The following is a 57671-nucleotide window of genomic DNA, read 5'->3' as shown; positions in this document are numbered from 1 at the left end:
ACAAGTATGGCTTTCAAAATTATCAACCTTTACACAGGAATCGTTTAGTGGTGTTAGTGTTATAAAGTCGTATGGTATTGAAGAGCAAGTAAATGCTGATTTTGATACCTTATCTACCGAAAGTAGAGAGAAAAACATAAACCTTACCAAGGTACAAGCGTTGTTTTTTCCTTTAATGATTTTTTTAATTGGATTAAGTAACATCATTGTAATTTATATTGGAGGTAAACAATATATCGATGGAGAAATTGAAAGTTTAGGTGTCATCGCTAAATTTATTATATATGTAAACCTTCTTACTTGGCCTGTTGCGACTGTAGGTTGGGTAACTTCAGTAGTACAACGTGCTGAAGCTTCTCAAAAACGTATAAATGAGTTTTTAAAGCAAGAACCAACCATAAAAAACAAAACACAAGAGCATACTACAGTTGAAGGTAATATTGAATTCAGTAATGTGTATTTTACGTATCCTGACACCAATATTGAAGCATTAAAAGGCATTAGTTTTTCGCTCAAAAAAGGTGAAACTCTTGCTATACTTGGTAAAACAGGATCAGGAAAATCAACTGTTTTAGACCTTATTGGTCGTTTGTATGACATCAATCAAGGTAGTATTACTATTGATGGTAAACCTATTGATATGCTTAATCTTAATGATTTAAGAAATAGTATAGGTTACGTGCCACAAGATGCTTTTTTATTTTCTGATACCATTAAAAACAATATTATGTTTGGTAAAGAAAATGCTACTGACGAAGACGTTATTAATGCTGCAAAAAATGCTGATGTACACAAAAACATTAAAAAGTTTAGCAAAGGATATGATACAGTTTTAGGCGAAAGAGGTATAACGCTTTCTGGTGGTCAAAAACAACGTGTTTCTATTGCTAGAGCTATTATAAAATCTCCAAAAATTTTATTGTTTGATGATTGCTTATCTGCTGTAGATACTGAAACTGAAGAGAAAATACTTAAAAATCTTAGTAAAGTTTCAGAAGGTAAAACCACAATCATAGTAAGCCATAGAATTTCTTCTGCTAAAAACGCTGACAAAGTTATTGTCTTAGACGATGGTAAAATTATTCAATCTGGCTCACACGAAACACTCTTAAACTCTGACGGTTACTACAAAGAGCTCTATTTAAAGCAGCTTACAGAAAAAGAAATATCATAATTTGTTGGTTACTATTCTTTTTTTTTAGATTTTTGAAACGTTAACATAACTAATTTATTAATTTAAAATCTATGAGTGACCACGGAATGATGGAAAAAGAAGAAATTTTTTCTAAAGTATTAAGAGCAGGAAGACGTACTTATTTTTTTGATGTGAGAGCTACTAAAGCAGGAGATTACTACTTAACAATAACTGAGAGTAAAAAATTCACTAATGACGACGGTTCTTTTCACTACAAAAAACACAAAATCTATTTATACAAAGAAGATTTTGCTGAGTTCAATGAAATATTAAATGAAATGACCTCATACATCATCGACGAAAAAGGGGATGAAGTTATAAGCGAGCGTCATCAAAAAGATTTCAAAAAAGACGATTACAGCAATGCTGATATTGAAGAAGGTGGAGAAACTATAAATGTTTCTAAATCTACAGAAAGCTTTACAGATGTAAACTTTGAAGATATATAAACACAACATCTTTTGTTAAAATACATTAAACCGTTACTAATACAGTAGCGGTTTTTTTTATATTTATACACTAACACAATCCTTATGAAATTTTTATACTCACTACTCTTTTTTGTTTTAGCATTTAACCTACAAGCACAAACCAATTTAGACTATTATTTACCACAAAACACAACTTATAATCCTGATATACCTACACCACAATCGGTAATTGGGCATGAAGTTGGCGAATGGCATGTAACACATGATAAACTTGTGCAGTATATGTATGCGTTAGCAGAAGCTTCAAATAGAGTGCATATAGAAAATAGAGGTTCTACTTATGAAGACAGACCTTTACTCCTACTTACTATAACTTCTCCTGAAAATCATAGTAATCTTTCAGAAATACAGAACGCTCACATTGCAGCTACTGAAAGTAACACTGTAAGTACTGCAAACAGACCAATAGTAGTGTATCAAGGGTTTTCAATACATGGTAACGAACCAAGCGGTTCTAACGCAGCACTTTTGGTTGCTTACTATCTTGCTGCTGCTGAAAGTGATGCTGTAAAACAGTTATTAGATGAAAGTGTTATTTTGCTTGATCCTGCTTTTAATCCAGATGGTTTACAACGTTTTGCCTATTGGGCAAATACCAATAGAGGTAAAAACTTAAATCCAGACCCAAACGACAGAGAGTATCGCGAAGTATGGCCTGGTGGAAGAACCAACCACTATTGGTTTGACATGAACAGAGATTGGTTACCAGTTCAGTTACCAGAATCGAGAGCGCGAATTGCTACATTTCATAAGTGGTTACCAAATATTTTAACTGACCATCATGAAATGGGAACTAACTCTACCTTCTTCTTTCAACCAGGAATCCCTTCGAGAACACATCCTTTAACACCTAAATTAAATCAAGAGCTTACCAAAAAAATTGGAAATTATCATGCTAAAGCTTTAGATAAAATAGGCTCATTATACTATACCGAAGAAAATTTTGATGATTTTTACTATGGAAAAGGATCAACTTTTCCTGATATAAATGGAGGAATTGGTATTTTGTTTGAACAAGCCAGTTCGCGAGGACATATACAAGAAAGTGCTAACGGATTGTTGACTTTTCCGTTTACAATAAGAAATCAATTTACTGCTGCTTTATCTACTCTAGAAGCTGCTGAAAGTATGCGAGAAGAATTATTGACCTATCAGCATAATTTTTATAAAAACGCACGTGAAGAAGCTGCTAAAGAAAATGGTAAAGCTATTGTATTTGGTGACGAAAAAGATGCTGCAAAAACTTATCATTTAGCTGAAATTTTAAAACGTCAAAACATAACTTTTTACGATATAAAATCTGATTTTAAAGCCAATGGAAAATCGTTTAAAAAAGGCTACAGTTATATTGTTCCTAAAAATCAAAAACACACACGTTTGATTAATGCAATGTTTGAAAAGCGAACTACATTTACCGATAGCTTGTTTTATGATATTTCGGCATGGACATTTCCTTTAGCTTTTAATGTAGATTATGCTGAAAATGTTTCAACCTCACACTTAGGAGAAGAAGTTACTGAACTTACTATGAAACCAGGAAAGGTTATAGCTAAAAGTAACTATGCTTATCTTATGCAATGGCATGAATACTATGCTCCAAAAGCACTTAACGCTATTTTAAAATCTGGTATTAGAGCAAAAGTTGCTATGCAACCTTTTACATTACAAAACACTAGTTATGATTATGGAACCATACTTATTCCTGTTCAAAATCAATCTAAAAATGCAGATGAGTTGTATTCGTTTTTAAATGAAATCGCCAAAGAAAGTCATGTAACTATTGATGCTGCTTCAACAGGACTTACCGAAGGAATTGATTTAGGTAGTGGTAAATTTAGAACTTTGGAACAACCTAAAATAGCACTAATCGTTGGAGATGGCATCACTTCTTATGATGCTGGAGAATTGTGGCACTTATTTGACCAACGCTTTGATATGACTGTAACAAAACTAGACACAAGGTCTTTACAACGTACCAATCTTGATCGTTACAATACTATAATTTTACCAAGTGGATCTTTAAATGGTGCTGATGCTAAAGCTTTAAAAACTTGGGTGGAAAATGGAGGGACTTTAATTGGTTACAGATATGCTTTACGTTGGTTGAACAACAACGAGTTTTTAAAACTAAACTTTAAAACTGTAGAACGTACTGCAACAAACATTTCGTTTGAAGAACGTAGTGATTATAATGGTGCTCAGATTATTGGAGGAGCCATTTTTGAAACAAAACTAGATCGTTCGCATCCAGTGAATTTTGGTTATAAAAATGATAAGCTAGCTATGTTTAGAAATACGACGTTGTTTGTTTCAGCTGATAAACAGAGTTATAATAACCCTATTCAATACACTAAAAACCCTTTATTGAGTGGCTATATTTCACAATCTAACCTAGATAGTTTATCGTTAACCGTTCCTTTTAAAGTGCAACGTTTAAGACGTGGCAATGTAGCTGTTTTTACAGACAACACTAATTTTAGAGCGTTTTGGTACGGTACAAACAAGCTATTATTAAATACCGTCTTTTTTAGAGAACAACTATAGTTTAGCTGAAAAAAGGGCTATTCCTAAAACAAAGAGAAACCAAGATATTGCTAGTTTAAAACTCAACATTGATAATAAAACAACAACTATTACCATGTACATTGGCACTAAAGTTATAGCAATAGCAAAACGAAAGGTGTCGATAAATTCTGCTTCTTTGATTTTTGGTTGTATTACGAACTTCCAAATGAGGTAAGGTGGAAATAGATGAATAATTAAAAACAGTTTAAAAAACGATTTAAAGATTGAAAATCGGTTAGGTTTTGCTGGTTTACAATTTTCAAAATGACTAGCTATACAAGCATTAACGCTTGTAGGTTGTATAAAGTCAACTTGCAAATCATTTAATGTCTTTATGTCGTTTTCATAGTTTGCTTCTGGGATATGAGTGGTAAGCTCACAAAGCTGATTAAATACTTTTGTTTTTAGAGTTTTAGTGCTTTCGTCTACATTTTTCATAACTTCAGAAGTCACTAAAATTGGAGCTCCAAAATTTAATGATACACTGCTACCAAAACGTGTTGGATTTGAGTAATTAAAACCTACAGGAAGCATTTTAACTTGTAATTCAGGATTATGCTTTAATGCTTCAAAAACCATTCTAGTAAATCCTTTGCTCAAAGGTCTAACACGTCGTTTTAAGCTATGACTTCCTTCAGGAAAAACAGTAATAGCTTCTCCTTTATTCAATAAATTAGCACACATTGAAAAAACCGAATTGTTTTTAGAAATATTGCTCCAGCCATCTCTAACTCTATACACAGGAAGCATCAATAAGCTCTTTAAAATGCTTGCAATCACTTTATTTTTAAATACACTTGCTCGCGTTAAAAAGTACGAGAAACGTCCACTTTTTACAGCAATCAATAACGCATCCAATAAGGCATTTTGATGGTTTCCCAAAAATAAAACAGCTCCATTTTTAGGCACATTTTCAGCATGTACAACTTTAATGGTCTTGAAATAAAAGAACAAGCCCAAACTTAAATAAGCTCTAACAGTATGCAACCATAATATTTTCAAACTGCTGTTGCTTTAGAAGGTTTGTAAGACCAAAAGAAGGCCAATAATAACCCTGAAACAATATGCCAAATTCCCCAGAAGGCTGCCATTATAGCCATACCTCCTAACCCACTAAAAAAGGTAAAGATGAGTAACAACCCTAACCCTGAGTTTTGGATTCCTGTTTCAATAGCAATTGTTTTTTGGTCTCTAAATGTTAGTCTAAACCCCTTGGCTATGAAAAATCCTAAAAGTATTGCTAGTAAATTATGTGCAATCCCAATGAGAAGCACGTAATGTATATAGTTATTAAAGACTTCTAGATTGTTTGTAAAGGCAATAACCACAATTGCAGCAAATACAAGTATTGATATAGGTTTTAATAGTTTTGATAGTTTATCAGCTAAGGCTTTATTCTTGTGCCTTAAAAACATCCCTAATACTAAAGGTATTCCAAGAATTAACAGGACTAATTTTATCAACTGAAATGGTTGTAATTGAACACTTTTTAGTATTTCGGCAGTTGGCTGATATAAGTTTCCGTAGAGTTGAAAATTAATAGGTGTAATCAAAATAGCCATCAATGTTCCTAAAGCTGTTAAACTCACTGATAATGCTGTGTTCCCATTAGCCAAATGCGTCATAAAGTTTGATATATTTCCTCCAGGACATGCAGCAACCATCATCATTCCTAAGGCAATACTGGGTTGTGGTTTTATGCAAATAATAATCAAAAACGTTAGTAATGGTAAAGCTACAAATTGTGACAATAGCCCAACCAATACTATTTTTGGCTGTTTTAACAAACGCTTAAAATCACTCACCGAAATACCTAAAGCCACACCAAACATTACCACAGCTAAAGCTAGGTTTAAAACCCAAAGCTCATTACTATTAAATTGTATTTGTACGTCGTCTAGCTGCTTTATCATATTAGGCTACTGTTTCGCCATTTTTTACCTTTTGTTCAGGGTTTAACAAAATGACATCCTTTCCATTAACAGCTCCCAACAACAAACATTCACTCATAAAGTTTGCGATTTGCTTATTTGGAAAGTTAACTACGGCTAGAATTTGTCGGTTAAGCAATTCCGATTTTGTATATAATGTTGTAATTTGTGCGGAAGACTTTTTAATACCCAAATCACCAAAATCAATGGTTAATTGGTATGCTGGTCGTCGTGCTTTAGGAAAATCATTAACCTCAATTATGGTTCCCACACGAATATCCACTTTGGAAAAGTCTTCAAAAGTTATTATAGTATTATCCATAGGTTAAAAATACGTTATAAAACTAAAATCACAAATAAATGGCAAGAACTCCATCAAATATGTTACCCTTAGGAACCAAAGCTCCAAATTTTAAATTACAAGATAGTGTAAGTGGTTTGCAAATGTCACTCGATGAATTAAAAGGTGTTAATGCTACTTTAATAATGTTTATATGCAACCACTGCCCTTTTGTAAAGCACGTGAATCCGCAATTATCTCAATTGGCAAAAGATTACATTTCTAAAGGTGTAAACTGTGTTGCCATTTCCAGTAATGATATTGAAAACTATCCACAAGACAGACCTGAACTTATGAGAAGTAATGCCATTGAGCAAGACTTTATTTTTCCATATTTATTTGACCAAACCCAAGCAGTCGCCAAAGCTTATGATGCTGCATGCACTCCAGATTTTTATGTGTTTGACAAAGATTTAAAATTAGTTTACAGAGGACAACTAGACGACTCTAGACCAGGAAATGACATTGAAGTTACAGGTAGTGACATTAGAGCTGCTCTAGATGCGCTTTTAGCTCAAAAACCTATTAATGAGCTGCAAAAACCAAGTATAGGCTGTAATATTAAGTGGAAGTAGTAGATAAAAAAACATAACAAAAAAGGCTATCAAAATATTGATAGCCTTTCGTCTTTCTCATAGCAATTTTAACCAAAAGTTAATCAAAGAAAGATTTAGTTTTTATATAGATATACTGAAGATGCAGCAGCCAAACTATTGTTTAAAACAGGTGCTATATTTCCTCCTGTACCAATATTATTAAATGCTAAAATACGTCCACCATTATTACCAGCTTCAGCAATATAAACTGTTTCTGTTTCACTATCATAAGCTACATCAACAGGGTTACCTAGCATTGTTGCACTACCAGCAACTCTAATTTGTTGACTCATAGCCAATGTTCCTCCATTAGATACACCATTAAACTTAGATGTAAAGTTTTCAATAATATGAAACCCTCCATCATCTTGACCATTCATAGCTGAAGCAATATCAGTCATTACCATAGTATCTGTAGCAGCATCATAAGTTAAACCGTGTGTTCTTACAATACCTTCAATAACTACTCGCTTTGATGCTGATAACATAGCATCAGTAGTGTTAGATAAAAAGTTTGTAAATACTGCTAACTCACCTGTAGCATCAACTACAGCATATAAATCGTTGTTGTAAAATGTAATTCCCCAAAGTTTAAAATCGGTTGTAATTACATTTCTTAAAGTAAAACTACTTCCGTTTTTAGAATAGATATACAATCTACCATCAGGAGTGTTGGTGTCACCATCAACATCAGCATTATCAGCCACAACATAAAAATTTCCATTTACAGCAACCTCTCTAGGACTAGACATATCTTGAGTTCCCATAATATCTATACCTACTGAAGTGCCACTTGTAATAGTTGAAATATTAGTCACACCTTCTAATCCTAAATTAGAACGTGAAGCCTGAATAACTGCATCATCAGATTGATCATAGTAAATACCATCAGCCGCTACAGAAGTTGTAATAAGTGTTTTTGTAGTAACGTTACTTCCATCGGTAACATCGTAAATGTTTATGTTTCCATCAGAATTATTTGAAGCCAATAAATATACTGACGTTTCCATTGGTGGATTACTATTGTCATCGTCATCACTACATGAGAAAACAAAAGTTGACAAAGCTGTGATTAAGACTACTAATTTTAATGAATTAAATCGTTTCATGTGTTTAAAATTTTATTGTTATTAGTATACCTACGTAATTTTATAAAGAGCGGTTTTAAAATTTTTTAAAAAATTAAAGATTACATTTACTAAAGCTTAAAACTGATTGTATGCAACACACAATAGAAACATTTTATAAGGCATTCAATAACCTAGATGCAGAAACCATGGTATCTTGTTACCACGACGATATTACTTTTGAAGATCCTGCTTTTGGAGTGTTACAAAAAAACAGAGCAAAAAACATGTGGCGAATGCTTTGTGCTTCACAAAAAGGGAAAGACTTTAAAATTGAATTTTCAAACATTGAAGCTAATGAGAAAACTGGTAAAGCGCATTGGGAAGCCTATTACACTTTTAGTAAAACAGGTAGAAAAGTACATAATAAAATTGATGCTGAGTTTGAATTTAAAGATGGAAAAATCATACACCATATTGATACATTTAATCTTCATAAATGGTCGCAGCAAGCTATGGGTTTTAAAGGCTTTTTATTGGGTAGTACTGGGTTTTTCAAAAAGAAACTACAACTGCAAACCAATAAATTGTTAGATAAATTTGAAAGTAATGTTAATTAAAAAAAAGCTACTCCATTTACTGTGAAGTAGCTTTGAATTAATAGCAAAAACTGTTTCTTTTTAGGGACTTGAATAGTTTACTTTATGTTTCAGCTTGACTATTGCTTAGTTATATTCAAATTTTATGCCAAAACTAAGAGTATTCAGGCTTCTTACCTACTACACCTTTGTAAAAATTATGCATAAACTCAAAGTCAGCTTCCATATCATCAGAAGGATAAAACGGTTCTGAAATTCTATTCTCTTTCTTTCCAAAATCTAGTGTAAACATAATAATAGGTACTTTGGCTTCTTTAGCTATGTAGTAAAAACCTGTTTTCCATTTATCTACTTTTTTTCTAGTACCTTCTGGAGCAAGAGTCATTCTAAACTCTTCTTTTTGAGCAAAAAGTTTTGCAATAGCTTCAACTTTATTTTCTTTAGTTTGTCTATCAATTGGAGCACCACCAATGGCTTTTAAGTACCAACCAATAGGACCAACAAACAATTCTTTTTTAGCTATAAAATTGGTTTTTATATTTAAAACCTTACGAAGTAAAACACCTATATAAAAGTCATGCCAACTGGTATGAGGTACAGCAATAATAATTGCCTTTTTTACTGTATCTCTAGACATATTAACATTACCTACTACTTTCCAGCCAAGGAGTTTAAAATATATAAATTTGGCTAGCCAACGCATATTACATTTTTTCGTACAGAGCTCTTAGTTTTTCTCGTGTAATGGTTTGTTTCCAGTTTTTACCTAAGGCATTTTCCCATAAAGGTTCTAGACTAATTGCAACGTCTATCATAGTATCAAATTGCTGTTCGTCAAGATCAGCACAAAGGCCTTGAGGAAGTTTTATATCAAACTTCTTTTTCATCTTTTTGAACATCGCAACACCTTCAGGATAAAATTCTTCTAAATGGTCAAAAACAATACAATTGCCTATACCGTGTTTTGTTCCTAATAAAAAAGATAGTCCATAACTCATAGCATGAGCTACACCTACTTGAGAATAGGCAATACTCATACCTCCATGCCATGACGCCATCATGAGTTTATCTTGCGATTCTTCTTCAGATAAATCATTATCTAAAAATATTTCTTTACAAAGCTCAAAAGCCTTTTCTCCATAACTTTGGCTAAATGCATTTAAGTATGTACCGTTAAGCGATTCAATACAATGAATATAGCAATCCATTCCTGTGTAGAACCATTGTTCTTTAGGAACATCTTTAGTAAGTTCGGGATCAAGAATAACTTGGTCAAAAGGTGTATAATCAGAGTTTATTCCTAGTTTTTTTTCTGGACCTGTAAGAACAGTTGTTCTAGAAACTTCGGCTCCTGTACCTGAAATTGTTGGCACACCTACATGATATATTGCTGGGTTTTTCACTAAATCCCAACCCTGATAATCTTTAGATTCCCCTTCATTTGTTAGCATAATAGCTACCGCTTTGGCAAGATCTAGCAATGTACCTCCACCAATACCAATAATTCCTGAAGGCCTATCCTTGTGGGTTAGTATAATTTGCTCAACAAGTTCATCAACTTGAGACGTTTTTGGTTCTTCTTCAGCTGAAATATAAATCAACTGATCGTCATAAGCTAAAGGAATACGAGAATTTAACCATGCATCTCCTTTAAACACATCATCTACCAAAAATATAAATGGCGCTCTAGTGTTCAATCGTTTAGGCGAAATAATATCTGCCAACTGATTAAAACAGCCACGTCCAAAAACTACTCTGGACACCATTGGGTAATTTTTATAACTCATCTATTCTTTATGTCTTTAACAAAAGTAATAACAAACTTTGTATTACCTAAGTATTTAAATTATTTTGAAACTTTTCAGCAAATAAACCTACATGATAACCATCTATCAATGCGTGATTTACATGTACTGAAACATTCATTGTCAACTTACCATTGGTTTCTTCGACCTTTGAAAAAGCCAATTCAGGAATTGATTCTAATTGACCTGATGAAGGCTCTTTATGTCCTGAAAAACTAAACCATGGTAACGCAGAACAATGTATACAATCCTGACCATTTACAGGTGGATACAATTCGTCTGAGTTTTGAATGCGCTCTTTTTCTTTATTAAAATTAATTACAAATTGTTCTAAATTTTCATTAAAAGTGATGTATGAAAACCCATAAGTATTATCTTCTCTAGCTATAGTTGCAGAAGCGTGAATAACATCAAAATCTACTACTTTATCATCGATAATACGATAACGAAAATTATCTACCGCATTTATAGCCTTCATACAATCGTGTAAATATTTCACAAAAAAACTTACATTTTGTGCTTTAGAAAATTTATATGCTTTGGTAACATCAAAAGGTATTACAACTCCAAAATAAGGGTCTTTAAGTTGCCTAAAATGTGTGTAAAGTCTTTTTCTATTCCAAGATTCTATATTAATTTCTTTCATCTAAAGTTCTTCTAAAATGTGAATTAGACTTTCAACTGTTTTATACCCTTTACCATTAGCCTCTTTACTAGAAACAGTTTCATGTTGCCAAGTTGTGTGAAATGGCACATGAATAGCTTGAGCCTTAATATTTACCAGTGGTAAAATATCGGATTTTAACGAGTTACCAACCATTAAAAACTCTGAAGGTTTAATATCTAAATGGTTTAATAATTTAGAATAGTTAGCTTCCTGTTTATCACTCAAAACTTCTATATGATGAAAATATTTTGTCAATCCTGATTTTTCTAGCTTTCGTTCTTGATCTAGAAGATCGCCTTTTGTTACTAAAATCAATCGGTAATTTTTTGATAACTCAACTAAGGTTTCTTCAACACCTTCCAATAATTCTACAGGTTTGTTGAGCATATCTTTACCTATTTTTAGTATGGCATCAATTGTAGCGTTAGACACATCATTATTAGATAACTCTAAAGCCATTTCAACCATAGAAAGCACAAACCCTTTAACTCCATAACCATATAATGGAAGGTTTTTCATCTCCATTTTAAACAGTTCTTGGTCAATTTTATTAACAGTTTCGTACTGAGATAGCAGTTTTGCGAATTCCATTTCTGCATCCCTAAAATAGGTTTCGTTTACCCAAAGTGTATCATCAGCATCAAAGCCAATAACTTTTATGTTACTATAGTTTACTTCCATAAGCGCTTAGCTCTTTCAAGGTCTTCAGGTGTATCAATTTCAACACCTTCCACAGTGGTTTCAACCATTTTTATTTTTTTACCATATTCCAAATACCTGATACATTCAATCTTCTCTGTAGCTTCAATAAATTGCATTGGTAATTTTTCAAAATCTAAAAGCGCTTGTTTTCTAAATGCATAAACACCTTTATGTTTAAAATACCTAGCTCCTGCCTCTTTATCTCTTGGATAAGGAATTGGGCTTCGCGAAAAGTATAATGCAAAGTTATTTTGATCTACAATAACCTTAACTGTATTTGGGTTGTTTATCTCATCCCAATCGCGTATTTCAACCATTAATGAGGCTAAATCAATTTCCTTTTTATAGTCATGCTTAAAAACCTCAATAACTTTTTGCAAGCTTTCGCGTTCAGTAAATGGTTCGTCTCCTTGAACATTTACAACAATATCCACATCTAAGTCAGCAACTGCTTCAGCAATCCTATCACTTCCTGATTGATGCTCGCGTTTACTCATTATGGCTTTTCCTCCATTATTGACGATTTCATCAAAAATAATTTCGCTATCGGTTACTACATAAACATCATCAAAGAGATGTGTAGCTACTGTAGCTTCGTATGTTCTAAGTATTACTGACTTACCTGCTAAATTTTGCATAAGCTTAGCAGGAAAACGTGATGCACTGTAACGTGCTGGAATCATTGAAATTATTTTCATAAATGGAAAGTCGAATTTCTTTTCAAAAATAAAACTTTTAAGGGATAATTAAGGTCTACTTGGTTTAATCTTTTTGTAAACTTTGAATATTACATACATTACCACAATAACAAGAATAAAACCTATAATTGGTACAAATACAGACAAAATTGACATTACTACTGATGTTCCTGTTTCTACAGTTGATACTACAGGATTAGCTAAACCAGCTGTGGATACTGTTGAGGTTAACCGTGTTGCTCCTGCTGTACTTTTTATGGCTGCAGCAGTTCCTCCACCAGCAATAATTGCTAAAGCCCAAGTTATTACTGGACTTAAATCGGCTACTGTTGATACCATCACTGCTGTTCCTGCTACAGTTGCCAACGGAATTGCGATAGAGTCTAACAAATTATCTACATAAGGAATGTAATACGCAGTAATTTCTACCAAAGTTGCAACACCCAATGTAATTACTGCTGCTAAACTACCTATCCATTGCCACGACTCATTGAGTTCCCAAAGATTAAAATAAGCTGCTAAGCTAAGTACAAATAAGGGTACAAAGACTCTAAAACCAACAGATGCGGCAAGCCCAATCCCTAAGAAAATACTAATAATTGTTTCTACTGTCATTTAGTGTTTTTATATTGATGAAAGCATAAAGCTTGCCAAACTTAATTTTGAAAAAATTCGTCCTTAAAGCCAATAAGATACAACTTTTCTTTGGCTCTTGTAACAGCTGTATACAACCAACGTAAATACTCTTTATCTATTCCGTTAGGAAGATAGGGTTGCTCAACAAATATTGTATTCCATTGTCCTCCTTGAGATTTATGACAGGTAATAGCATAGGAGAATTTAACCTGTAATGCATTAAAATGTTTGTTTCCTTTAATCTTTAAAAACTTTCGGTAGTTAGAGGTTTCGTTTTCATAGTCTTTTTGAACTTCTTGATATAATCTATTAGAATCTTCATAAGGTAACGAAGGTGACTCTGCATCAATAGTATCTAACAGTAAAACAGTTTCAAAAGGTCGCATTTTTGGGTAATCAACCATTTTTACTTTTACTTCGGCAAAACGAAATCCGTATAATTCTTGAATATTGAAAATTTCCAAAACTTGAATAATGTCACCATTTGCAATAAATCCTGCTTCACTAGTAGGTTTAATCCAAAAGTAATTGTTCTTAACAACCATTAAAAAATCGCCAGTTGTTAATTCATTTTCATTAAATAAAATTCTACTTCTTATTTGCTGATTATAAAGATTTGCACGCTTATTACTTCTAACTATAATTGCAGTTTCTTCATGACCATTAGCAGTGTATGAATCATTGATAGCATCCATAATTTCATGTCCATCAACAAGTCTTACAATATCTTTATAGTTTCCTAAATTAAATGTAAAACTCTCATAAAAGCCATCTTGCAACACTTCTCTTAGTTGTGTAGCATTGTCAAGTATTCCTGAATCTTGTTCTTGTCTTACAACTTCGTCCAATTCAATTGAAGTTACTTTTTTATTGTAGTTTAAATCTAACTGTTCGCCATCTAAAGCAGGACTTAACTCTGATTTTACAGGAGGCAATTGTGCTTTGTCTCCTATGAGTAGTAGCTTACACTTATGTCCTGAATACACATATTGCATTAAATCGTCTAGCAACGAGCCATTTTCAAACAGTTTAGAATCTGCAGGAGCATCAGGAATCATAGAAGCTTCATCCACAATAAAAATAGTGTTGCGATGTTTATTAGGCTGCATTACAAACTTAACACCTCCTGCTTTATCCTTTTTAGGGAAATATATCTTTTTATGAATAGTAAAGGCTTCTTTACCTGAATAATTTGAAATTACCTTTGCTGCTCTACCTGTTGGTGCCATTAATACAGCACTTTTTTTAGTTTGCCAAAGGTTAGACACTAAAGTTCCAATAATGCTAGTTTTACCTGTTCCTGCAAAACCTTTTAGTAAGTAAAGAGCATTAGGAGTATCGTCAAAAACAAACTCAGAAAGCTGTAATAAGACAATTTCTTGCTTACTAGTTGGTTGAAAAGGGAATTTTTGTTTTAAAAGTTTATAAAATTCTGAAGCAGTCATTTTTTTATTTAAGAGTGGCAATATAATACTTATATAACATAGCCTTAAAACATTAATACTAAATTTAAGACTTAATTATGTGAAACAATTTTTATATCTTTCTTTTTTTTAGTCTAATTTTATTTGCATTGGTTTTTGTGAATAAAAAAAAATTGTAGATTTGCGTATCACCTTTAATAAAAAATAAAAATAACTAACTATGTTAACAATAATTATTGCTGCTATAATTGTTATTCTTCTTACGATAGGAATCGTATGGTTGATTGATAAATTTGTACCTAAAAAATTAAAACCTGTAATCAATATTGTACTTTGGGCTGTAATTGCTTATCTAGCCTACTCTACATTTATGTCTGTTTACGGAGAGATTCAATTCAATCAACTAAAAGAAAAACGCTATGCGGTTGTTATTGAAAAACTAAAAGATATTAGAGATGCTGAGTTAGCTCACAGAACTGTAACTGGAAAATTCACTGATAACTTTGATGATTTAGTGAAGTTTATTGACACTGCTCAATATACTATTACTCAACGTAGAGATTCTACTGTTATTGATGAAGAATTAACAAGACGTTATGGTGGAGTAGAAACTACCAAGGATATTGTTATCATTGACACTTTAGGTTTTGTTCCTGTAAAAGATTCACTTTTTGGAGCTGATACAAGATATAAAACAATGATGAACGTACCAGTTGGTCAAGAAGGCGCTAAGTTTGAACTTAAAGCAGGAATGTTGGACGAAATTCCAGTATTTGAAGCTAAAGTTGACAAATCAGTAATTTTATTTGATCAAGATAAAAACTTGGTTAAGAAAGAAAAGCAAGTTATTTCTGTTGATGGTGTAAATGGACCATCTCTGAAAGTAGGTTCAATGGACGAAGTAAAAACCATTGGAAACTGGCCAATTAACTATTCAAAAGAGCAATAATCGTTTGAACCAAAATAACATCAAAGAATTGTCCATTCAAATTAGTTTGAGTGGACTTTCTTTTTGTATACTAAACAGAACTTCAAATACTATTGAGCTTTTACAGCATCAAAACTTCAATAAAAAGCTAACACCTTTTGATGTTTTAGAGCGACTTAAAACGCAATTAGAACACAATTCTGATTTTAATTACGCTTTTAAATCTGTATTGATTATCTATCAAAACGAGCTTTCTACTTTAGTTCCTAAAGCATTATTTAATGAAGATAATTGCGCAGACTATTTAAAGTTCAATGCCAAAATACTTAAAACTGATTTTATTTCGCATGAAGTTATAGCTGTTAATGACAGTGTAAATGTATATGTGCCATTGGTTAATATTAACAATTATATTTTTGAGAAATTTGGTGCTTTTGAGTACAAGCATTCATCAACCCTATTAATTGACACATTGCTTCAAAAAGCCACACAAGAAGGTGCCTCTTATTATATAAATGTTTGTCAAAATCATTTTGAAATTATTGTAGTTGAAAATGGTAAACTACTACTCTACAATACATTTGAATATAAGACAAAAGAAGATTTCATATACTTTGTACTTTTTACAGTAGAGCAATTAAAATCTGACCCTGAAACTTTGCAACTCTATTTTAGCGGACAAATTACTGAAGGCTCAGAACTCTATACAGTTGCATATACTTACATTAGGCATATTCAATTTATAGATCCAAAACATACTTTTAAATTTGCTGCTCAAAGCAAACCAAATCATAATTACAATCACTTTATAATTTTAAACAGTTTTAGTTAATGCGAATTATATCTGGAAAATTTAAAGGAAGACGAATTTCAGCTCCCAAAAAGCTACCTGTACGTCCAACTACAGATATGGCAAAGGAGTCGTTGTTTAACATACTTAACAATCATTATTACTTTGACGAAGTTTCAGTACTAGACTTGTTTTCTGGCACAGGAAATATTAGCTATGAATTTGCCTCAAGAGGCACTGAGCGCATTACTGCTGTTGATGAAAATTTTGGCTGTATTAAATTTATTAATGAAACTGCTGATGCTTTTGAAATGAACATCACTACCATAAAAAGTGATGTATTCAAGTTTTTAGAAAAAAACGTTCAAAAGTTTACTATCATTTTTGCAGATCCTCCTTATGATTTTCCTGTTGAAGAATTTGCTAAAATTCCGCAGTTAGTATTTCAAAACCAACAATTAGAGACTGATGGTTTGTTGGTGGTTGAGCATTCAAAACATACTGACTTATCACAAATGGAACACTACAGTTATTCCAAAAGTTATGGTGGTAACACTTTTAGTTTTTTCGAAATTATATCAGACGAAGAAGAATAAAAACAAAGCCTTTTGACATTTCAAAAGGCTTGTTTATATAAGTAAATTTATAAGCCGAATTCTGTTACTAACAATGATAATCATGTTAGTATCCCTATCATTTATCTGAGTGTACTGTTACCAACACACTTTAGCTGCCTACCCTCCAACAATCGAGCGTGCAGCCCTCAAACGTTGGTATACATGGCATTGCACCACATAGAGTTTACCTGATTTCACTACAGCATAACCTGTACATTCTTTCTGTTGCACTTTTCCTAACCTCACGGTTGGTGGCTGTTAACCACTATGTTTGCACTATGGTGTTCGGACTTTCCTCCACCTTGACTTTACATCAAGACAGCGATAAGGCAATTTACTTGCAGGCAAAAGTACACAAATTGTTAATAACTACTCTTAAATTCTGAATACAGGATTTAAATTTTTGAATTGAATTTTTAACTTTGTTAAACAAATGTCATTTCGAGTGTTTCGATTCTTGAATCGAAATGTATCGAGAAACTTTTTAAAATATAATTTACTTGTTTTCGATACAATTTTCTATCGAAAATCACTCAAACTGACGTAAATTCAATGGAACACTTTGTAGTATCAGCACGAAAATATAGACCACAAACCTTTAAGGATGTTGTAGGACAGTCTGCTATTACAAACACTTTACTTAATGCCATTGAAAACAATCACTTAGCGCAAGCCTTGTTATTTACAGGACCTAGAGGTGTTGGTAAAACCACATGTGCTCGTATTTTAGCTAAGATGATTAATAGTGATGGTACTGAAACCGAAGAAGAAGACTTTGCTTTTAATATTTTTGAACTAGATGCTGCTTCAAATAACTCGGTTGATGATATTAGAAATCTTACCGACCAGGTTCGTATACCACCACAAGTAGGAAAATATAAAGTATATATTATTGACGAGGTACACATGTTATCTCAAGCGGCATTTAATGCGTTTCTTAAAACACTAGAAGAGCCACCAAAACACTGTATCTTTATACTAGCAACTACTGAAAAACACAAAATAATACCTACAATACTTTCGCGTTGTCAAATTTTTGATTTTAAGCGTATTACTGTTAGAGATGCTAAAGACTACTTAAAGTACATCGCTGAAGAACAAGGTATAAGTGCTGAAGACGATGCATTACATATTATTGCTCAAAAAGCAGATGGAGCAATGCGTGATGCCTTATCTATTTTTGATCGAGTAGTAAGTTTTTCTGGTAAGAATCTAACCAGACAAGCTGTTACTGAAAACTTAAACGTACTAGATTATGAAACGTACTTTGAAAGTACCAACTTAATCCTAGACAATAATATACCTGAATTGTTAATTCAATTTAATGCTACTCTTGCCAAAGGTTTTGATGGTCATCATTACATTGCTGGTTTAGCTTCTCATTTTAGAGATTTACTAGTTTGTAAAAATCCAGAAACTTTAAGTTTGCTTGAAGTTGGTGAAGACACTACCCAAAAGTATATGGACCAATCTAAAAGAGCGTCGCAAGAGTTTCTGCTAAAAGGTATTGAGTTAGCCAACGACTGTGATTTAAAGTATAAAAACAGTAAAAACCAACGTTTACTTGTTGAACTTTGTTTAATGCAATTGGCCTCTATCACTTTTGATGGAGAAAAAAAAAATAGCAGTCGGTTCATAATACCTGCTTCTTATTTTAAAGCTAAAGGCATTACTCCTGTTCCTATTCAAAAGGAAAAACCTACTCAACAAGTAACAATTCCTGAGCCACAACAACAGCCAAAACAAGAAGAACCAGTTACTAGCGTTAAAGAAGAAGCGGTTACAACTTACGAGCCTCCAAAGCCAAAAATTGCTTTAAAACGAGATGCAACTACAACTTCTGGCTTATCGCTAAAAAGTATACGCGCTAAAAAAGAACATCAAATTCGTCAAATGGAAGTTGTTATTGACGAAAATGATTTACCAAGAGAAGCATTTACCGAAGAAGAATTCATTTCGGTTTGGAACGATTATATCAAAACACTTCATACCAAAGGCGAAAAGATTATGGCTTCCATACTAGAAATGGACACGCCTAAATTAAATGAAACCAGCATTGAATTAGAATTCCCTAATGAAACATTAAAACTAGAGTTAGAAAAAGCGCAATATCCTTTAATGGAATACATGCGCAGAACTCTAAAAAACTACGATTTAAAGCTTGAGATTTCAGTAAATGAAGAAGTGGCAAAACAGTATGTGTTTACTGCAAAAGATAAATTTGAAAAGCTTAAAGAAAAAAATCCTAATATAGAATTGCTGAAGACCACCTTTGGCTTAGACCTATAAACCATGAAATATTATTATCTATTTGCTGTCCTATTATGCGTTGCTTTTTCTAGTTGTGATGGCAGAAAAAGTCATAAAGAGTCGTTGGAAGAGTCTGTATCAAAATTCAAATTAAAAGATTCCAATCTTGACATTATAACCTATTATCCTAAGCAATATACTGAAGTAGCTACTGATACAATTTTATCTAACACATTTCAAATTAAGATAAAAAACTACTCCCTCATGGATAACAACGTTATTATAACTACATCAAGCCAAGAGAACAGAAAGAAAATTGAATACCATAGAGTTTTTGAGTCAGAAATTATAGTTTTTAATAAGTCTGAAAAAATACTTGAAACCACTATAAATGCTGAGATTTTCAAGCATCAATCAACTATTAATTCTTTTTGGGATAACGCAACATTGGAGCATGTTTGGGTTAATCAAGAATCATCTAATGATGATACGGTTAATTTAGAAATTTCATTCATCAACCCAAAAGACAAAGCTCGTAAACTATACCAAATGTCTATTGATAAATTTGGTAAGTACAATACATTTTTAAGAGACGAACACATATAGATATGCTAGGACTAAAACTACCTACAGATCCACGTTGGGTAAACATTGTTGAAAAAAATATAGAAGAAATTCTTACTGATCACGCGTACTGTGAGCAAAAAGCGGCAAGTACAGCAATTTCATTAATAGTGAGTTTTCCTGAGTATACCGATTTGGTTCAGGAAATGATAGCTTTGGTAAAAGAAGAAATAAGCCATTTTAAAATGGTACATGATAAAATTCTTGAACGTGGTTGGACACTTGGTAGAGACCGAAAAGACGAGTATGTTATTGACCTTGTTAAGTTCTTCCCTAAAGGAGGAAGCAGAACTACACAATTAGTACATAGATTACTTTATGCAGCTTTAATAGAAGCTAGAAGTTGTGAACGTTTTAGGCTACTTTCAGAAGAATTGGAAGATAAAGAATTAGCAGAGTTTTACCGAAAACTTATGGTAAGCGAAGCAAACCACTACACTATGTTTTTAGGTTTTGCAAGACAATATGGTGAGCGAAAAGAAGTTGACCAAAAATGGCAACAACTACTTGATTACGAAGCAGATTTGATGAAAAATTTAAGTAAAAACGAAACTATACATGGTTAATTTTTGTATTTTAGATTACTATCTAAATACAACATCTCCATGAAACATCTCTACTTATTTTTTACCTTTCTTTTTTGCTTATCTGCAAATGCCCAAAATGAAGACCTTTTAGGCGAATGGTATTTGTACAATATTAATCGTAACAGTAATACCATTGCTAATATTTATAGTTATGTTACTTTAAACTTAACTGAAGACACAAATAATTCAAATTTTAATTTTAGTGCAATGTCTTCATGTAATCCAATTTTCTCTGGTGAATATGAAGTTACTTCAAGTGATATAACTATTTTTTCGGCTGATGTAGGTTTAGCTGATTGTTTCCCTAGCGAAGAATATGAAGGGGAATTTGAGGGCTATTATTTAGGTATCCTTTTAAATGGAGAATCTTATCCCAATGAATTATCCTGGTCTATAACAGGAAGCGGAAACGACGCTGTATTGACTCTAACAAAAGCTAATGGAGATTATTTAACTTTTAGCAGACAACAAATGCCAACAGATTTATTTGGTAATTGGTTTCTCCATTCATTAGAAGTAAATTCAACCTCTGTAGAAATACCAGAAAGCGCTACGCCTACACTTAATTTTGATAACATTCAAGGTCCAACAACTAATGGTTTTGAATTTGAAGGCGAATTAGCTTGTAATAGTTTTTTGGGAGAATTTAGTCATTCACCAAACAGTACGTTTGATATTCTTTATTATACCGAAACTTTAGGTATATGTACAAGTCCTGAAGAAAATAACTTTGAAAGTTCTTATGCTTTGGTATTACCATCTTATGATATTGGAGGCAACTTTGAAACCGTCAATTATGAAATTACTGGCACAGGAAATAATCAAACACTAATTATAAATAACATTACCAATAACAGTGTTGCTATTTATGGCAGACAAACACTATCTTCTACTGAAAATGAAATAGTAAACTCAATACGTTTAAAAGAAAATCCTGTTAATGAAAACCTAAGTTTTTATAACTTAAATAATGAAAGTGAGTTATTCTTTACCATGTATTCAATACAAGGTAAAACTATTACATCACAACACTTATTAGATGCTGAAATAAATGTTAATCATTTACCATCTGGTATTTATTTTATCACCATTTCAGACAAGCTGCATAATTCAAAAACACTAAAGTTTATTAAATTATAAAGCACAAAAAAAAGCTCTAGTAAAATCACTAGAGCTTTTTTTATATTTTGAATTAATAGCTTAAAATACTTTGTAGTTCAGTCCTATTTGGATAACACCTGTAGTTGCCTCAGGAACTAACTCTTCATCAAAAACATTTGAGAAACCGTAGTTATAACGTGCGTCTACATAAAAATCTCCTGAAAGTTTAAACTCTATAATTCCTACTCCAGAAAACACAAAGTTTTTAAATCCGTCATTATCCTTGTGTACTTTTACGCCTACTTGTGGACCAACACCAAATGCAACAGCATCATCAAACAATTTATACTTTAAAAGCACAGGAACATTAATGTAGTCGTTAGCAAAATCTTCATGATTTGCACCTTCAGGTGAAAACTGAATTTCTGGTGCTACACTAAGGCTAGCAGCTAATGGAATTTCAGCATAAACGCCAAACAAGAAACCGTTTCTGTGTTGATTTTCATTGATAGGACCATCTTTATAATCCATATTAGAAATAGTCAAACCTGCTCTTACTCCGTAACTAACAGATTGAGAACTATTGCTTTGAGAAAATCCTATAGTGGTGCATAACGCAAGAACTAAAGTAGTAATTAATGTCTTCATAATTTATAATGATTTGAGACGTCGAATATAAAATGAAAAATATGAATTACCCTTAATTATTAGATATGTAACAAGAAAATTAAGACGAAATGCTTATTTTTCTAATTTAATGCTACTTACAGTTTTATAGTACATACTTTTTATTATTCCGTCGGAAAGTCCAATTTTAGGAACATAAATATCTTTGGCTCCACTCCATTTCATAGCTGATAAATAAATACGCGTTGCAGGAATAATTACGTCAGCTCTATCTTGATTTAAGTCTAGCTCTGTAATTCGTTCTTCGTAAGAGTAAGTTTGTAATTTATTGTAGTAACTAGTTAAATAAAAGTAAGTTAAAGGTTTACCAAGTGCTTTTCCTGAAATCTTGAAAATTTTATTGATGTTACCTCCCGAGCCTATTAAATCTATTTTATCATAACTCTTGGTTTGTTCCTTAATCCATAATTCTAACTCATTCCAAGTTTCATTGGTAACAATATCATTAAGCAATCGTACTGTACCTATTTTAAAGGACTTAGAAACAATTTTTTCTCCATTATAAATTACAGAAAACTCTGTACTACCACCACCAACATCAACATACAAATAGGTTTTACTAGGGTCGATATAGCTATCAAGATCAGTAGCTGCAATTATTGTTGCTTCCTCTTCACCATCAATAATATCTATGTCAATTTTAGCTTTTTCAGAAATGAGTTTTGATATTTCTTTTCCGTTTGAAGCTTCTCGCATCGCAGAAGTTGCGCAAGCTTTATAGCTAACCACTTTATGCGATTTCATTATCAACTTAAAGGCAGTCATGGTGTCCAACATACGTTGTTCGTTTTCTTTAGATATTTTTCCTTTTACAAAAACATCTGCTCCCAAACGAATAGGAACACGAACTAGTGAGTTTTTTTTAAACCTAGTCGACTTTCCTTTTTGTTCTATAATATTTGAGATTAATAAACGAACCGCATTTGAACCTATATCAATTGCAGCGTATTTTTTTATGGTTAACATTAACTTTCTAACTTTTTTAAATAATAATCATAAGTAGCGAATTGGGTTCTAACTTTTGGTAGATTATTACGCTTATATCTATTATTTTGATTTTTGTTCAAAATACGAGATTTTACATTATCACTCCAACAAATATCAAAAATATCTAACAATTCTTGTTTGATATCTTCATCATAAATTGGACAGGTTACTTCTACTCTATTTTCAATATTACGTGTCATCCAATCTGCTGAAGAGATATACACTTTTTCGTCATTATCGTTACAGAATATATACAATCTTGTATGCTCTAAAAACTTATCGATGATACTAATAACTTCAATATTCTCGCTCATACCTTCTACTCCAGGAATTAAGCAACATAAGCCTCTCACAATCATTTGAATTTTTACTCCTGCTCTACTCGCTTCATAAAGTTTATCAACCATTGCATAGCTAGAAATACTATTAAGCTTTAGCTTTATGTAAGCAGGTTTACCCTGTTTTACATTTTCTATTTCCTTGTCAATGAGTTTAAAGAGTTTAGCTTTGGTATAATGTGGTGACGTTATAATGTGTTTATAGCGATAGATTCTATAATTTATCTCAAAGAAATTAAACACCTTATTAAGGTCTTTCAATATTTTTTGGTTGCAAGTAAAGAGTGTAAAATCGGTATAAATTTTGGCTGTTGACTCGTTAAAGTTCCCAGTACTTATAAATCCGTAACGCTTTAGTTTTGTACCTTCTTCTCGTTCAATCACACACATTTTACTATGTACTTTTAAACCAGAAACACCAAACAAAAGGTTAACACCTTCATCTTGCATTTGCTCAGCATAATCAATATTTGCTTGCTCATCAAATCGTGCTTGTAATTCAATTGAAACGGTTACTTTTTTCCCATTTTTGGCTGCATTAATTAATGAACTTGCAACGTGGGATATTTGAGCTAATCTATATATAGTGATTTTTATAGTTTTAACCTTTGGATCTAAAGCTGCTTCTCTAAGAAACTTAACCACATAAGAAAAAGTATGATAAGGCGTGTAAAGCAAATAGTCTTTTTTTGCAATTGTATTAAAAATACTTTCCTCTAAACTTAAACCTTTAACTGGCAATGCTTTTATCTTGTCATACAACAAATCTGTTCTGCCTAAACTAGGAAAACCCATGTAGTCTCTCCTATTATGGTAACGACCTCCAGGTATAACACTATCATTTGAATCGATACCCATTTTAGCCATTAAATACCCTAAGGTTTCCTTGTCAATGGTTTTATCATAAACAAACCTAACAGGTTCTCCAACTTGTCTATGCTTAACACTATCAGAAATTTTCTCAATAAAACTTTTACTTAAATCACTGTCAAAATCTAACTCTCCATCTCTAGTGATTTTAATCATGTGAGCTGTAATACTTTTATAATCGAAAATGTTAAAAATATCATTTAAACAATACCTTAGTAAATCATCTAATATTATGATATAGTCTTTATCATCCTTTTTGGGTAAAACAACAAACCTATCCATTGATCTTGGTATTTCAATTAAGGCAAATTGCTTTTCATTATTTTCAAGATTCATTCTTACAGCTAAATAGGCTGCACTATCTTTTAAAATAGGTAAATCTACCAGGTCATTGAGTATTATTGTTACTAGTGCTGGACTAACATTTTGAATAAAATAATTCTTAATAAAATCGTGTTGAGAATCGTCAATTTGTGACTCATTAATGATATAAATACCTTCATCTTCAAGGTTTTTTTGAATATCATTAAGTATTCCTAAACTTTCACTTTGCTGTTTAATAACAACTTGTGTAATTTTTTCTAATAACTCACTAGCCTTAATACCTCCTAACTCACTCTTACCTGCTTTTCCTGCCTCGTCAATTCGCTTAACAGTTGCATATCTTACTTTAAAAAACTCATCTAGATTATTAGAGAAAATCCCTAAAAAACGAAGTCGTTCTATTAAAGGAACTGATTTGTCTGCCGCTTCTTGTAGAACTCTAGCATTAAATTGTAACCAGCTTAATTCTCTATTGATGTAACTGTTTTTATCTTTGGTCATTAAGTTTCTATTTAGTTAAGCACAAATATATTCTATTTAGAAAATATAAGCGCTGTTGGTAGATTTAATAAATTGTAAACCTATTTAAAGATTTATAAATATTTCTCATCTAAATGAATTAGTATAAAATACTTGTTTTATGATTTTAATTCCTTGGGAAATAGCAATATATCAGTATGTCCTTTATTAATTTTTGACCATTGGTCAGTATCAAAATCAATTTTTGCTAATCCACAAGTTGGCAAGTTGCCAATAAATTGATCTCCAAGTTCATTTACCAATGTAGTAAATGCATGATTATGTCCAAATATCATAATACAACTATGGGTGTCATCAACTGATTTTATAAAATCCATAACCATTTGACCTCCAAAATCATATAAATTAGTGTCTATAACTAGCCTATTTTGATCAATATTTAGAGTTTTAAGAAATATCTTACACGTTGTTAAGGCCCTATTTGCAGGGCTTGAAAAGACCATATCTGGTCGTATTTTATAACTTTTAAAGTGGTTTGACATCAAATTAGCATCATTTAAACCTCTAGAGTTCAATGGTCTATCAATGTCGTTTACATCGTACTCCCACGACGATTTTGCGTGTCTTATAAATAATATCTGTTTCATTTAAATATCGATTAAATGCGTTTTTTTTCGATAAAGTGTTGCATAATTCCGTTTTAACGATTATTTTCGTCCCTTTAACATTTATTTTTGTGCAACATCTTTTTATTAAGTTGATTTGTTCCTGTAAAATTAATGTAAATGACCCCAAATCAAAAACATATTAATCAATCCATTCGTACCGCAATATTTTGCGATACACTTCCCTCTAAACATAATTTAAGAATTTTAACTAGTATTCAATGTAATTGGAATGACTATTTAAGTTAATATATGCAATAATATTTGCACACTTTGGGATGCTCTAATTTTATTATAGCAGCTCAAATATAAATTTAGAAAAATCTAATTAAAGAAATTATGAATATTAAAATTAATCCTTTGGTAATAGCATTGTTCACTTTGTGCACAATTATTTCTACTAAAATTTCAGCTCAGGAAAATGACGTAAAGTTGTTTAACAATGATGTCCAATCTAATACCAGATCAAAAGGCTTACCTGACAACGATGCACAAATGCTTAAAAAGTTAGTGTATAAAAAAGTTGAAACTGCTTACTTATCGAATAATGAGTCAAAACCAATTATGCTAAATACAGAACGTGTAGTTGTTGATGTTGCTTCTTTGAATACAATTAACAGAAAGCCATCTAACATGGTCAAAGTTCTTGTTATAAAAGTGCTTAATCAAAATGACCTAAGTAAAACTATTGACTACGATGCATTTTCTGTTTTTCCTAACCTAGAGTGCATATATATAAGTTGTGAAGTTGAAGCTTCTCAACCACAAATAATAAGAATGATTAAAAAAAGAGAAGATATTAAATACCCTCCAACTTTTTTAGGTATTAATATTCCTATTTAATGATATAACGCTATTATCAAATTACAAAGAATAAAACTCAGGCAAAAATGAAAAACTATACTATAAAACCTGTTATCTTCAATAAAAAAGCTCTAAGCATGCTAATGCTTATTTTTGCTATTGTAGGTTCGTCATTTGCTCAAGTACAAGTGCCTTTTACGCAACGTACATCGCAATACACGCCAAGTAAAGTTATTTATAACGTAAAAGGTGATTTTACCCTTATAGGAAATTCAAACTTAACGTTAGACTCATACAATGTTAACTATAATAATAGTAACAGAACTATGGAGTTCGTTGACGTTGATAACGACTCTTCTACTGAAAATTCATCTTCTGCAACGTTAACCTTTTCAACAGAAAATGGTGCTAACCCAGACTGTTCCAATATTATTTATGCAGGTTTATATTGGACTGGTAGAGGTGATGATGATGATTTAACTAATTTACAAAAACGTACAATTAAGCTAAAAGGACCTAACGACTCTAGCTACCAAACACTTGTAGCTAATCAAAACGATATTAGATTTCCTGGAGACAATGGCATGTATGCAGGTTATATAGAAGTAACTGACCAAGTTAGAGCTAACGGACTTGGTGAATACTTTGTTGCTGATATAGCTGTTTCTGAAGGTAATGGAGGTAGCACAGGATATTATGGTGGTTGGGGAATGATTGTAGTTTATGAAAACTCAAAAATGAACTGGAGAGATGTAACTGTTTTTGATGGTTATGCTTACGTTCAAGGAAACACTACAACAAATTATGAGCTACCTGTATCAGGATTTAATGCTGTTCAATCTGGTCCAGTAAATATTAAATTAGGTTTAATGGCTGGTGAAGGTGATAGAGGTATTTCTGGCGATTATTTTGAAATTATTGAAGCCGATGAAGTTAATAACCCTAACCCAAACAATAATGATTGGGTAGATTTAAGTCACTCTGGTAATAGTACTAGTAACTTTTTTAACTCCTCTATACAAACAGGAGGTAATGCAAGAAATCCTAATCTAGTAAACAACACAGGTTTGGATATTAGCATGTTTGATTTAGACAACTCTGATAAATCTTTAATAGATAACAGCCAAACATCAACTAAATTTAGATATGGATCTACTCAAGATACCTATATCATTTTTAGTATGGCCATGTCTGTTGATGCTTACATCCCTGAATCTGAAGGAGTTTTATCAAATACTACAATTAACGGAAGTGCTCCAACTCCAGGTATGCAAGTATTACCAGGAGATGAAATTGAATATAAAGTTGAAATTAAAAATAAAGGTACAGAGCCTATTCTTGATGCAAGATTGGTAATACCGATTCCTTTTACATCAGAATTTATACCTGGAAGTATTGTACACAACGCTTATTTACCAGCATTTGCAGCAGGAACTCCGTATTATGATCCAAATGAAGGGGCTACTGGTTCTATTGTTTGGGATATCAACTTTTTACCTTTATTCCCTGCTGACATCGATCTCTTATTAGCTGATTTATCTTTTAAACTCAAGGCAACCGAAGACTGTTCGGTACTTGTAAATGCCAATTGTGAGCCAAAAATTGTAATTCTTGGTGGTTATATTAGTGGTACAGGTATGATTTCAGGAACAGATTATTCTCTTCCTTTAATACAAGGTTATCAACAAGAAGGAAATTGTCAAGGAGAACCAAATACTGATCCAATTGAAATTAATATTGACGCTCAAGATTATATTAACGATAATTGTACAGGTGTTACAGTAGAAAGAGATTTCTTCTATTGTAGTTTTGAAGGAAATTCAATACCTGTTTCTGAAATTGAAGCTGAATTTCCTCCTGGATCTAGATTTTATGATTCTTACCCTGTAACTGGTTCAACAACTGAATATACTAGTACAAATCCGTTCCCTGCAACATTAGGAACTACAACTTACTATGCTATTCCTCCAGGAGACCCAAGTTGTCATTATATATTTACAATTGCAACTAGCAGTGTAACAACAACGCCTTCGGCTAATGATGAAGTATATTGTTTAAATGAAACAGCTACTCCACTTACAGCTCAAACTACTGACCCTAATTATATATTATTATTTTACCCAGATAATAATCCTAATACTGTAGGTCAAACGTCATTAATACCTGATACAAGTGTAGCAGGTACATTTACCTACTACGTTTCTGAAGGTCCTAATGAAATGTGTGTAAACAGTGAAAGAACTCCTTTAACTGTTACAGTATACAATGCTATTTCAATAACATTAGAAGAGTTAATCCATAGCTCATGTAGCGATAGTAATGACGGAAGTATTAATATTTCTGTTAGTGGTGGAACTGGAAACTATACCTATGATTGGGACAACAACGGATCTGAAGACCCTGATACTGACTCACAAGACTTAACCAATTTAGATAATGGAACTTATACTGTAATTGTTAGTGATGAAAACTCTAACTGTTCAGCTACTGCTACTTTTAATGTAAATTTAATAGATACTACAACTCCAACCATTTCAGCTCCAGACGATATAGTTGTTGAAGGTTGTTCTACAAGTGATATTCAAAATGGTAATCTTACTGCTTTACCTTTTAGTTCTAGTACTGCAACTATAACTGAAGCTCAATTCTTAGCTGAAGGTGGAACTTTTACTGAAGACAATGTTGACTCTATCACTTATATAGATGTTGCAACAGGCTCTTGCCCAATAAAAGTTAGTAGAACTTATACTATTACAGATATTTGTGGTCAACAAGCAACTGATGTTCAAGTTATAGACATCAATGATACTACTGATCCTGTGCTTACTATTCCTGCTACTGCTAATGTAGAGTGTGGTGACAGCATAGATCCTTCTCAAACTGGTAACGCAACTGCTACTGATTCTTGTGGATCGGTAACTGTAACTTATTCTGATAGTGTTGCAGCTGGTTCTTGTGGTAATACTCAAACTATTACTAGAACTTGGACTGCTACTGACGATTGTGGTAACGATGTATCGCAAGATCAAATCATAAACGTAATTGATACTACTGATCCTGTGATTACTGTTCCTGCTACTGCTAATGTAGAGTGTGGTGACAGCATAGATCCTTCTCAAACTGGTAACGCAACTGCTACTGATTCTTGTGGATCGGTAACAGTAACTTATTCTGATAGTGTTGCAGCTGGTACTTGTGGTAATACTCAAACTATTACTAGAACTTGGACTGCTACTGACGATTGTGGTAACGATATATCGCAAGATCAAATCATAAACGTAATTGATACTACTGATCCTGTGATTAATATTGATGCAACAAATATCGCTGTAGAATGTGATGGTTCAGGTAATAATGGAGAAATAGAAAACTGGTTAAATAATAATGGTGGTGCTGTAGCGTCAGACAATTGTGGTGATGTTACCTGGACAAATAATTATAACGGAGCTCAATCAGATTGTTCTACTCCTGTATTGGTAACGTTTACAGCTACTGATGCTTGTGGAAATTCATCAACTACAACAGCTTCTTATACTATTCAGGACACAGCTAATCCTTCTATTGATACTGAAGCTTCCAATTTAACTGTACAATGTGATGGTACTGGTAATACTGATGATCTTAATGATTGGTTAACTAATAATGGAGGTGCTATTGCCTCTGATGATTGTTCTACAATTACATGGACAAATGATTTTACTGAATTAAGTGACCTTTGTGGTGCTACTGGTTCAGCTACTGTAACATTTACAGCTACTGATGGTTGTGGTAACTCAAGTACTACTACTGCTATATTTACTATCGAAGACATAACTGCGCCTACAATAGATACAGAAGCTAGTGACTTAACTGTAGAATGTGATGGTGCTGGTAATGTTGATGACCTTAATGATTGGTTAACTAGTAATGGTGGTGCTATTGCCTCTGACTTATGTGGAAACATAACATGGACAAATGATTTTACTGAATTAAGTGACCTTTGTGGTGCAACTGGTTCTGCTACAGTAACATTTACAGCTACTGATGACTGTGGAAACTTTTCAACTACTACAGCTATATTTACAATTGAAGATACTTTAAACCCAGTAATCTCAACGGTAGCTGCTGACCAAACAGTTCAATGTGATGGTTCAGGAAATACTGATGAATTACAAGCTTGGTTAGATACTCAGGCAGGTGCTGTAGCTATTGATCAATGCTCAACAATTACTTGGACTAATAATTACTCAGGTCTTTTAGATCAATGTGGTGCAACTGGTCGTGCTTTAGTAACTTTTACAGCTACTGATGAATGTGGAAACTCATCAAGTACTACTGCTCTCTTTACGATATTAGATTTATTAAACCCAACTATTGATACTGAAGCCTCTGACTTAACTGTAGAATGTGATGGTGCTGGTAATGTTGATGACCTTAATGATTGGTTAACTAATAATGGTGGCGCTATTGCCTCTGATGTATGTTCAGATGTTACTTGGACAAATGATTTTGATAAGCTTGCAGATGCTTGTGGTGCAACTGGTTCAGCTACTGTAACATTTACAGCTACTGATGGTTGTGGTAACTCAAGTACTACTACTGCTATATTTACTATCGTAGATACTACTGCACCTACATTTACTGTACCTGCTGATGTAACTATCGAGTGTGATCAAGATGCTAATGACTTAACACTTACTGGTGATGTAACGGATGAAGCGGATAACTGTGACTCTGGTTTAGAAGCGACTTACTCAGATGCGGTTGCTGATGGTAACTGTGCTAACGAATCTGTGATTACACGTACTTGGTCAGTAACTGATGATTGTGGTAATACTGCTACACTTGTTCAAACTATCAATGTGGTAGATACTACTGCGCCTACATTTACTGTACCTGCTGATGTAACTATCGAGTGTGATCAAGATGCTAACGACTTAACTCTTACTGGTGATGTAACGGATGAAGCGGATAACTGTGACTCTGGTCTGGAAGCGACTTACTCAGATGCGGTTGCTGATGGAAACTGTGCTAATGAATCTGTGATCACACGTACTTGGTCAGTAACTGATGATTGTGGTAATACTGGATGAAGCGGATAACTGTGACTCTGGTCTGGAAGCGACTTACTCAGATGCGGTTGCTGATGGAAACTGTGCTAATGAATCTGTGATCACACGTACTTGGTCAGTAACTGATGATTGTGGTAATACTGCTACGCTTGTTCAAACTATTAATGTGGTAGATACTACTGCACCTACATTTACTGTACCTGCTGATGTAACTATCGAGTGTGATCAAGATGCTAACGACTTAACTCTTACTGGTGATGTAACAGATGAAGCGGATAACTGTGACTCTGGTCTGGAAGCGACTTACTCAGATGCGGTTGCTGATGGTAACTGTGCAAATGAATCTGTGATCACACGTACTTGGTCAGTAACTGATGATTGTGGTAATACTGCTACGCTTGTTCAAACTATTAATGTGGTAGATACTACTGCGCCTGTTATTGTTGGAGACTTTGAAACAACTATAGATGTTAGCTGTTCAGATATTCCTGAAGTACCAGAATTAGTATTTGAAGACGCTTGTTCTTCTGACATAACTGTTGAGTTTAACGAATCAAATGATTCAAATGATGGTTTAGAAGATTATTCAATCACTAGAAGCTGGACTGTTACTGACGAATGTGGTAACGAAGCCATCTACACACAAATAGTAAATGTAAATGTTGAGAGTACATTCGCAGGATATGATACCGAACTTTGTATAGATGATCTAGCTATTGACTTATTTGATTTATTAAGTGGAGATTATGACAGTGATGGTGTTTGGGAGGTTGTTTCTGGTAACGCTACGTTAGACGGAAGCATCTTTGACCCTGCAACAGTTGAACTAGGTGATTACATCTTTACTTACACTGTAGCAAACGGACCATGTCCAAGCACTGTTGAAGTAATGATAACAGTTCATGATGATTGTATTGTACTACCATGTGGAGCTGAAGATGTTGTGATTTCTAAAGCTGTTACTCCTAATGGTGACCAATGGAATGAGTTCTTTACAATCACTGGTGTTGAGGATTGTGGGTTCACAATTGAACTACAAATATTCAACCGTTGGGGAGCAAAAATCTATGAAAACTTCAATTATCAAAATGATTGGAATGGTACAGCTTCAAAAGCTTCAATAGGAAGATCTGATAAAGTACCTTCAGGAACGTATTATTATATAATAAACATCAAAGGTAGTAATGGACTGCAGCTAAAACCTTTTACAGGTCCAATCTACATAGGAACCAAATAAATTTTAACCTATTATGAAATTATTAAAGTTTAACATAATCGTTTTTATACTGTTCAATTGCTGGACAAGTGTTGCCCAACAGCTACCTCAGTTTACACAGTATATGTATAACACTATCTCGATAAACCCAGCTTATGCTGGTAGTAGAGAAACATTAAGTATTGTTGGATTGCACAGGAGCCAATGGGTTGGTCTTGAGGGTGGACCAACTACACAAACCTTGTCTATTCATACACCACTTAGAAACGAGAAAATTGGTTTAGGATTGTCGTTTATTAACGATGAGTTAGGTTATGAAAATTTCTCTTACTTGTATGGTGACTTTTCGTATACTATTCAAACTGGAGAAAACACCAAACTTGCCTTTGGTCTTAAAGCTGGATTTACTCATTATAATTTAGATCAGGCTTTACTTAATGACCCTTCGGTAGTAAATGACCCTTTCTTTAATGATGTATCTAATAGATGGAGTCCAAATATTGGTACTGGTGTTTATTGGCATTCAAACAAATGGTATATAGGTTTTTCTGCTCCTAGAATTTTAAATACTGATTACAACAAAGGAAGCCAAGGAAATGTTGACTATGTATCATTAGAACGTGTTAGTTATTATTTTACTGGTGGATATGTATTCGATTTAAGCGAAACCACAAAATTCAAACCAGCCACAATGCTAAAAGCTACAAATGGAGCTCCTTTATCATTTGATATAACAGCTAACTTCTTATTTAATGAAAAACTATGGTTAGGAGCTGCTTATAGAATGAATGAGTCTGCTGCTGCTATTGGTGGTATTGCCGATTTTCAGGTTTCAAAACAATTGAGAATAGGTTATGCTTATGAGTATCCTATTTCAGATATTAGACCTTATACAAGTGGAACTCATGAAGTTTTACTTATGTTTGAAATTTTCAAGACACAACGTGTTAAATCACCTAGATACTTCTAAAAAAACAGATTATGAAAGCAAGAATAATATTATTAATAGTTGCACTTAGTAGTACTTTTATGGTTGCTCAAAAACAGCAAGTAAAAGTAGCTGACAAGTTCTTTAAAAACTTCGCTTATCAAAAGGCTACTGAATTTTATGAAGAAGCTGTAAAAAAAGGTGATAGTAGCGAATATGTATTAACTAGATTAGGTGATTGTTATTACAATAATTCAGATTCTGAAGGGTCAGCAAAATGGTATGCTGAAGCTGTAAGATTACATGAAAATAAAATTGATCCTGAATATTTTTACAAGTACTCACAGGCGCTTAGAGGTTTAGGTAATTATGAAGAAGCTATCATTTGGTTAGAAAAATATAAAGCAGAAAATCCTGATGACGACAGAATTGCAGGCTTAGAGTATGATAACCTTGAACTTTACGAAAAACTATCATCTACTGATGAAATTTATGTTACTATCAACACATTACCAATTAACACCAAGTTTGCCGATTTTGGTGCGTTTGAAAAAGATGGTAAGTTAATTTTCTCTTCTTCAAGAGATGGAAAAGACAAAATTTACGATTGGAATGGTGAACCATTTTTAGACCTTTATGAAGTAGAGGTTACTGAAAAAGATGGTGTAAACACTTATGAAAAGGTAAACAAAATCAATGGACCAAAAATAAATACTGAGTTCCATGAAGCAAATGCAGTTATTACTAGTGATGGAAAAACAATGTACTTTACTAGAGACAATGTAAATAAAAGAAACAAGTTAAAAACTGACAAAGAAGGAACATCACATTTAAAGATTTATAAAGCTTCTTTAGTTGATAGCATGTGGCAAGATGTAGTTGAACTTCCTATTAACGACACCTACTACTCTACTGGTCATCCTGCTTTAAGTCCTGATGATAGTACTTTATTTTTTGTTTCTGATCGTGATGGTGGTTATGGATCGACAGACATCTATAAAGTTGCAATACTTGGAGATAATAAATATGGAGCTCCTGAAAATTTAGGGCCTGAAATTAATACAGATGGTAAAGAAATGTTCCCTTTTGTTGCCAAGGATAATACATTATACTTTTCTTCTGACAGTAATATAAACTTAGGATTCCTGGATATTTTTAAATCAAATATATTAAAAGGTGAAAATGCTGAAGTAGAAAACTTAGGTGCTCCTTTTAACACAAGTTATGACGACTTTGGTTTTATTATAGATTCTGACACTCAAATTGGTTACTTTTCATCAAACAGACCTGATGGAGCTGGTAGTGATGATATTTATGGATTTATTGGTTGTTCTCAAATAATTAAAGGAACCATTAGAGACAGTTTAACTCAAAAACCTATTGCAATGGCTACCGTTAAACTAATCAACAAAGAAGGTAAAATCTTAAACGAAGTTACTGCTGATGAAAATGGAGCATATTCATTTAAGGTAAAATGTCATACTGAATATACTGTATTAGCTACCAAACCAGATTATAAAGACAATCATAAACAAATTATGACTGGTGAAGTTAATAATGAAGAAAACACATTAGACCTAGATTTAATTCCGTTAATTATAAATAATGAAATAGTTATCAACCCTATTTTCTTTGATTTTGACAAATGGAATATAAGACCTGATGCTGCTTACGAACTTGAAAATATAGTAAGTGTAATGAGAGACCACCCAAATATGGTTATTAAAATTGAGTCGCATACTGATAGTAGAGGTAGTGATAGATATAACTTAAAACTATCAGACAGAAGAGCTAAATCAACTCATGAATATTTATTATCAAGAGGTATAGCTCCTGAAAGAATTGAAAGTGCTATTGGTTATGGAGAAACACAATTGTTAAACAAGTGTTCAAATGGTGTAAAATGTACTCCTGAAGAGCATCAACTTAACAGAAGATCTCACTTCTATATCTTAAAAAACTAAACAGCACTTAATTATAAGAACAAAAAAACAGGCTAATAATAGCCTGTTTTTTTATACATCATAGTTAAGTCAATTATTGCCTAACCATTGTAATTTTGAACTATTAAAAACTAAGCCTTTTAACAACCTAGAATCATTTTTTGTTACGATAGTTGTATAATCCATTTCAAACTTTAATATTAATTGTTCTTCTAATAATTAAGTATGCTTCTTCTCTTCTAGCATTAATAAAATATCCTACTGCTCCAAACATTTGTGATTTCTTTTCTCGTTTCCGTTAGGTTAATGGACAAAAGTGAGTATAACTCATAGACAATGTACTCAAATTTAAAGTACTTTTAATAATTACATACTTTAATTTATCAGAGCTAATAAAACTATCTATTTGTAGTTTGAATTATACCATGGTTAAGCTAGAAATAGTATATGGTTTAGCTGCATGATTTATAACAGTACAACAAATGCAATTCCTGTATTTACATTAATGACCATGAATTAAATAAATAAAACCTTTAAATAAAAAAAGACCACTAAAAAGTGGTCTTAATTCATTAACTAATGATTAATCTATTAACGTTTTATAAAAATGTTGGTATAATACCATTTACCTTCTTCATTTTGTTCGGCAGAAATATCAAAGTCTGTAAAGTCTCCTTCAATATTTGCTCTATGACCTTCACTGTTAATCCATGCATTTACAACTGATTGTGCTGAGCTAAATGCATAAGCAACGTTTTCAGATACTTTAGTTGCTGATGCGTGTTGCTCTAAACTACTCTTTCTTTGGAAAAAATTGTCATGATTTACTTGATTAACACTAACCATGTAGTCAGTATGCGAATAGGCAACAGACTTAATAATGTTTAAATTGTTCAATGGATTTAAGCCTAATTCTATTCTGTGCGCATTGATAAGCTCTAAAATTTCTATTTCAATAGTTTTTGCAGCTGGTGCGTTTTGTAATGTTATATTATTTGCTTCATTTTCAGGGAATTCTTCTGTAGAACAAGAGAAGCTTAACATTGCAAACAATACCATAACAGGTAGGTAAAATTTAGTCTTCATAAGAGGGTTATTTAGATTTGGTTTAGTAAAATTAGAAGACTATATGTAGTAAACTGTTAATAAAATGTTAAAATCGATAAAAAACATGCATTTCATCGATTTTAAATGTCAATAATCGATGAAATGCTTAAAATTGAAGAATATTCTTACTTTTTATCGATAAAATTTTACACTTTATCGTTTTGTAAAAGCTAAAAAAAATAATTAAGGCGCAAGTCGGTTAATTGTCCAACTAGAATCTGAATTCAATTTATATTCAATTCTATCATGAAGTCTATTAGGTCTCCCTTGCCAAAACTCAATTTCGGTAGGTTTAATTAAAAATCCACCCCAATGATTAGGTCTAGGTATATCTTTGTCTTTATATTGAAGCTCTAACTCTTTTAACTTGTTATTCAATACATCTCTATCCGCAATAATTTCACTTTGGTTAGAAGCCCATGCTCCTAGTTGACTTCCTCTTGGGCGTGTTGAAAAATAGTCGTCACTAGTAGCAGCATCAACTTTTTCAGCAATACCTTTAATTATAACTTGTCGTTCAGCTGAATGCCAAAAAAACGAAAGACAAACATTAGGATTTGCTAGTATGGCTTGTCCTTTGTCACTATTATAATTAGAATAAAACACAAAACCATCAGTATTAAACTCCTTTAACAGCACAATTCTACTTTTAGGGAAACCATCTAAACTTATTGTAGATAACGTCATTGCATTAGCTTCAATTTCTGGAAAAGAAGCATCTATTTCATGAAACCATCTTTTAAACAACTCTAGAGGGTTTGCAGGAGCATCTTTTAATAAAAGCTCATGTTTTTCATAAGATTTTCTGTAATTACTTAAGTCTGTACTCATTAGATTTTAATATGCTTTTTTGATTAGATTTTATTTTTTTGAATAAAGTAATTCATATAAATTTAAGAATTATTTTAGTCCCATGACATTTGAAAATAGCAAATATTTTAACGTCCTTAAACACTCAAAAGTAGAGTTTTCATTTGGTAAATTTTATCTTTTTGACAAGTTTATAATCTCTGAAATAAATGAAGGCGTCCATTTTGACTGGGACAAAATTCAACAGGTTATTGCTGCATTAATAGATTACTATGGGTCAAATCTTAAAATTGGATATATTTCAAACAGAGTAAACCCCTACTCTATTGAACCACAATTGTGGATTAGATTTCAAAGAGATTATGGTTTTATTGTTGCTAGTGCTATGGTATCTTATACTGAACTTAATTACATAAATACTTCAATTGAAAAACGCTTTTCTGAAATGAGTATAAAGCGTTGTGGCTCCCTAGATGAAGCTATAAACTGGATTAAAAATTTAAAGGAGTTTAAATAATAAAATAGAACTGTCTTGCTTTTACTCTCAAAAAAGCTTATTTTAGTTAAAATATTTCCCCTTACATTATTATTTAAATTTATAGCAATTAACAATGGATCATTTTAGAACCATAGAACAATATTGTAAGGGAATAGGTATATCTAAACCTAAACATTCAGAGTTTGACATTAGAAGATTTGAGATTAACATGAAAACCGTTAATCTTAAACAACCTCCTTTTAGACATGAATTTTATGCTATTGCCATAAAAGTTGCAGGAGGTGGCAAAGCTATTTCTGGTCATCATACTGACTTTCCTACTGGTTACACCATTTTCTTTAATTCACCTTATCAAATTTTATCTTGGGATATTTTACCCGATTGGGAAGGCTTTTACATTATTTTTAATCAAGACTTTATATCAAGATCTTCAGTGTTTAATAATATCTTGAATAGATTTCCCTTTTTAAAGATTGAAAAAGATATCCCTTTAGAGATTGGACAAAAACAAGTAGACGAAGTTTTAGCCATCTACGAATCAATTTATGAAGAATACCACAGCAACCATAAAGACAAGTTTCAAATTATTGAATCGCAAGTGTTACTGTTACTAAACTACATTAAAAGGTATTTTAAAAACATAAATACTACTTTAGATGTTCCTGAAGAAATTAGAAAAACAGATTTAAAAATACTAGGTCGGTTTCAAACACTTATTGAGACTTCTTTTTTTCAAGACATCGATACTAACTTTGATTCTAAGCTACACTCTACCTCATTCTATGCTGATATATTAAATGTTCATCCCAATCATTTAAATACTGTAACTAAACAAATTACAGGGCAAACAGCAAAACAGTTAATACAAAACCATGTTATCAATTTAGCTAAATCAAGACTTATTAACACTCAGCTTAGTGTAAAAGAAATCGCATACTCTCTACATTACGAATCTCCTAACAATTTTAGTAGTTTCTTTAAAAAAATGACAGGAAAAACACCAAATTATTACAGAAAAGAAAGTAATATTTGATTTTTATAGTTTTTCCTTTGTTTTTATTTAGATACAAAGTTCTAATAATTAGAACTTTGTGTTCATAAGAAATAAAAATGCACAAAAGAATATCTTTTAATAGCAAAGGCCTCAAACTTAAGGGCAACCTTTTTTACCCCAATAATTATAGTGATAAGCAAAAATATCCTGCTATTATAGTCTCTGGAAGCTGGACAACAGTAAAAGAGCAAATGGCAGGTCTTTATGCTTCAAAATTATCAAAAAATGGTTTTATCACCTTAGCTTTTGACTTTAGTCACTATGGTGAAAGTGAAGGTGAACCTCGTTTTTTTGAAAGACCAAAACTTAAAAAAGAAGATATTAAAAATGCAGTTACTTTTTTATCAAAACAAAAAACTGTGGACACTAATAAAATTGGAGTTTTAGGCATTTGTGCTGGCGCAATGTATACATTAATGGCAGCTGCTGAAGACAATCAAATTTCTTCAGTAGTTACTGTTGCATCTTGGTTACATGATGAAGAAGCGGTAAAACTCTTTTATGGTGGAGAAACAGGTGTTAGATCAAAAATTAAAGCTGCAAAAAACGCAAAAATTAAATACGCTATTACTGGAGAAGTAGAATACATACCAACTATATCTGAAACAGATGAAAGTGCAGCCATGTTTGGATCGTACGATTATTACCTAAATCCTAAAAGAGGCGCAATTAAAGAATGGAGTAATGATAAATTTGCAGTTGCTAGTTGGGAAGATTGGTTAACAACTAATCCTATGCCTTATGCTGAAAAAATTAAAACACCAACATTAATGATACATTCAGATGGTGCTGTTTTACCTGACTACACAAAAAAATTTTATAACACCATACCAACTCACAACAAACAACTTATATGGATGGATACTGACTTAGAGTCACCATTTCATCAATTTAGCTTTTACGATCAAGAACCTGAAGTTAACAAAGCAATAGAATATGCTAGCCAATGGTATAAAAAACATATGAATTAATAGCCTTCAAATATTAACCAAACAACCTCAAAAACACTTTAATATGCGACTAGAACTAACACGTTATTACAAAGAAAACAGTTCGTACAAACTGAAACTGTCTTTTGGAACTTTTTATTTATTTAGTAAATTTTATGTTGCCGAAATCAATGAAGGAGTCCATTTAAGCTACAATAAGTTAAAAGTTATTTTTCAAGAAATAACTGATTTTTATGGTAAAAATGCTAAAATTGTATGTATTGCAAACAGAGTGAACACCTACTCTACCGAACCTATAGTATTTAATATACTTGATGATGAATTCCCTATTTTAAAAGCAAGTGCTTTTGTTACTTATAGCGACAAAGCTTTTAAAGTATCAACTTTAGAAAAAATTATCATTAAGAATAATGTATTAAGATTTAGGTCTTTGGCCGAAGCTTTGCATTGGGCAACTAATTATGACCTCAAATCATCAAAATCAAATGATTTTCCATCTTTAGATAACAACACATTATCAAATGCTGATGAAGCTTCCTCTCGAAAATCTTCATAGTCATTATAACGTGTTGAATAATGACCTAAAATTAATGCCCTTACATTAGCTAACTTAGCTATTTGAGCAGCTTCTTTTGCTGTAGAGTGTTTTGTTTTTGGAGCTAAATGTGCGTGTTTTTCTAAAAAAGTAGACTCGTGATAAAGCACATCAACATCTTTAATGATAGGAACAATACTAGGGTTATATGCTGTATCGCTACAAAACGCATAGCTTTTAACTGGAGATGGAGCTTTAGTAAGCTCACTATTTTTAATTAGTTCTCCATTGTTATCTACAACATCTGCTCCTTGTTTTAACTTTCTATAATAGGCAATATCAATATCATTATTTAATATTGCATTCATGTCTAATTTTCGCTCTCCAGGTTTCTCTTTAAATAAAAACCCATTAGTGTATACTCGATGGTCTAAAGGAATTGTATGAACTTCTACTTTATCGTCTTCAAAAATTAATTCAGACTTTGTTGAAGTTAACTCATGAAAAATCAGTTTATAATTTGTCCATGATTCGGCTAATTTCATTTGGAGTGTAATGACTTCTTTAAGTCCTTTTGGTCCATAAATATGCAAATCAGTTTCTCTGGTTAAAAGCCTAAAAGTTGATATCAAGCCAACTAAACCAAAATAATGGTCACCATGAAGATGAGAAATAAATATATGCTTTATGCGATTGAACTTAATCTTGGCTTTTCTTAACTGTACTTGCGTGCCTTCTCCACAATCAATTAAAAACATGTGGTTTTTAATTTGTAATACTTGAGACGTTGGGTTTGTATCTATTCGTGGAGTTGCACTATGACAGCCAAGGATTGTTAGTTGCATGTAGTTGTTTTAAAATCCTAAATCGCGCTCAATTTCTTCCATTTCAATAATATCATAAGCTTCTTGCAGTGTAGGAACTACAACAATTTCATCTGGAGTTTCATCTAAATTGGTTTTATCAGTAACTATAACAAACGAATGTTTTGATGCTCTATGCTTATTTGAAATACTTAAAAATTCAACTATTTGTTCTAAAGGAATTTTATTTAAACTAGTAAGATTAACAATTACATTGTCATTTTTAAAACGCTCATATATTACGTCAAGTTTTTTTACTAGTTCAACAACCGTAGCTTTTTCTTGTGTAATGATAGTTGTATTTCCGTCTTTGTCAAAAATCATAATAAATTAGTGTTTAATTTTTGAAGCTAATAAATAAATTACAGCCATTCTAACTGCTACTCCATTTTGAACTTGATCTAAAATAATAGCTTGGTCAGAATCTGCAACATCACTCGTGATTTCGACACCACGATTAATTGGTCCAGGATGCATTATTGTAATTTCTTTATCAAGACTGTTCAATAACGCTTTATTAACTCCATATTGCTGAGTGTACTCTCTTGTTGAAGGGAAATAACTTATATCCATTCGTTCGTTTTGAACGCGAAGCATATTAGCTACATCACACCAATTAAGGGCTTTACGCAAATTAGTTTCAACTTTTACACCAAGTTTATCAATATGTTTTGGCAACAATGTTTTTGGTCCGCAAACCATAACATTTGCACCTTGAAGTTGTAATGCATATATATTTGAAAGGGCAACACGACTATGTAAAATATCACCAACTATAACAACGTTTTTACCTTTTACACTTCCTAGTCGCTCTCGTATTGAATAACTGTCTAACAAAGCTTGTGTTGGATGCTCATGTGCTCCATCTCCAGCATTTACAATACTTGCATCTACGTGTTGAGATAAAAACACTCCTGCTCCAGGATTTGGGTGCCTCATAACAACCATATCCACTTTCATGGAAAGAATATTGTTTACCGTATCAATTAAAGTTTCTCCTTTTTTTACTGAAGATTGTGATGCTGAAAAATTGATAACATCAGCAGACAATCGTTTTTCGGCTAACTCAAAAGAGAGCTTTGTACGCGTAGAGTTTTCAAAAAATAAATTAGCAATTGTAATGTCTCTAAGCGAAGGTACTTTTTTTATTGGCCTGTTAATGACTTCTTTAAAATGATCGGCAGTTTCAAAAATAAGTTGAATATCTTGAGAGTTAAGATATTTTATTCCTAATAAGTGGTTGACACTTAATTCGCTCATAGATTTAATTATTTATTAAGTAAACCGAGTCTTCTCCATCATTTTCAGCCCAATTTACTTTTACTTTTTCTTTGTTAATAGCATCTACCTGACGACCTCTATAATTAGGTTGTATTGGTAAATGCCTACTAAAACGTCGGTCAATTAAGGTTAAAAGTTCTATTTCGTTAGGTCTTCCAAACGATTGAATTGCTGTTAAAGCAGACCGTATACTTCGTCCTGTATATAAAACATCATCAATAAAAACCACATTTTTATTTTCAACTAAGAAGTTAATTTCGGTAGTATTAGCTTCAAGGGTTTTTTCTCCTCGTCTAAAATCGTCTCTAAAAAAAGTAATATCTAAATGCCCTAACTGAATGTTTTTTACTTTATAGTCTTCAGTTAACATTTTAGCTAAACGATTAGCTAAATACTTACCTCTAGGCTGAATACCTATTAAAACTGTGTTGGAAAAATCGTTGTGGTTTTCAATTAATTGACAAGCCAATCTATGAAGAATGATGTTTACCTCTTTTGCATTAAGTAACACTTTTTGACTCATATTGTATCCAAACGTATTTGGAGAACAAAGATAATGCAAAATTTTTACGCAGTTTGTATAAACTCTAAAAAAGTAAAAAGAAGCCTATTTAAGGCTTCTTTTTTTTAGTTGTCAAAATAAATTAATATCTAACAAACTTGACAGACTTACTGTTTTTATTATTGTATAAGTTTAAAACATAAACTCCTTTGTTTAAATAAGATGTGTCAATAGATTGTAAAACATCACTTGAATCTCCTTTAACCAATTGCTTACCGTCTATTCCATAAATACTAAATTCAAAAAAATCGGTATTGTTTAATAAATCTATTTTATTGTCCTTTACTAGAACTTTAAAGTCTTGTTGATTTGCGCTTTCTAAACCTAAAGTACTATCATACTCACTAACCATGGTAATTGATGTTCCATTTAAAAGATTGGTTAAAACACCTCCAAGTCCTGAAGTTTTATACACTCTTAAATAGTAAACATCACCTGGGTTAATATTATTGATAACAACTTCAAAGCTACCTCCAACAACCAATAAAACTCCGTAAGAATCACATTCTATTTCTTGGAGATTTCCAATATCTCCTGATGGTGCTAATAAAATTTGATAATCAACACTAGTTATTAAAGAAACACCAGCGCTTACCATACCAATTGTAACTTTGTTATCTCCTCCTGAGACTTCATGCATATAAAACACATCATCAGTAGCTCCACACGCAGGATTTAATCCCGAAGGAGTAGCTGAGTTAAAATCTAAAACATTTACAGCTACAGCAGTTCCATCTACTTCTATAGCATCGTTAATCGTGTTTCCATTTTGAGCCACTAAGATGGTAGCCATCAAAAATCCGGTTAAAAAAAGTACATTTTTTTTCATAATATAAAAATTTAGGGTTAATAAAAAGACTGCTTTGTTCTTGATTGAACTATATCTTGTCTAATTACAAAGTGCACTCTATAATTATGAAAAATTTTAAAACTCATTTTAACAAATAATCATTAAAATCACTATTTTAATAATCATTTACCATTAATTTAACAAACAAAAACAACAAAAACAATGATTTAGTTAAATATTATGTGAAATACATAAAATTTTAACATTTAGTATGAAGAACATAAAAAAGCCTTACAGAAACTGTAAGGCTTTTTAAAAAATTGGTTTTGGGTCAAATATTACTTCTTCCCGTCCATTTTATCTTTCAGAGCTTGCAACGCGTCGTTAGCATCACCTAAAGTAGGTTTTGCTTCAGCAGCTTGAGCTTCTGCTTTTTTAGCAGCAGCTTTTACGTTTGCAATTTCTTCTTCTTTAAAGATTGCTGTATGAGAAGCAACTACTCTCTTGAATTCTTTATTGAACTCAATGATTTTGAATTCAGCTTCTTCACCTTTCTTAAGTTTCTTACCATCTTCTTTCTCTAAGTGACGAGAAGGAACAAAAGCAACGATATCTTCGTTAAACTCAACAGTTGCACCTTTGTCAACGATTTCAGAAATTTCAGCAGTGTGAGTTGTACCTAAAGCAAACTCAGTCTCATACTTATCCCATGGGTTATCAGTAGTCTGTTTGTGACCTAAAGATAATTTACGTCCTTCTACGTCTAACTCAAGAACAACAACTTCTAACTTGTCTCCTACGTTACAGAACTCGCTTGGGTGTTTAATTTTCTTAGTCCAAGATAAATCAGAGATATAAATTAATCCGTCGATACCTTCTTCTAATTCAACAAATACACCAAAGTTTGTAAAGTTACGTACAATACCAGTATGTGTAGAACCTACAGGGTATTTTCCTGTAATATCAGTCCATGGATCTGGAGTTAATTGCTTAATACCAAGTGACATTTTACGATCTTCTCTATCAAGAGTTAAGATAACCGCTTCAATTTCGTCTCCTACAGATACGAAATCTTGAGCTGAACGTAAATGTGTTGACCATGACATTTCAGATACGTGAACTAATCCTTCAACACCTTCTTCTACTTCAATAAATGCACCGTAATCAGCAATTACAACAACTTTACCTTTTACTTTGTCACCTACTTTTACAGTTTCACCAAGTGCTTCCCAAGGATGCTTGCTTAATTGTTTTAAACCTAATTGGATTCTAGATTTATCTTCATCGAAATCTAAAATTACAACGTTAAGTTTTTGGTCTAATTCAACAATCTCGTTTGGATGGTTGATACGAGACCAAGAAAGATCAGTAATGTGGATTAATCCATCAACACCACCAAGATCAATAAACACACCGTAAGAAGTAATGTTTTTAACAACACCTTCTAATACTTGTCCTTTTTCTAATTGACCAATGATTTCTTTCTTTTGTTCTTCAATATCAGCTTCAATAAGAGCTTTGTGAGATACTACTATGTTTTTGAATTCGTGGTTGATTTTTACAACTTTAAATTCCATAGTTTTATTTACGTACTGGTCGTAATCTCTAATTGGTTTTACATCAATTTGAGAACCTGGTAAGAATGCTTCAATACCAAATACGTCAACGATCATACCACCTTTAGTTCTGCATTTTACAAAACCGTTTACGATTTCACCAGTGTCATGTGCATTGTTTACACGATCCCATGCTTTGATAACACGAGCTTTACGATGAGATAATACTAATTGTCCTGTTGTGTCTTCACGAACGTCAATTAATACTTCTACCTTGTCACCAACTTTTAAATTTGGGTTGTAACGGAACTCATTTAATGAGATTACACCTTCAGATTTTGCGTTGATGTCGATAATAGCATCACGATCAGTAATGTGGATTACTTCTCCTTCTACTACTTCATCATCTAAAGTATCTACGAAATTTTCAGATACTAATTTTTCAAATTCTTCTAATTGCTTGTCGTCAACTTGGTCAATTCCTTCTTCGTAATTGTGCCAGTTAAACTCTTTTAAGAATTTTTCAGGATTTGCTTGTGCTTCAGATACTACTGGAGCTTTAGCTGCTACTGCTTCAGTTGCTTCAACTTCTGCTTGTTTTGCTTGTTTTTCAGCCATGTGCTGATAATTAATTTGTATTCTGTATGTTTAAAAAGATTTATGCGAACACACACAGAAGTGTTATTGTTTGTTTTGTTTGTTTCCTTCCTATCTTTTTCAACTCGCTAAAAAGGAGTGCAAAAATACAATTTATTTATTGTAATACCAAATAAATAATTGAAGTATAAATTATTGGTTTTTAACGCGTAATAAGTGCTTATGCGTTTTTAGCAATGGTTTGTTTTGCTAGTTGCAAAATGGTTTCAAATTGCTCACTTAATGTAAGGTTAGAATTGTCTATTTCTATAGCATCTACAGCTTTGGTAAGTGGAGAGTCTTTTCTGGTGGAATCTATCCTATCTCTAGTTTCAACATTTTTTAAAACGTCTTCAAAACTCACATCGTCACCACGTTCTTTCAATTCTTCATAACGTCTCACTGCTCTTGTATTTGCAGATGCTGTCATAAACAATTTAAGTTCTGCATCAGGAAAAACAACTGTACCAATATCTCTACCATCCATAACAACACCTTTGTCCTTTCCCATTTGTTGTTGCTGTTTTACCAATTGTCTACGAACTTCGGGAACTGTTGCTACTTGACTTACAAATTTTGAAACTTCTAATGTTCTAATCTGTTTTTCAACATTTACAGAATTTAAATATACCTCAGCAAAACCTAGCTTTTCATTAAACTTAAATGAGATATTTATATCATCTAATTGATTAATTAATGCTTCTGTATCAAAACAGTCTTCTGCTATTAGGTTATTTTGCATCGCATATAAAGTTACAGCTCTATACATTGCTCCTGTATCCACATACACATAGCTTAAAGCTTTTGCTAATTGTTTAGCAACTGTACTTTTTCCTGTTGAGGAAAATCCGTCTATAGCAATAGTAATGTTTTGCATTATCTCAAATCTATTTGTAATCCAAAGAAACTTGTGTTTGAAGCTCCTGTATATCTTGCATGCGTATAACTGAATCGCATTTTGTTGAGTTTTATTCCAACTCCAAAAGATAATCCTGAAAAGTTACGTTGGTCAACAATTCTTAACTCTTCTGATCTTCTAAAGTTATATCCTAATCGAACATTAAATCCCCTATCAGGAAATAACTCTGCTCCCAGTATTGTATGACGCAATACTTCATTTAAAAACCCAACTTTTTCTTGAGTTTGTTCGCCATCAAGATCTGTGGTTGCTCTTGCAGGATTTGAAAAACCAATTGGCCACTCTTGTAGATTTTCTAAGGTTAAGTGCCATCTTATTGGTACGTTCTCTAAAGTTTGCGACATACCAAAATTGATTTCTAAAGGTAAACTCTCATTTAAACCTGCATAAGTTTTAAGCTGCGCTCCAAGATTTCTAACGGTTAATGCTGCATGAAAATCTAATCGTTCATTTATATACATTATTCCTAAATCCAATGCACCTCCAATAGAGTTGTATTGTTCCAATTTTGAAGTGATGATTTTAAGGTTTGCTCCTGCATAAAAATCGGAAAACCCAATTTGCTTTGCATAACCTAAGGATAAAGCGGCTTCATTTCCTGTAAAGGAACCAGTGGATACACCATTTATATCATAACCATCAAAACTACCATAATTAATATAGGTCATCCCAATATGAAATGTTTGTACATGTCTATCCCAAGTATATGCATAGGCAGCAGTACCATAACTAATACCACCCAAATAGCTTGAATAATTAAGTGCTAACTGGTTATCCATTTCATCATTAATAGTTGCAGGATTGTATAAAGGACTGGTTACATCATAATCATAATTGGTAAGCACTTTACCACCTAATGCGGCTTGACGAGGAGACGATACCAAATTTAAAAACTGGTATGTAGATTCACCACCAACTTGAGCATAAATTGATGAACTAACAATGCAAAATAAAAAAATAAAAACCCTCTTTAGCATAAGTCTGCAAAGTAAACAAATCTATCTTAAAACGAAGACATCATTGTTTTATTTTTATGCTATAAAAAAACCTCAACAAATTGTTGAGGTTTAATCTTATAAGGCCTTTGCATTTTTAACCTTTTGGTTAGTGAGTGCAAGCTTTAAAACATCACTCATATCGGTAACATAGTGAAATTTGAGTCCTTTTAAATATTCAGGCTTTATTTCGTCTATATCACGCTTGTTGTCTTCACAAAGTAAGATTTCTTTTATTCGAGCTCGTTTAGCAGCCAATATTTTTTCTTTAATACCACCAACAGGTAACACTTTTCCACGAAGCGTAATTTCACCTGTCATTGCTAAACTACTTTTAACTTTACGTTGCGTAAATAAAGACACCAAAGAGGTTAACATAGTTACACCTGCACTTGGACCATCTTTTGGCGTAGCACCTTCTGGCACGTGGATGTGTACGTTATATTTATCAAACACTTCTGGGTTTATATCAAACTCATCAGCATGTGATTTAATATATTCCATAGCAATGGTAGCAGACTCTTTCATCACCTTTCCTAAGTTTCCAGTAATAGTTAAATTACCTTTTCCTTTAGAAAGTATTGATTCTATAAATAGAATATCGCCTCCTACTCTAGTCCAAGCTAACCCTGTAACAACTCCTGCTACATTATTATTTTCATATTTATCGCGTTCTAGCTTTGGTGCTCCAAGTACTTCTATAATATCATCATTACTCACTTTTACATTATACTCTTCTTCCATAGCAATGTTTTTTGCTGCGTAACGCACCATTTTTGCTACTTGTTTTTCCAATCCTCTAACACCAGACTCTCTAGTATAACCTTCTACAATTTTTTCTAATTGTGGTTTTGCTATTTTAAGGTCTTTAGGCTTTAAACCATGTTCTTCAAGTTGTTTTGGCAGTAAATGTCTTTTTGCGATTTCAACTTTTTCTTCAATAGTATAACCGCTTACATTTATAATTTCCATTCTGTCTCTTAAAGCAGGCTGAATGGTATTTAAACTATTAGAAGTTGCAATAAACATCACTTTAGATAGGTCAAATCCCATTTCTAAGAAGTTATCATAAAACTCACTGTTTTGCTCAGGATCTAACACTTCTAACATTGCAGATGAAGGATCACCTTGGTGCGAATTAGACAGTTTATCTATCTCATCTAATACAAATACTGGATTAGATGTTCCTGCCTTTTTTAGACTTTGAAGAATTCGTCCTGGCATTGCACCAATATAGGTTTTACGATGTCCTCTAATTTCAGCTTCATCTCGCAAACCTCCTAATGACATTCTTACATACTCTCTCCCTAAAGCTTCAGCAATAGACTTTCCTAAAGACGTTTTACCAACTCCTGGAGGTCCATAAAGACAAAGGATTGGAGATTTCATATCATTACGCAATTTTAAAACTGCCAAATATTCAATAATTCGACGTTTTACGTCATCTAATCCATAATGGTCTCGGTCTAAAACTTTTTTGGCATGTTTTAAATCGAAGTTATCGTCACTAAACTCATTCCAAGGTAAATCTAAAAATAAGTCTAAGTAATTACGTTGAATAGAATACTCTGCAACTTGCGGATTCATTCGCTGTAATTTAGATAATTCTTTATCAAAATGCTCGCCTACTTTTTCATCCCAAACTTTATCCTTAGCACGTTGGCGCATCTCTTCTACTTCCTCTTCATACGAAACACCTCCAAGTTCTTCTTGAATGGTTTTCATTTGTTGATGCAAAAAGTACTCACGTTGCTGTTGGCTCATGTCGCTTTGTACTTTAGATTGAATGTCATTTTTAAGCTCCAGCTTTTGGAACTCAACATTCATATACTTTAAAGTCGTTAATGCACGTTCTTTTAAATCGTTTATTTCTAAAAGCTCTTGCTTTTCCTTTACTGTAAGATTCATGTTTGAAGACACGAAATTTACCAGAAACGAATTGCTTTCAATGTTTTTAATTGCAAAAGTAGCTTCGGTAGGAATGTTTGGGCTTTCCTTAATAATTTGAAGCGACAATTCCTTTATAGAGTCTATTATTGCCGAAAACTCCTCGTTATCAACAGCTGGTTTAGCTTCTGCTACATCTTTGATAGTTGCAGTTATATAAGGTTTTTCAGAAACTATTGTATCAATCTCAAAACGTCTTTTACCTTGTATAATAATAGTAGTATTACCATCAGGCATTTTTAAAACTTTAAGGATTTTAGCTACTGTTCCTTTTTTATAAATGTCGTTTCCTGTTGGATTTTCTATAGTTTCATCTATTTGAGAAACCACACCTATTACCTTACTACTTTTATTAGCATCGTTAATAAGCTTTATAGACTTGTCTCTACCTGCTGTAATTGGAATAACCACTCCAGGAAACAAGACTGTATTACGTAATGGTAATATTGGTAATGTTTCGGGTAGTGCTTCATTATTTATTTCTGCTTCATCTTCAGGTGTCATTAGTGGGATTAACTCTGAATTTTCATCGAAATCCTGTAATGACAAACTGTCAAGACTTAAAAAATTAGATTTTGCCATATATCTTTTGTAGGTCATTCTGTCATTATAAATAACAAAATGCATTTTAATTAATCATTAAATATTCAAAACAAATGCTGATAATCAACAATTTAACATATCAACAAAGTTGTTTACCTTTATATATTTTCAATAGTTATGCCATTACCAAAATATCACAGTAAAAACTTTTTTCAATTAAAGTGTAACAAATTAAAAACACATACATCTTTATACTAAAGCATTTGTTTTTTGACACTAACCAATCAAAATATAGAGCAGCTACTACAGCTATGTAAATTAGGCAACCAAAACGCGCAAATGGAAGTCTACAACCGGTATTACAAAGCTATGTATAATACTGCACACCGAATTGTAAAAGACAGCTTTGAAGCTGAAGATATCATGCAAGATTCTTTTTTAACCGCTTTTACAAAATTAGACAGCTTAAAAAACGAGTCGACTTTTGGATCATGGTTAAAACGAATTGTAGTAAACAATAGTATTTACCATTATAATAAAAACAGTAAATACAGCGATGTTCCTTTAGATAATGTAATGTATAAAATTGAAGATGAGCAAGGGATTGCCGAAGATTATGAATTTACTAATCTAAAAGCAACCCAAGTTATGCAGAGTATGAAGCAGCTTAAAGAAAATTACCAAGTTAGCTTAACACTACATTTAATTGAAGGGTATGATTATGAAGAAATTTCGGAAATCATGAATATATCACACGCCAATTGCAGAACAATGATATCTAGAGCTAAAGAGAGTTTGAGACAAAAACTTCAGCCATTAGCTGAATTATAAGTAAACGATATGGAAAAAGATAACTTAAAGAATTTGTTTGAAAAGCTAGATGGTCAATTTGACATTGAAACTCCATCTATAGGTCATCAAGATCGTTTTTTGAGTAAATTAAAAACTCAAGATACTAAAGTAACAACGGTTAAATCCAAAGGTAAAAACATTTGGAAACCTTTAATGGCTGTTGCTGCATCAGTAATACTATGTCTAAGTCTTTTTACTATTACTCAGCAAGAACCTGAAGTAAAAGATTTAGCTAGTGTGTCTCCAGAGTTATCAAAAACTCAAGATTTCTTTACAACAGCTATAAACAAAGAATTAGCATTACTTAAAGATGAGCGTTCTCCTGAAACCAAAGTTTTGGTTGACGATGCTTTAAAGCAGTTAAACATTTTAGAAAAAGAATACGAATTACTAAAAGTTGACCTTACCGAAAGTGGAGATGACAAACGAGTTATTTATGCTATGATCTCAAATTTTCAAACCAGAATTGACGTATTACAATCAGTACTAGAAAACATAGAACAAGTTAAACAATTAAAGCAACAAAATAATGAAATCAAAAATACTATATAACCTGTTTTTAACCTTGGTTTTAGTGATGCCACTATCTGCTATAGCTGGTGGAACAAGCTTAAAAGGCAAACACACTAAAGAAAAAACCATTAAAAAAGAGTTTACTGTTAACAGTGATGCTCTATTAAGAATAAAAAATAGCTATGGTAATATTAATGTAGCTACCTACGAAGGCAACACAACATCTATTGAAGTGGTTATAAAAACCAACGGAAATGATTTAGACGAAGTTCAAAAAAAGCTTGATGAAATTACTGTTGAATTTAACGCAACATCAAACGAAGTTGAAGCAAAAACCATTTTCAATAAAAACAAATCAAAGTCTTGGTGGAATTGGGGAAAAGGTAACAATATTAATATGGAAATTAATTACATCGTCAACCTTCCTATTACTAACAATGTGGATTTAAACAACGACTATGGTAGCATTACACTTGATAAGCTAGAAGGAAGCGCTATAATAAGATGCGACTACGGAAAGATTACCACAAAAGAATTAATGTCTGACAATAACATACTAAGCTTTGACTATACTAAAAACTGCTACTTTGAGTATATAAAAAGTGGTAAAATCAATGCTGATTACAGTGGATATACTGTTGCAAAAACCAAAAATCTTGAAATTTCGGCAGACTATACAGACTCTACAATTGAAGTTGCTGAAAATGTAAGTTACAATTGTGATTATGGTTCAATTACCATTAATAACGCAAACAACGTAAATGGCAAAGGGGATTATCTAACTCAAAGACTTGGCAACATTTATAAAAATGTAAAATTGAATGCTGATTATGGTTCTATAAAAATTGCTAAAATGGCTGCAAATGCAGGAAATGTATTGATAGAGTCAGATTATGTTGGAATTACAATTGGCTACGATCCTGGATACAACTTTAATTTTGAAATTGATTTAGAGTATGCATCCCTAAAAATTGATGATGCTGTTGAAATTTCCAAAAAACGAATTGAATCTACTGACAAATATTACTTAGGACATAAAGGAAACCCAAATAGCGGAAACAACATTAAAATCACTTCTGACTATGGAAGTGTAACACTCAAAGAGAATTAATCAAAAAACACAACTAAACAATGAAAAAATCAATCTTATTTTTAGCCTTTTTAGCATGTTCGTTTATTGCAAACGCACAAAAAATAAAAGGAAATGGAAACATGACCACTATTACCAGATCAACATCAGACTATGATGGTATAAAATGCGCTGGGTCGTTTGATTACATTTTAGTAGCAGGAACTGAAGGAAACATAACTATCGAAGGTGAAGAAAACCTTTTAGAGTATATAGTTACCGAAGTTAAAGGTGGAAACCTTATCGTTAAAACCGAAAACAATGTTAACCTTAGAACAAGTAAAGGGAAAACTATTAAAATCACCATTCCTTTTAAAGATATCAATAATGTATCGCTTGCTGGTTCTGGAGACCTATGGAACGAAGATAAAATCACCTCTACAAATCTCGACGTAGCTTTAGCTGGTTCTGGTGATGTAGTACTTAACGTAGAGGCTTCTTCTATAGTTGGAAAACTAACTGGCTCTGGCGATTTAACGCTTAAAGGAAACACCAATGAGTTAGAAGCTAAAGTTTCAGGATCAGGAGATTTTCATGGTTTTAATTTGCAGTCAAACCACACAAATGTAGCTGTTGCAGGTTCTGGTGATGCAGAAGTTGTGAGTAATATAAGTTTAAAAGCAAGAGTTGCAGGTTCTGGTGATATAGAATATAGAGGCAACCCAAAAACTGAAGACACTAAAGTTGCTGGCTCAGGAAGTATTAGCAACTAAAATAATTTCATCAATCAATTAAAAAAGCCACTCAATCCCATTACTTAGGAAGAGTGGCTTTTTATTTTTATCGTATATATTTCTTAATACGTAATATTAATAACACCTGAAGTAATACTAAGGTCTCCTCCATCAGCATTAGTAACTACTCCTCCAAAAGAACCAACTAAATTTCCAGCTTCATTAACTGTTATATTTGATACAAAATCAAATGGAGGTCCTAATTCTGAAGGATAAAATACTGATGTTAATGTTAATTCAAAAGTATCATTAATTAAACCTTCTCCTGTAGTATCAACAGGTACTTCAAAATAAATTGAATATACAGATCCTGGAGATGTATCTACTCCTGTAACTTTTACCATTCCGTTTTCAACAGCTACACTAATATCTTCAAAATCAATTGGAGCTGTACCTGCAAAAAGGCTTAGTTCTTGATCAGGGTTTTCAACATTTACAACACATTCACCTAAATCATCAACAATCGCTTGTAAGCTTCCGTCGTTATCTCCACATTCGGCAATTTGGTTTTCTAAAGCCAATTTGTAAGCATTACAATAATCAGCATAATTATCGTCAGTTGCATTATTAAAGTTTACCTCAGCTAAGTTAGTTGCGTTCGCTAAAGCTTCACAATCATCAAATCCGTTAGGGTCTGAACAATCTCCTAAAGCGTCGATACTAGATTGAATACTTCCATCAGGATCACCACAAGCAGCTAATAAGTTTTCTAATGCGGTTTTGTACGCAGAACACAATTGAGTATAGTTATCATCAGTAACCGAAACAAAAGCTAAAGCAGCTGTAGCTACTTCTTGTGCTGCAGCTTCACAATTTAAATTTCCTGAGTTTGATGTATCTATTTCACTATCTAATGGTTCTTTTTCGCAAGTAAATGCTGATAAAAGAATAAATAGAGAAAATAAAAAACTGAGTTTTTTCATAATAGTTTTGAGTTGAATTTTTACAAACATAATACTTTTAATTAATTTTCAGGATTAGATTTAGGCACTCTGAACAATAAAATTATTCCAAATAAGAAAAACAGAAATAAAAATACAATAGCATTTCGCATTGTACTTATGTGGTCAACAATAGCAAAAATAGCCATACCTATAACGATTCCTATTTTTTCAGCTACATCATAAAAACTAAAATAAGAGGTTGAATCTTCAGTTTCTGGTAGATATTTTGAATACGTAGAACGTGCCAAGGCTTGTATTCCTCCCATTACTAAACCTACAAATGCAGCTGTAACATAAAAGTGTATTGGCAATGTTACAAAGTAAGCACAAACACATAAAAGCATCCATATAGCATTAATTACAATTAGCGTGTGTTTGTTTCCAAAACGTTTTGACGCTCTCGAAGTCAATACAGCTCCAAATACAGCTACTAATTGAATTACTAGTATACTCACTATTAATCCTGTTCTTTTTTCATTATCATCAGCCCAAAGAATTTCTTTTTCACCAAAGTATACAGCCATTAACATAATGGTTTGTACAGCCATACTAAACACAAAAAACGCATACAAATAACGTTTTAATCTTAGGTTTTGCTTAAGCTCTTTCCAAACCGATTTAAGCTCAGTAAATCCGTTAAAAATTACACTTTTAGTAACTTTATGACCTTTAGACGTTCCTTTTGGTAATACATAAAATGTGTACTGACTAAATATAATCCACCATAACCCAACTGTTATAAATGAAATTCTCATAGCTTCTATTGAAGCTGCATTTCGAGATTCTTCGGTTGTGCCAACATCAAATCCAAACCATTCAGGAAACATTACCATAAAAAGGTTAAGGATTAACAATAAAACACTACCTATATAACCTAAACTAAACCCTTTGGCACTTATACTATCCTGTTGGTCCTCGTAAGCAATGTCTGGTAAGTACGAATTATAAAACACCAAACTTCCCCAATATCCTATAAGTCCCATAAAATAGAACAGTAAACTAACGTGAATTAAATCTTTACTAAACCAATACAAGCCTATACAACCTAAGCCACCAACATAACAGAAAAACTTCATGAACGTTTTTTTGTTTCCTACAAAATCGGCAATACCTGAAAGTATAGGTGATGAAAACGCAACCACAAGAAAGGTAAAGGCTGTTACAATTTCAATTAAAACGGTTTGTTTAAATTCATATCCAAATGCCGAAACCAGTTCGGTTTTTGTTGCAAATAAACTCCCATAAAACAATGGAAAAATAGAAGATGCTATAGTTAAAGTATATACTGAATTTGCCCAATCATAAAATGCCCAAGCATTAAGAAGTTTTTTACTTCCCTTTTGAAGTTCTGCCATAGTTAGTTAAAATAAAAAGCTGCCCTTTTTAGGACAGCTTCTAAAGTAATCAAATATTTTTAGAATTTGGTGTTATCATTTAAACGATGTTACACCAAACTTTTTTGCTTCAGCTTTTGCCTTTGCAGCATTCTTTGTAAGATTAGCAATTCTTGTTTCGTTTGAAGGATGCGTACTTAAAAACTCAGGTGGTGCTTGTCCTCCACTTTGTGCTTGCATACGTTTCCAAAGTTCAGCACATTCATCAGGATTATAACCTGCTATAGCCATAATCATTTGTCCAATCTCATCAGCTTGCGTTTCATGACTTCTGCTAAAAGGCAACATTCCTAGTACATTTGAACCTACTCCATAAGATTGGTTAAATATATTTCTGGTTTGCTCATCTTTTATAGCAAAATTACCTGCTACTGCAAGACCTTGTTGTATATATGCAGCACTCATACGTTGTTGTCCATGGTTCGCTAAAGCGTGTGATACCTCGTGTCCCATAATAGCAGCTACTCCTGTTTCTCCATCTGCTATTGGTAAAATACCTGTGTAGAATACAATTTTTCCTCCAGGCATACACCAAGCGTTTACAGTTTCGTCATTAACTAGATTATATTCCCATTGGTAATCTTTTAAATATCCTTCATAGCCATTAGCATTTAACCAACGCTCAGCAGCAACTGCAATACGTTGACCAACACGTTTAATCATTTCAGCATCAGCAGTTCCTGTAACTACTTTATTTTCAGTTAAAAATTGATCGTATTGCGAAAATGATGATGGAAACAATTGGTCGTTAGATACAAATGCCATTGTTTTTTTCCCTGTAAAAGGGTTTGTTGCACAAGATAAAAACAGTAATACTGTACCTAATGCAACGATGCTTTTTCTATAGTTCATTATTGATGGTGTTAAATGTTATTAGTTATAAATTTACAAAAATCATTCCATACAATTATGACACATAACATCATAAATTGTCACAGTTAACTTACAGTTTAGTTCTTATTCTCCCACTAAGTGAAGTTGAGTAAAATCTTTATCAACTATCATACTATTGTCTCCATTCATCTTAACATTAGCTAAAGGAATATCGACATTATCAATTTGGATACTAGAGACCTTAAATGGTAATCCATGGAATTTCACTAAAAACTGCTGATAGTTTGCTGTAAACTTACCTTCTTTATGTTGCTGAAT

General features: G+C 32.4%; 55 protein-coding genes and 1 other RNA gene (2 of these 56 only partly in view). 25 read left to right on the top strand and 31 right to left on the bottom strand.

Annotated elements, in window-relative coordinates:
• The 3 genes from ACQ0RB_RS08640 to ACQ0RB_RS08630 all read left to right on the top strand — a co-directional run.
• Positions 1-1174, top strand: partial view of an ABC transporter ATP-binding protein gene (locus ACQ0RB_RS08640; protein WP_129761824.1) — the 3' portion only. Its footprint begins 584 nt before the window's first position; only the last 1174 of its 1758 coding nucleotides appear in the window; the start codon falls outside the window, past its left edge; it ends in the stop codon at positions 1172-1174.
• Between the two features lie 71 nt (positions 1175-1245).
• On the top strand, positions 1246-1644 hold the full coding sequence (locus ACQ0RB_RS08635) for a PUR family DNA/RNA-binding protein (RefSeq protein WP_131506564.1): 399 nt from the start codon (positions 1246-1248) through the stop codon (positions 1642-1644).
• An 84-nt stretch (positions 1645-1728) separates the two neighbouring features.
• The gene (locus ACQ0RB_RS08630; protein WP_430497838.1) at positions 1729-4230 is read left to right on the top strand and encodes a M14 family metallopeptidase; all 2502 of its coding nucleotides are present in this window, start codon (positions 1729-1731) and stop codon (positions 4228-4230) included.
• Here the strand turns inward: ACQ0RB_RS08630 and ACQ0RB_RS08625 are convergent.
• Genes ACQ0RB_RS08625 through ACQ0RB_RS08615 form a run of 3 tightly spaced genes read right to left on the bottom strand, consistent with a single transcriptional unit; the run spans position 4225 to position 6504 of the window.
• Positions 4225-5253, bottom strand: coding sequence for a lysophospholipid acyltransferase family protein (locus ACQ0RB_RS08625; protein WP_430497836.1), 1029 nt, complete (start codon positions 5251-5253; stop codon positions 4225-4227). The two genes, ACQ0RB_RS08630 and ACQ0RB_RS08625, sit on opposite strands and share 6 nt — an antisense overlap.
• Positions 5250-6164: a bile acid:sodium symporter family protein gene (locus ACQ0RB_RS08620; protein ID WP_430497834.1), complete on the bottom strand. Its 915-nt coding sequence runs from the start codon at positions 6162-6164 to the stop codon at positions 5250-5252. Before ACQ0RB_RS08620 ends, ACQ0RB_RS08625 begins: the two co-directional genes overlap by 4 nt.
• 1 nt (position 6165) lies before the next feature.
• Positions 6166-6504 carry a tRNA-binding protein gene (locus tag ACQ0RB_RS08615; RefSeq protein WP_430497832.1) on the bottom strand — a complete coding sequence of 113 codons (339 nt, stop codon included), beginning with the start codon at positions 6502-6504 and terminating at the stop codon, positions 6166-6168.
• A gap of 38 nt (positions 6505-6542) precedes the next feature.
• Between ACQ0RB_RS08615 and ACQ0RB_RS08610 the strand changes: the two genes are divergently transcribed.
• Entirely contained in the window at positions 6543-7097 is a 555-nt protein-coding gene (locus ACQ0RB_RS08610) for a thioredoxin family protein (RefSeq protein ID WP_131506561.1), read from the top strand.
• A gap of 95 nt (positions 7098-7192) precedes the next feature.
• Here ACQ0RB_RS08610 and ACQ0RB_RS08605 read toward each other — a convergent pair whose 3' ends face one another.
• Positions 7193-8227 (bottom strand): hypothetical protein, encoded by a 1035-nt coding sequence (locus ACQ0RB_RS08605; RefSeq protein WP_134201363.1) that lies wholly within the window; start codon positions 8225-8227, stop codon positions 7193-7195.
• 110 nt (positions 8228-8337) lie between these two features.
• On the opposite strand from ACQ0RB_RS08605, the gene ACQ0RB_RS08600 reads away from it, so the two are divergent.
• The gene (locus ACQ0RB_RS08600) at positions 8338-8805 is read left to right on the top strand and encodes a nuclear transport factor 2 family protein (RefSeq protein ID WP_430497829.1); all 468 of its coding nucleotides are present in this window, start codon (positions 8338-8340) and stop codon (positions 8803-8805) included.
• A 133-nt stretch (positions 8806-8938) separates the two neighbouring features.
• Here the strand turns inward: ACQ0RB_RS08600 and ACQ0RB_RS08595 are convergent, their stop codons facing one another.
• The 7 genes from ACQ0RB_RS08595 to ACQ0RB_RS08565 are packed head-to-tail and all read right to left on the bottom strand — an operon-like array spanning position 8939 to position 14737.
• Positions 8939-9487: a 1-acyl-sn-glycerol-3-phosphate acyltransferase gene (locus tag ACQ0RB_RS08595; protein WP_335975316.1), complete on the bottom strand. Its 549-nt coding sequence runs from the start codon at positions 9485-9487 to the stop codon at positions 8939-8941.
• A gap of 1 nt (position 9488) precedes the next feature.
• Positions 9489-10571: an iron-containing alcohol dehydrogenase family protein gene (locus tag ACQ0RB_RS08590; RefSeq protein WP_430497827.1), complete on the bottom strand. Its 1083-nt coding sequence runs from the start codon at positions 10569-10571 to the stop codon at positions 9489-9491.
• Positions 10572-10617: 46 nt separating this feature from the next.
• Entirely contained in the window at positions 10618-11235 is a 618-nt protein-coding gene (locus tag ACQ0RB_RS08585) for a CatA-like O-acetyltransferase (protein WP_430497825.1), read from the bottom strand.
• On the bottom strand, positions 11236-11937 hold the full coding sequence (locus tag ACQ0RB_RS08580; protein WP_129761814.1) for an HAD family hydrolase: 702 nt from the start codon (positions 11935-11937) through the stop codon (positions 11236-11238). It lies immediately after the preceding gene.
• Positions 11928-12656, bottom strand: coding sequence for a 3-deoxy-manno-octulosonate cytidylyltransferase (kdsB, locus tag ACQ0RB_RS08575; RefSeq protein ID WP_430497823.1), 729 nt, complete (start codon positions 12654-12656; stop codon positions 11928-11930). Before kdsB ends, ACQ0RB_RS08580 begins: the two co-directional genes overlap by 10 nt.
• Before the next feature lie 48 nt (positions 12657-12704).
• The gene (locus tag ACQ0RB_RS08570) at positions 12705-13271 is read right to left on the bottom strand and encodes a DUF4126 domain-containing protein (protein ID WP_335975311.1); all 567 of its coding nucleotides are present in this window, start codon (positions 13269-13271) and stop codon (positions 12705-12707) included.
• Between the two features lie 41 nt (positions 13272-13312).
• Complete coding sequence (locus tag ACQ0RB_RS08565; protein ID WP_262733993.1) at positions 13313-14737, bottom strand: ATP-dependent DNA helicase; 1425 nt, start codon at positions 14735-14737, stop codon at positions 13313-13315.
• Positions 14738-14936: 199 nt separating this feature from the next.
• On the opposite strand from ACQ0RB_RS08565, the gene ACQ0RB_RS08560 reads away from it, so the two are divergent.
• From ACQ0RB_RS08560 to rsmD, 3 genes are read left to right on the top strand one after another with little or no spacing between them, the layout of a single operon-like run.
• The gene (locus tag ACQ0RB_RS08560; protein WP_238155778.1) at positions 14937-15665 is read left to right on the top strand and encodes a hypothetical protein; all 729 of its coding nucleotides are present in this window, start codon (positions 14937-14939) and stop codon (positions 15663-15665) included.
• A complete protein-coding gene (locus ACQ0RB_RS08555) occupies positions 15628-16476 on the top strand; it encodes a DUF3822 family protein (RefSeq protein WP_430497821.1) in 849 nt (282 codons plus the stop codon). The genes ACQ0RB_RS08560 and ACQ0RB_RS08555 overlap by 38 nt, the downstream gene beginning before the upstream one ends.
• A complete protein-coding gene (gene rsmD / locus ACQ0RB_RS08550) occupies positions 16476-17030 on the top strand; it encodes a 16S rRNA (guanine(966)-N(2))-methyltransferase RsmD (protein WP_430497819.1) in 555 nt (184 codons plus the stop codon). The genes ACQ0RB_RS08555 and rsmD overlap by 1 nt, the downstream gene beginning before the upstream one ends.
• A 34-nt stretch (positions 17031-17064) precedes the next feature.
• Here the strand turns inward: rsmD and rnpB are convergent.
• Positions 17065-17392, bottom strand: an RNA gene (rnpB, locus tag ACQ0RB_RS08545) — RNase P RNA component class A.
• Positions 17393-17603: 211 nt separating this feature from the next.
• Here rnpB and ACQ0RB_RS08540 point away from each other — a divergent pair.
• From ACQ0RB_RS08540 to ACQ0RB_RS08525, 4 genes are read left to right on the top strand one after another with little or no spacing between them, the layout of a single operon-like run.
• Entirely contained in the window at positions 17604-19340 is a 1737-nt protein-coding gene (locus ACQ0RB_RS08540) for a DNA polymerase III subunit gamma/tau (protein WP_430497817.1), read from the top strand.
• Positions 19341-19343: 3 nt separating this feature from the next.
• On the top strand, positions 19344-19907 hold the full coding sequence (locus ACQ0RB_RS08535; protein ID WP_430497815.1) for a hypothetical protein: 564 nt from the start codon (positions 19344-19346) through the stop codon (positions 19905-19907).
• 2 nt (positions 19908-19909) lie between these two features.
• Positions 19910-20491 (top strand): tRNA-(ms[2]io[6]A)-hydroxylase, encoded by a 582-nt coding sequence (locus tag ACQ0RB_RS08530; RefSeq protein ID WP_131506550.1) that lies wholly within the window; start codon positions 19910-19912, stop codon positions 20489-20491.
• A 39-nt stretch (positions 20492-20530) separates the two neighbouring features.
• Complete coding sequence (locus tag ACQ0RB_RS08525; RefSeq protein ID WP_430497813.1) at positions 20531-21652, top strand: T9SS type A sorting domain-containing protein; 1122 nt, start codon at positions 20531-20533, stop codon at positions 21650-21652.
• 60 nt (positions 21653-21712) lie between these two features.
• Here ACQ0RB_RS08525 and ACQ0RB_RS08520 read toward each other — a convergent pair whose 3' ends face one another.
• The 4 genes from ACQ0RB_RS08520 to ACQ0RB_RS08505 form a co-directional block, all read right to left on the bottom strand.
• Positions 21713-22261 (bottom strand): porin family protein, encoded by a 549-nt coding sequence (locus ACQ0RB_RS08520; RefSeq protein ID WP_134201381.1) that lies wholly within the window; start codon positions 22259-22261, stop codon positions 21713-21715.
• 93 nt (positions 22262-22354) lie between these two features.
• On the bottom strand, positions 22355-23266 hold the full coding sequence (locus ACQ0RB_RS08515; RefSeq protein WP_129761803.1) for a Ppx/GppA phosphatase family protein: 912 nt from the start codon (positions 23264-23266) through the stop codon (positions 22355-22357).
• Positions 23266-25320: a polyphosphate kinase 1 gene (gene ppk1, locus ACQ0RB_RS08510; RefSeq protein WP_131506548.1), complete on the bottom strand. Its 2055-nt coding sequence runs from the start codon at positions 25318-25320 to the stop codon at positions 23266-23268. The genes ACQ0RB_RS08515 and ppk1 overlap by 1 nt, the downstream gene beginning before the upstream one ends.
• Before the next feature lie 137 nt (positions 25321-25457).
• Entirely contained in the window at positions 25458-25946 is a 489-nt protein-coding gene (locus tag ACQ0RB_RS08505; RefSeq protein WP_430497810.1) for a SixA phosphatase family protein, read from the bottom strand.
• Between the two features lie 357 nt (positions 25947-26303).
• Here ACQ0RB_RS08505 and ACQ0RB_RS08500 point away from each other — a divergent pair, with 357 nt between their 5' ends.
• Genes ACQ0RB_RS08500 through ACQ0RB_RS08480 form a run of 5 tightly spaced genes read left to right on the top strand, consistent with a single transcriptional unit; the run spans position 26304 to position 35927 of the window.
• Complete coding sequence (locus ACQ0RB_RS08500; protein WP_430497808.1) at positions 26304-26807, top strand: hypothetical protein; 504 nt, start codon at positions 26304-26306, stop codon at positions 26805-26807.
• Between the two features lie 47 nt (positions 26808-26854).
• A complete protein-coding gene (locus ACQ0RB_RS08495; RefSeq protein ID WP_430497806.1) occupies positions 26855-31840 on the top strand; it encodes a hypothetical protein in 4986 nt (1661 codons plus the stop codon).
• Positions 31818-33056 carry a gliding motility-associated C-terminal domain-containing protein gene (locus tag ACQ0RB_RS08490; RefSeq protein ID WP_430497804.1) on the top strand — a complete coding sequence of 413 codons (1239 nt, stop codon included), beginning with the start codon at positions 31818-31820 and terminating at the stop codon, positions 33054-33056. Before ACQ0RB_RS08495 ends, ACQ0RB_RS08490 begins: the two co-directional genes overlap by 23 nt.
• Before the next feature lie 13 nt (positions 33057-33069).
• Positions 33070-34005: a PorP/SprF family type IX secretion system membrane protein gene (locus tag ACQ0RB_RS08485; RefSeq protein WP_430497802.1), complete on the top strand. Its 936-nt coding sequence runs from the start codon at positions 33070-33072 to the stop codon at positions 34003-34005.
• 11 nt (positions 34006-34016) lie between these two features.
• Positions 34017-35927, top strand: a complete 1911-nt coding sequence (locus ACQ0RB_RS08480) for an OmpA family protein (RefSeq protein ID WP_430497800.1) — start codon at positions 34017-34019, stop codon at positions 35925-35927.
• 570 nt (positions 35928-36497) lie between these two features.
• Here the strand turns inward: ACQ0RB_RS08480 and ACQ0RB_RS08475 are convergent.
• On the bottom strand, positions 36498-36992 hold the full coding sequence (locus tag ACQ0RB_RS08475; RefSeq protein WP_129760789.1) for a CAP domain-containing protein: 495 nt from the start codon (positions 36990-36992) through the stop codon (positions 36498-36500).
• Positions 36993-37196: 204 nt separating this feature from the next.
• Entirely contained in the window at positions 37197-37844 is a 648-nt protein-coding gene (gene pdxH / locus ACQ0RB_RS08470; protein WP_430497798.1) for a pyridoxamine 5'-phosphate oxidase, read from the bottom strand.
• An 82-nt stretch (positions 37845-37926) separates the two neighbouring features.
• Between pdxH and ACQ0RB_RS08465 the strand changes: the two genes are divergently transcribed.
• The 4 genes from ACQ0RB_RS08465 to ACQ0RB_RS08450 all read left to right on the top strand — a co-directional run bounded on the left by ACQ0RB_RS08465 (position 37927) and on the right by ACQ0RB_RS08450 (position 40882).
• Positions 37927-38340 (top strand): hypothetical protein, encoded by a 414-nt coding sequence (locus ACQ0RB_RS08465; RefSeq protein WP_430497796.1) that lies wholly within the window; start codon positions 37927-37929, stop codon positions 38338-38340.
• A gap of 94 nt (positions 38341-38434) precedes the next feature.
• Positions 38435-39355 (top strand): helix-turn-helix domain-containing protein, encoded by a 921-nt coding sequence (locus tag ACQ0RB_RS08460; RefSeq protein WP_430497794.1) that lies wholly within the window; start codon positions 38435-38437, stop codon positions 39353-39355.
• Between the two features lie 77 nt (positions 39356-39432).
• The gene (locus ACQ0RB_RS08455; RefSeq protein ID WP_430497792.1) at positions 39433-40347 is read left to right on the top strand and encodes an alpha/beta hydrolase; all 915 of its coding nucleotides are present in this window, start codon (positions 39433-39435) and stop codon (positions 40345-40347) included.
• Between the two features lie 43 nt (positions 40348-40390).
• On the top strand, positions 40391-40882 hold the full coding sequence (locus ACQ0RB_RS08450) for a hypothetical protein (protein ID WP_131507259.1): 492 nt from the start codon (positions 40391-40393) through the stop codon (positions 40880-40882).
• On the opposite strand, the gene ACQ0RB_RS08445 is transcribed toward ACQ0RB_RS08450, so the two are convergent.
• The 9 genes from ACQ0RB_RS08445 to lon form a co-directional block, all read right to left on the bottom strand.
• Positions 40786-41706, bottom strand: coding sequence for a ribonuclease Z (locus ACQ0RB_RS08445; protein ID WP_131507261.1), 921 nt, complete (start codon positions 41704-41706; stop codon positions 40786-40788). The two genes, ACQ0RB_RS08450 and ACQ0RB_RS08445, sit on opposite strands and share 97 nt — an antisense overlap.
• 9 nt (positions 41707-41715) lie before the next feature.
• Positions 41716-42048: a ribonuclease Z gene (locus ACQ0RB_RS08440; RefSeq protein ID WP_430497790.1), complete on the bottom strand. Its 333-nt coding sequence runs from the start codon at positions 42046-42048 to the stop codon at positions 41716-41718.
• Between the two features lie 6 nt (positions 42049-42054).
• On the bottom strand, positions 42055-42984 hold the full coding sequence (locus ACQ0RB_RS08435; RefSeq protein ID WP_129760784.1) for an aspartate carbamoyltransferase catalytic subunit: 930 nt from the start codon (positions 42982-42984) through the stop codon (positions 42055-42057).
• Between the two features lie 4 nt (positions 42985-42988).
• On the bottom strand, positions 42989-43528 hold the full coding sequence (gene pyrR / locus ACQ0RB_RS08430; protein ID WP_129760783.1) for a bifunctional pyr operon transcriptional regulator/uracil phosphoribosyltransferase PyrR: 540 nt from the start codon (positions 43526-43528) through the stop codon (positions 42989-42991).
• A gap of 121 nt (positions 43529-43649) precedes the next feature.
• On the bottom strand, positions 43650-44396 hold the full coding sequence (locus tag ACQ0RB_RS08425) for a T9SS type A sorting domain-containing protein (protein WP_430497787.1): 747 nt from the start codon (positions 44394-44396) through the stop codon (positions 43650-43652).
• Between the two features lie 299 nt (positions 44397-44695).
• On the bottom strand, positions 44696-46531 hold the full coding sequence (gene rpsA, locus ACQ0RB_RS08420) for a 30S ribosomal protein S1 (protein WP_430497785.1): 1836 nt from the start codon (positions 46529-46531) through the stop codon (positions 44696-44698).
• Between the two features lie 199 nt (positions 46532-46730).
• Positions 46731-47426: a (d)CMP kinase gene (cmk, locus tag ACQ0RB_RS08415; RefSeq protein WP_430497783.1), complete on the bottom strand. Its 696-nt coding sequence runs from the start codon at positions 47424-47426 to the stop codon at positions 46731-46733.
• Complete coding sequence (gene porQ, locus ACQ0RB_RS08410; protein WP_430497781.1) at positions 47426-48445, bottom strand: type IX secretion system protein PorQ; 1020 nt, start codon at positions 48443-48445, stop codon at positions 47426-47428. Before porQ ends, cmk begins: the two co-directional genes overlap by 1 nt.
• Before the next feature lie 96 nt (positions 48446-48541).
• Positions 48542-50992 carry an endopeptidase La gene (gene lon / locus ACQ0RB_RS08405; RefSeq protein WP_430497779.1) on the bottom strand — a complete coding sequence of 817 codons (2451 nt, stop codon included), beginning with the start codon at positions 50990-50992 and terminating at the stop codon, positions 48542-48544.
• A 231-nt stretch (positions 50993-51223) separates the two neighbouring features.
• On the opposite strand from lon, the gene ACQ0RB_RS08400 reads away from it, so the two are divergent.
• From ACQ0RB_RS08400 to ACQ0RB_RS08385, 4 genes are read left to right on the top strand one after another with little or no spacing between them, the layout of a single operon-like run.
• Positions 51224-51784, top strand: coding sequence for an RNA polymerase sigma factor (locus tag ACQ0RB_RS08400; RefSeq protein ID WP_129760779.1), 561 nt, complete (start codon positions 51224-51226; stop codon positions 51782-51784).
• 9 nt (positions 51785-51793) lie between these two features.
• Positions 51794-52357, top strand: coding sequence for a hypothetical protein (locus ACQ0RB_RS08395; protein ID WP_131507273.1), 564 nt, complete (start codon positions 51794-51796; stop codon positions 52355-52357).
• Positions 52335-53429 carry a hypothetical protein gene (locus tag ACQ0RB_RS08390; RefSeq protein WP_430497777.1) on the top strand — a complete coding sequence of 365 codons (1095 nt, stop codon included), beginning with the start codon at positions 52335-52337 and terminating at the stop codon, positions 53427-53429. The genes ACQ0RB_RS08395 and ACQ0RB_RS08390 overlap by 23 nt, the downstream gene beginning before the upstream one ends.
• 20 nt (positions 53430-53449) lie before the next feature.
• Entirely contained in the window at positions 53450-54160 is a 711-nt protein-coding gene (locus ACQ0RB_RS08385; protein ID WP_430497775.1) for a head GIN domain-containing protein, read from the top strand.
• 83 nt (positions 54161-54243) lie between these two features.
• On the opposite strand, the gene ACQ0RB_RS08380 is transcribed toward ACQ0RB_RS08385, so the two are convergent.
• From ACQ0RB_RS08380 to ACQ0RB_RS08365, 4 genes are all read right to left on the bottom strand, one after another.
• A complete protein-coding gene (locus ACQ0RB_RS08380) occupies positions 54244-55104 on the bottom strand; it encodes a hypothetical protein (protein ID WP_430497773.1) in 861 nt (286 codons plus the stop codon).
• Between the two features lie 41 nt (positions 55105-55145).
• Positions 55146-56480, bottom strand: a complete 1335-nt coding sequence (locus ACQ0RB_RS08375) for an MFS transporter (protein ID WP_430497771.1) — start codon at positions 56478-56480, stop codon at positions 55146-55148.
• A 75-nt stretch (positions 56481-56555) separates the two neighbouring features.
• Positions 56556-57371 carry a M48 family metallopeptidase gene (locus ACQ0RB_RS08370; RefSeq protein ID WP_129760773.1) on the bottom strand — a complete coding sequence of 272 codons (816 nt, stop codon included), beginning with the start codon at positions 57369-57371 and terminating at the stop codon, positions 56556-56558.
• A gap of 105 nt (positions 57372-57476) precedes the next feature.
• A protein-coding gene (locus ACQ0RB_RS08365) for a glycoside hydrolase family 31 protein (protein WP_430497768.1) crosses the window boundary here: on the bottom strand, positions 57477-57671 show its final stretch. It continues 2211 nt past the right edge of the window; the window shows 195 of its 2406 coding nt (coding positions 2212-2406); the start codon falls outside the window, past its right edge; it ends in the stop codon at positions 57477-57479.

Origin of the sequence: Gaetbulibacter sp. PBL-D1 (assembly GCF_050509525.1) — a bacterium.
Classification (GTDB): domain Bacteria; phylum Bacteroidota; class Bacteroidia; order Flavobacteriales; family Flavobacteriaceae; genus Gaetbulibacter_B; species Gaetbulibacter_B jejuensis.
This window is presented reverse-complemented; position numbering and strand designations above follow the sequence as displayed.

Coding starts and splice junctions, on each gene's coding strand:
- ACQ0RB_RS08525 (WP_430497813.1), top strand. CDS start 20,531: ATGAAACATCTCTACTTATTTTTTACCTTTCTTTTTTGCTTATCTGCA.
- ACQ0RB_RS08630 (WP_430497838.1), top strand. CDS start 1,729: ATGAAATTTTTATACTCACTACTCTTTTTTGTTTTAGCATTTAACCTA.
- ACQ0RB_RS08395 (WP_131507273.1), top strand. CDS start 51,794: ATGGAAAAAGATAACTTAAAGAATTTGTTTGAAAAGCTAGATGGTCAA.
- lon (WP_430497779.1), bottom strand. CDS start 50,992: ATGGCAAAATCTAATTTTTTAAGTCTTGACAGTTTGTCATTACAGGAT.
- ACQ0RB_RS08565 (WP_262733993.1), bottom strand. CDS start 14,737: ATGACTGCTTCAGAATTTTATAAACTTTTAAAACAAAAATTCCCTTTT.
- ACQ0RB_RS08570 (WP_335975311.1), bottom strand. CDS start 13,271: ATGACAGTAGAAACAATTATTAGTATTTTCTTAGGGATTGGGCTTGCC.
- rpsA (WP_430497785.1), bottom strand. CDS start 46,531: ATGGCTGAAAAACAAGCAAAACAAGCAGAAGTTGAAGCAACTGAAGCA.
- ppk1 (WP_131506548.1), bottom strand. CDS start 25,320: ATGACCAAAGATAAAAACAGTTACATCAATAGAGAATTAAGCTGGTTA.
- ACQ0RB_RS08600 (WP_430497829.1), top strand. CDS start 8,338: ATGCAACACACAATAGAAACATTTTATAAGGCATTCAATAACCTAGAT.
- pdxH (WP_430497798.1), bottom strand. CDS start 37,844: ATGAGTACAGACTTAAGTAATTACAGAAAATCTTATGAAAAACATGAG.
- ACQ0RB_RS08385 (WP_430497775.1), top strand. CDS start 53,450: ATGAAAAAATCAATCTTATTTTTAGCCTTTTTAGCATGTTCGTTTATT.
- ACQ0RB_RS08380 (WP_430497773.1), bottom strand. CDS start 55,104: ATGAAAAAACTCAGTTTTTTATTTTCTCTATTTATTCTTTTATCAGCA.
- ACQ0RB_RS08465 (WP_430497796.1), top strand. CDS start 37,927: ATGACATTTGAAAATAGCAAATATTTTAACGTCCTTAAACACTCAAAA.
- ACQ0RB_RS08585 (WP_430497825.1), bottom strand. CDS start 11,235: ATGAAAGAAATTAATATAGAATCTTGGAATAGAAAAAGACTTTACACA.
- ACQ0RB_RS08505 (WP_430497810.1), bottom strand. CDS start 25,946: ATGAAACAGATATTATTTATAAGACACGCAAAATCGTCGTGGGAGTAC.
- ACQ0RB_RS08620 (WP_430497834.1), bottom strand. CDS start 6,164: ATGATAAAGCAGCTAGACGACGTACAAATACAATTTAATAGTAATGAG.
- cmk (WP_430497783.1), bottom strand. CDS start 47,426: ATGCAAAACATTACTATTGCTATAGACGGATTTTCCTCAACAGGAAAA.
- ACQ0RB_RS08450 (WP_131507259.1), top strand. CDS start 40,391: ATGCGACTAGAACTAACACGTTATTACAAAGAAAACAGTTCGTACAAA.
- ACQ0RB_RS08475 (WP_129760789.1), bottom strand. CDS start 36,992: ATGAAGACTAAATTTTACCTACCTGTTATGGTATTGTTTGCAATGTTA.
- ACQ0RB_RS08590 (WP_430497827.1), bottom strand. CDS start 10,571: ATGAGTTATAAAAATTACCCAATGGTGTCCAGAGTAGTTTTTGGACGT.
- ACQ0RB_RS08500 (WP_430497808.1), top strand. CDS start 26,304: ATGAATATTAAAATTAATCCTTTGGTAATAGCATTGTTCACTTTGTGC.
- ACQ0RB_RS08635 (WP_131506564.1), top strand. CDS start 1,246: ATGAGTGACCACGGAATGATGGAAAAAGAAGAAATTTTTTCTAAAGTA.
- ACQ0RB_RS08445 (WP_131507261.1), bottom strand. CDS start 41,706: ATGCAACTAACAATCCTTGGCTGTCATAGTGCAACTCCACGAATAGAT.
- ACQ0RB_RS08530 (WP_131506550.1), top strand. CDS start 19,910: ATGCTAGGACTAAAACTACCTACAGATCCACGTTGGGTAAACATTGTT.
- ACQ0RB_RS08480 (WP_430497800.1), top strand. CDS start 34,017: ATGAAAGCAAGAATAATATTATTAATAGTTGCACTTAGTAGTACTTTT.
- ACQ0RB_RS08595 (WP_335975316.1), bottom strand. CDS start 9,487: ATGCGTTGGCTAGCCAAATTTATATATTTTAAACTCCTTGGCTGGAAA.
- ACQ0RB_RS08455 (WP_430497792.1), top strand. CDS start 39,433: ATGCACAAAAGAATATCTTTTAATAGCAAAGGCCTCAAACTTAAGGGC.
- ACQ0RB_RS08610 (WP_131506561.1), top strand. CDS start 6,543: ATGGCAAGAACTCCATCAAATATGTTACCCTTAGGAACCAAAGCTCCA.
- pyrR (WP_129760783.1), bottom strand. CDS start 43,528: ATGAGTCAAAAAGTGTTACTTAATGCAAAAGAGGTAAACATCATTCTT.
- ACQ0RB_RS08485 (WP_430497802.1), top strand. CDS start 33,070: ATGAAATTATTAAAGTTTAACATAATCGTTTTTATACTGTTCAATTGC.
- porQ (WP_430497781.1), bottom strand. CDS start 48,445: ATGCTAAAGAGGGTTTTTATTTTTTTATTTTGCATTGTTAGTTCATCA.
- ACQ0RB_RS08490 (WP_430497804.1), top strand. CDS start 31,818: ATGATTGTGGTAATACTGGATGAAGCGGATAACTGTGACTCTGGTCTG.
- ACQ0RB_RS08560 (WP_238155778.1), top strand. CDS start 14,937: ATGTTAACAATAATTATTGCTGCTATAATTGTTATTCTTCTTACGATA.
- ACQ0RB_RS08375 (WP_430497771.1), bottom strand. CDS start 56,480: ATGGCAGAACTTCAAAAGGGAAGTAAAAAACTTCTTAATGCTTGGGCA.
- ACQ0RB_RS08440 (WP_430497790.1), bottom strand. CDS start 42,048: ATGATTTTTGACAAAGACGGAAATACAACTATCATTACACAAGAAAAA.
- ACQ0RB_RS08425 (WP_430497787.1), bottom strand. CDS start 44,396: ATGAAAAAAAATGTACTTTTTTTAACCGGATTTTTGATGGCTACCATC.
- ACQ0RB_RS08605 (WP_134201363.1), bottom strand. CDS start 8,227: ATGAAACGATTTAATTCATTAAAATTAGTAGTCTTAATCACAGCTTTG.
- ACQ0RB_RS08435 (WP_129760784.1), bottom strand. CDS start 42,984: ATGAGCGAATTAAGTGTCAACCACTTATTAGGAATAAAATATCTTAAC.
- ACQ0RB_RS08615 (WP_430497832.1), bottom strand. CDS start 6,504: ATGGATAATACTATAATAACTTTTGAAGACTTTTCCAAAGTGGATATT.
- ACQ0RB_RS08580 (WP_129761814.1), bottom strand. CDS start 11,937: ATGGAAGTAAACTATAGTAACATAAAAGTTATTGGCTTTGATGCTGAT.
- kdsB (WP_430497823.1), bottom strand. CDS start 12,656: ATGAAAATAATTTCAATGATTCCAGCACGTTACAGTGCATCACGTTTT.
- ACQ0RB_RS08495 (WP_430497806.1), top strand. CDS start 26,855: ATGAAAAACTATACTATAAAACCTGTTATCTTCAATAAAAAAGCTCTA.
- ACQ0RB_RS08390 (WP_430497777.1), top strand. CDS start 52,335: ATGAAATCAAAAATACTATATAACCTGTTTTTAACCTTGGTTTTAGTG.
- ACQ0RB_RS08540 (WP_430497817.1), top strand. CDS start 17,604: ATGGAACACTTTGTAGTATCAGCACGAAAATATAGACCACAAACCTTT.
- ACQ0RB_RS08370 (WP_129760773.1), bottom strand. CDS start 57,371: ATGAACTATAGAAAAAGCATCGTTGCATTAGGTACAGTATTACTGTTT.
- ACQ0RB_RS08515 (WP_129761803.1), bottom strand. CDS start 23,266: ATGTTAACCATAAAAAAATACGCTGCAATTGATATAGGTTCAAATGCG.
- ACQ0RB_RS08535 (WP_430497815.1), top strand. CDS start 19,344: ATGAAATATTATTATCTATTTGCTGTCCTATTATGCGTTGCTTTTTCT.
- ACQ0RB_RS08460 (WP_430497794.1), top strand. CDS start 38,435: ATGGATCATTTTAGAACCATAGAACAATATTGTAAGGGAATAGGTATA.
- rsmD (WP_430497819.1), top strand. CDS start 16,476: ATGCGAATTATATCTGGAAAATTTAAAGGAAGACGAATTTCAGCTCCC.
- ACQ0RB_RS08520 (WP_134201381.1), bottom strand. CDS start 22,261: ATGAAGACATTAATTACTACTTTAGTTCTTGCGTTATGCACCACTATA.